Below are 57,509 nucleotides of genomic sequence, written 5' to 3'. Positions count from 1 at the left end.
GTACGTTCAAACTTTTCTTTAGACATCGATTGTCCCTCTAAGACACGGATAAATCGGTGATATCACCACATCAACCAGGCGAAATGCCTGAATTGTTGAATACAGTAAAATTGAAACAGAGAGAAACGGGAAGAAGAAGTGAAGTGGTGCTGATACCCAGAGTCGAACTGGGGACCTCACCCTTACCAAGGGTGCGCTCTACCAACTGAGCCATATCAGCACGTATTGGAGCGGGCAGCGGGAATCGAACCCGCATCATCAGCTTGGAAGGCTGAGGTAATAGCCATTATACGATGCCCGCATCCTGAAACTCGGCTACCCAGTTCTTTCTGTAACAAAAAAAGAGATTTCTCTCTTTTTCAGTTTGAGCTGGCTAATTTTTCCAACCAGCTCCGGCGGCATTTACGCTGCCAGAAAGTGGTGGTGGGGGAAGGATTCGAACCTTCGAAGTCTGTGACGGCAGATTTACAGTCTGCTCCCTTTGGCCGCTCGGGAACCCCACCGGACTTGATGGTGCCGACTACCGGAATCGAACTGGTGACCTACTGATTACAAGTCAGTTGCTCTACCTACTGAGCTAAGTCGGCATCAAGTAGCGCGCATTCTATGGATACCTGCGCGGTCATGCAACTAAAAATTTGCATAAAACGTTCTTTCGCTCACATTTTATGCGAACGCAGCGCTAAGCGATGTAAAAGTAGCCATTGCGGGTCAAATAATCAATATACATGCGTGATTTACACCGCATACACCGTAGCGTGACGGCTTCCGCGTTACGCAGCGCTTTCCATCTTTTTTCTTATTATTCCCGCCATCTGGTGTTAACCTCCTGCCCATTGTCCAAAATTAACTGTGTGATGAGCCACGTCCCGGCAGCATAGCGCTGGCTCACTGAAGCATGCTTATGAGCAAAAAAGAGCAAACGTTAATGACGCCTTATCTTCACTTTAACCGCAGCCAGTGGGCTGCCCTGCGTGATTCCGTCCCTATGACGCTGACGGAAGGTGAAATCGCACGGTTAAAAGGGATAAACGAAGATCTGTCCCTGGAAGAGGTGGCAGAAATTTATCTCCCCCTCTCTCGCTTGCTTAACTTCTATATCAGCTCCAACCTGCGCCGTCAGGCGGTGCTGGAGCAGTTCCTCGGCACGAACGGTCAACGCATTCCTTATATCATTAGCATCGCAGGCAGCGTGGCCGTGGGTAAAAGCACCACCGCACGCGTATTGCAGGCGCTATTGAGCCGCTGGCCGGAACACCGCAGCGTTGAGCTGATCACGACTGACGGCTTCCTGCACCCGAACGAGGTATTAAAAGAACGCGGGCTGATGAAGAAGAAGGGCTTCCCGCTCTCTTATGATATGCACCGTCTGGTGAAATTTGTCTCTGACCTGAAATCTGGCGTGCCGCACGTCACGGCGCCAGTCTATTCACACCTGATTTACGACCGCATCCCGGATGGGGATAAAACGGTAGTCCAGCCGGATATCCTGATTCTGGAAGGTTTGAACGTGCTGCAAAGCGGAATGGATTATCCACACGACCCGCATCATGTGTTCGTTTCAGATTTCGTCGATTTCTCAATCTATGTTGATGCGCCGGAAGACCTGCTGCAGAACTGGTATATCAACCGTTTCCTGAAGTTCCGCGAAGGGGCATTCACCGACCCTGACTCCTATTTCCACCACTACGCCCAGCTTTCTGAAGAAGAAGCGATCAATGTGGCGACGGGGCTGTGGAATGAGATCAACTACGTTAACCTCAAAGAGAACATTCTGCCGACGCGCGAGCGCGCGAGCCTGATCCTCACCAAGAGCGAGAAGCACGCCGTCGACCAGATTCGCCTGCGAAAATAGTCAGGCAGACATAAAAAAACCGGCTTAGCGCCGGTTTTTTTCGTTATGCGTGTGGCTTCTCGCCATTTTCATCCTGATCGACCGCGAAGCAGGCAACCAGCTGACCGCCATAATCCTTCAGCTGCGGCTGCAGCTGGGTGCAAGGACCAAAGCGGCGGCTGCAGCGCGCGTTGAAGGCACACCCCGGTGGCGGATTCAGCGGACTGGGCAGTTCCCCCGTCAGCTTAATGCGCTCGCGACGATCGTCCGGGTTCAGACGCGGCGTCGCAGACAGCAGCGCCTGGGTGTACGGATGACGAGGATTATTAAAGATCTGGTCTTTGCTCCCCTTCTCCACGCAGCGCCCCAGATACATCACCATCACTTCATCGGCAATATGCTCCACCACCGACAGGTCGTGGGAGATGAACACGTAAGAGAGCCCCAGATCCTGCTGGAGATCCATCATCAGGTTCAGCACCTGCGCGCGCACGGAGACGTCGAGCGCTGAAACCGGCTCATCGGCAATCACCACGTCCGGATCGAGCATCAGCCCGCGGGCGATGGCGATACGCTGACGCTGCCCGCCGGAGAACATATGCGGGTAGCGGTCGTAATGCTCGGTTTTGAGGCCGACCTTCGCCATCATCGCCAGCGCTTTTTCACGGCGCTGCTCTTTGCTCAGATTGCTGTTAATCAGCAGGGGCTCTTCCAGAATCTGTCCCACTTTTTTACGCGGGTTCAGAGAACCGTACGGGTTCTGGAACACAATCTGGATTTTCTGGCGACGCAGCTTCTGCGCCTGCGGATCGTGCTTGAGCAGATCCTGCCCCTGATAATAGAGCTCACCACCGGTCGGCACTTCAATCATCGTCAGCAGGCGGCCCAGCGTGGATTTACCACAGCCTGACTCCCCCACTACCGCCAGCGTTTTACCGCGTTCGAGGGTAAATGACACGCCGTCCAGCGCTTTCACCAGGCGTTCCGGGGCAAAAATCCCCTTCTTCACCGGGTAGTGTTTTTTCAGGTCGATGGCCTGCAACAGTGGCTGCTGCGTGGTGGCCTGTTGCGTACTCATAGTGTTGGCCTCCCGGCATCATCGAGTGGGTAGTGACATTTCGACTGGCGGCCGTCAGTAAGCTGGTTCAGCTCTGGCTCTTCCGCCCGGCACTTATCCGTCGCGTACGGGCAGCGCGGGTTCAGCAGACAGCCCTGCGGTCGATCATATTTACCCGGAACCACGCCCGGCAGCGAGGCCAGGCGCGCTTTATCCTGGGCAAACTCCGGCAGCGCACGCAGCAGAGCCTGGGTATACGGGTGACGCGGCGCGCGGAAGATATCGTGCGAATTCCCGGTCTCGACCACCTGGCCGGCATACATCACGATGATTTTATGCGCGGCTTCGGCCACCAGCGCCAAATCGTGCGTAATCAGCACCAGCGCCATGTTCTCTTTCTGCTGCAGCTCCAGCAGCAGCTCGATGATTTGCGCCTGAATGGTCACATCCAGTGCCGTTGTCGGTTCATCCGCAATCAGCAGTTTTGGTCGACAGGCAATCGCCATGGCGATCATCACGCGCTGGCTCATCCCACCGGAAAGCTGGTGCGGGTAAACGTCCAGCCGCGATGCCGGGTCAGGAATACCCACCTGGTTCAGCAGGTCGATCGCGCGCTGGCGACGGGTTTTCTTGTTACCGCCCTGGTGCACCTTAATCGCTTCCATAATCTGGAAACCGACCGTGTAGCACGGGTTCAGGCTGGTCATCGGGTCCTGGAAGATCATCGCCACTTCGGCGCCCACCAGCTGGCGGCGCTGTTTCTCAGAAATGCGCTTCAGGTCCTGACCGTTGAACTGCAGGTTTTCCGCCATCACGCGGCCCGGGTAATCAATCAGCCCCATGATGGCCAGTGAACTCACTGACTTACCGGAACCGGACTCCCCGACAATGCCTACCACTTCGCCCTGATTTACGCTGTAGCTGATGCGGTCCACGGCGCGAAACGGGGTGCCTTCGTCGCCGAAGTGCACCGATAATTTATCTACATTTAATAACGCCATCTCGTGCCTCTTACTGCTTCAGTTTGGGATCAAGCGCATCACGCAGACCATCACCCATCAGGTTAAATGCCAGCACCGTCAGCAGGATTGCCAGACCCGGGAAGGTGACAACCCACCAGGCGCTTTGTGCGAACTGCAACACGTCGGAGAGCATGGTGCCCCACTCCGGTGTTGGCGGCTGCGCACCCATGCCCAGGAAGCCAAGAGCGGCCATATCAAGAATGGCGTTAGAGAAACCGAGCGACGCCTGAACGATCAGCGGCGCAAGGCAGTTCGGGAAGATATTGACGAACATCTGGCGCATCGCACCCGCACCCGCCACGCGAGACGCGGTGACGTAGTCGCGGTTCACTTCCACCAGCACCGCCGCACGGGTTAAACGTACGTAGTGGGGAAGCGCCACGAAGGTCAGCGCCAGAGCGGCGTTACCGATCGACGGCCCAAAGATCGCCACCAGCACCAGCGCCAGCAGCAGGCTTGGCAGCGCCAGCATGATGTCGACGATACGCATAATGATGTTATCAACGATGCCGCCGAAGTAACCGGCAACCAGGCCGAGGATAATCCCCATAATCAGGGAGAGCACCACCACCAGACAGCCAACCAGCAGCGACAGGCGCGCGCCGTACATCAGACGCGACAGCACGTCGCGGCCCACATCATCGGTACCCAGCAGGTGCGCCAGACTGCCGCCTTCCTGCCATGCAGGAGGTGCCAGCAGCGCATCGCGGAACTGATCCGCCGGGTTATACGGCGCCAGAAAGTTCGCGAACACCGCAATCAGAATCATGATGGCGACATACACCAGCCCGACTACCGCGCCTTTATTGCGCTTGAAGTAGTGCCAGAACTCCTGCAGCGGCGTCATTGGAACCGGTGCAGCAACAGCTTTGTTTTCAGAAACCTGTGACATGATGGCCCCTTACTTCTTATGACGAATACGCGGGTTCACCACGCCGTACAGCAAATCGACCAGCAGGTTGACGAGGATAATCATCGTCGCGACCAGCAGCACCCCGCCCTGCACCACCGGATAGTCACGGCGTTGCAGCGCATCTATCAGCCAGCGTCCGAGGCCCGGCCAGGAGAAGATGGTTTCCGTCAGGATCGCCCCCGCCAGCAGCGTACCCACCTGGAGGCCGATAACGGTCACCACCGGCAGCATGGCGTTACGCAGCGCGTGGACGATGATGACGCGCATGCGGGTTAACCCTTTGGCGCGCGCGGTACGGATGTAATCTTCGCCCAGCACTTCCAGCATGGAGGAACGGGTCATACGCACGATCACCGCCAGAGGAATGGTGCCGAGCACCATGGCAGGCAGGATCATGTGCGCGACGGCATCAATAAAGTTGCCCTCCTCGCCCCAGATGGCCGTGTCGATCAGCATAAAGCCGGTTAACGGATTGGTATCATCAAGGAAGACCATATCGCTGACGCGCCCGGAGACCGGCGTCAGGTTCAATTGCACCGAGACCAGCATGATCAGCATCATGCCCCACCAGAAGATAGGCATGGAGTAACCGGTCAGCGCCAGACCCACGGCGGTATGATCAAAAATAGAGCCACGCTTAACGGCAGCCAGTACCCCAACGGGAATACCCACCGCAGTGGCGAAAATCATGGCGCAGATGCCAAGCTCCAGCGTCGCTTTAAAACGCGGCACGAACTCGTCCCACACCGGAAGACGGCTTTTTAACGAAATCCCCAAGTCACCGTGCATCACGCCCCAGATATAGTGGAGGTACTGCTGCCACATCGGCTTATCGAGGCCGAGTTCGGCCAGCAGCTGCGCATGACGTTCAGGGGAGATACCACGCTCGCCCGCCATAATCATTACCGGGTCGCCGGGGATCATATGGACGAAGGCAAAAGTGAGAAGGGTGATACCGATAAACGTCGGGATAACAAGTCCCAGACGTCGGAGGATGAACTGCAACATAACCCGGATTCTCTCTGATGACGCACGACCAGTGGCGTGACGTCTGTATTGCTCACAAATGTAAATTCCCTCTCCCGTGGGGAGAGGGTTAGGGTGAGGGGATGCATGCACGCCCCTCACCCCTGCCCTCTCCCAGAGGGAGAGGGAGAACACCCTACTTATTATTCAACCGATACGTTTTCGAAGTGGTGTTTGCCCAGTGGATCAACCACGTAGCCCTTCACTTCTTTACGCACTGGCTCATACACGGTGGAGTGAGCAACAATCAGCGCCGGAGCCTGATCGTGCATAACAACCTGAGCCTGCTTGTAGAGTTCAATACGTTTGTTGTGATCGTCGGTCGCACGCGCCGGCTGAATCAGGTCTTCAAACGGCTTGTAGCACCAGCGAGAGTAGTTAGAGCCGTCTTTTGCCGCCGCACAGCTGAACAGGGTGGCGAAGAAGTTGTCCGGATCCCCGTTGTCACCGGTCCAGCCCATCATCACCGCCTGGTGCTCACCCGCTTTGGCGCGCTTCAGATACTCGCCCCACTCGTAGGTCACAATCTTGGCCTGAACGCCAATTTTCGCCCAGTCAGCCTGGACCATTTCCGCCATACGGCGTGCGTTCGGGTTGTACGGACGCTGTACCGGCATCGCCCACAGCTCGACGGTAAAGCCTTTATCCTGGCCTGCTTCTTTCAGCAGCGCTTTCGCTTTCTCAGGATCGTAGGAGTAGTCCTTAACGTCGTCGTTATAGCCCCACATGGTTGGTGGGATCAGGTTCTTGGCAGCAACGCCCGCGCCCTGGTAAACGGCCTTGATGATCGCTTCTTTGTTCACCGCGTAGGTCAGCGCCTGACGCACTTTCACGTCATCAAACGGTTTCTTCTCGGTGTTGAAGGAGAGATAACCCACGTTCAGGCCCGCCTGCTCCATCAGGTTGATGTTTTTGTCCTGCTTCATGCGCGCGATGTCTGCCGGGTTCGGGTACGGCATAACCTGACATTCGTTTTTCTGCAGTTTAGCGTAACGCACGGACGCATCAGGCGTGATGGAGAAGACCAGACGGTCGATCTGCGGCTTGGTGCCCCAGTAGCCCGGGAAGGCTTTATACAGAATACGGGAGTCTTTCTGGTACTGCAGCAGCTGGAACGGGCCGGTACCGATTGGGTTCAGGTCCACTTTTTCCGGCGTGCCGGCTTTCAGCATATTGTCCGCATACTCTTTAGAGAGAATAGAGGCGAAGTCCATGGCCAGGTCAGCCAGGAATGGCGCTTCCGGACGGGTCAGCACGAACTGAACGGTTTTGTCGTCCACTTTTTTCACTTCAGCGATCAGGTCCGGCAGACCCATCCCTTCAAAGTATTCGTAGCTGCCGCCAGACACTTTGTGGTACGGGTTCTGGGCGTTTTTCTGACGGTCGAAGGAGAACACAACGTCGTCAGCGTTAAAGTCGCGCGTTGGTTTGAATTCTTTGCTGTCCTGCCACTTCACGCCCTGGCGCAGGTGGAAGGTATAGGTTTTACCGTCTTCGCTGATGTCCCACTTCTCGGCCAGACCCGGAATCACTTCCGTGGTGCCGGTTTTGAATTCAACCAGACGGTTATAGATCGGTACAGAGCTTGCGTCGTAAGTCGTACCAGAGGTAAAGAGCTGTGGGTTAAAGCCTTCCGGCGAGCCTTCAGAACAGTAAACCAGGGTTTTTGCCTGTACGCTTGCTGCCACGGTCATAGCCACCAGGCTCAGACCAAGCTTCAGCATCCCTGACTTCTTCAAGGAAATACTCATTATTCTGCTCCAATGTGATGTTTTGCTTTGTTGTGTTACGCCGCCAGACCTTTATTTATTTTTTACCCGGTCCGGTCGGAGGTGCCCGAAGGCGTTAAAGGGATGGAGAATCCTTTCAGAAGAGCGTTTGAGTTGCAGCGCAGATCGTCCCTGAAATGCCCCTCATGCCCTACAATCTGTCAACAGAATGTGAAAACGTCAATACAGGTGACGGGGATTTGCGCCGAGTGTGAGAAACCGCAAACAAAGATTAAAAAAACCCTGAACGCCAGTTTTCAGCAGGGAAATTTATGCTACTCGCCAACTTCCAGCACAAATATCTTCATATTTCGCAACAATCAGTGATTAACTTTTATTCAGAATGGGTAAATTTTCTTGCAGAATGGTGATTATCTGAGCACTAAATACCGCGAACGTTAAAACGCACAGCGAAAAATGCTGAGGTTATCCATAAGCAACGCGAAAAAAGATCAATCTATATATAAAAAAATACAATGGATTATGTCACAAAATCGTTAACACGCAGGGAGAAGCGGGGATAAAGGGCGTTTTGCTGAATCAGGATAGGTAAGCCGTTAATGCAAAAAGGGCTAACCTTGCGGTTAGCCCTTTTCAGAATGTGGTCGGCGAGAGAGGATTCGAACCTCCGACCCACTGGTCCCAAACCAGTTGCGCTACCAAGCTGCGCTACTCGCCGAATGCGGAGCGCATCTTACTGCTGAGGTGCGCCCCCGTCAATCCCTTATTTTCAAAAAGCCATTCAACTGGCGATATTCTCGCCAGAGCAGCTACTGCGCGGCTTTTGCGGTGTTATCAGGGAGTTTACACCAGTTGTTGTTTTCGTTAATCCCACCGTTCGGTGAGGTATAGCCGAGACAACCCATAATGGTGTCGTACAGCTCAACGTGACGGCGCGGTACCTTGATTTCTGCCTGCTGTTTCAGATGGGCAAACATTTTGGCTTTGTCTGGGTTCTCCAGGTACTTATCGGACATCCACATGATCATCGGCACGCGGAACTGCTCCGGCGGTGCCAGCTTGCGCGGCGTTCCGTGCAGGTGCTCTTTCTCGTTGATGGACTCGCCGTGGTCCGCGGCGTAGATAACAATCGCTTTTTTATCACGCAGCTGGTCGATTACGCGGCTCAGGAACGTATCCACATACAGAACGGAGTTATCGTAGGCGTTGATCAGCTCCTGCTTGCTGCAGTTTTTATTAATGCCAACGCACTCCGGTTTCCACTTCGCGAAATCGCGGGTATAGCGCTGGTAATAGCTGTAGTGCGACCCTTTGGTATGAAGAATGACAAGATGCTTACCTTTTGGATGGTTTTTCAGCGACTGCTCCATCTCGGAGAGCAGCAGCATGTCATCAACGTTCTTTCCACGGTTACGCGGCTCGGCGCCAATCTGCTCACGATAGGCGATGTTATCCGCCATGGTGTTGGTGTAGAACCACATTTCACTTTGCATGGCGAACAGATCGGAGCTAAATCCAAGCTGCTTCAAAACCGCAAATACGTTTTGCTCTTTAAGGGTACGCTGCGGGTTATCGCTCGCCCCGCCTTCACGCACAAACATACAGCGCAGCGAGAGCTTCGTGGCGGTATCGCAGGAATAGCCGCGGTAAGCCACCAGATTCTTTTCCTGCGCCAGTTTCGGGGTGGTATCACGGTCATAACCGAGCATACCCATATGATCCCAGCGCGTCGTTTCGCCGATGACAAAGACCACGTAAGTATCATCCAGCCCGTCAGCCGGCGCCTGGTAGGTGAACTTTTTGGTCGGGTTAATCAGCGATTTCACATCGCTGGATTCGTCCGCCTGTGCCCAGGCGTACAGACCTAACGCGGACAGCCAGTTGGACGGCAGATACGAGTTAGCCACCACGCCGCCATAGCTTGGCATATCTACGCCCGTCGCTTTTTCGATCCGTTTTTGCTGTTTTTCCATCAGGCGAATCGGCGCCCACACCAGCAGGCCCGCCAGCAGAACGACGGCGATATTGCGGATGCGCTGTCCCCGGGTACGCAGCTGGCGTAACAGGGTATAGCGGCAGGTATTACTCCAGATAAAGAAGAGCGGGATCAGGCAGGTCAAAATCGTCCACATGATGAACCCTTGACCCACCACCTCTTTCGAGAGGTCGATATCCGTGGTCATCACCGAGGCAACAATACCGTAGCCAATGACCACGTTCATGAATGTCATGTAATAGCTTGCGGCGGCAGAAATAATCACCACCAGCGAGGCCAGAATTTGCCAGGTACGACGCCCAAACAGAGAGAGCAGGCGTAACAGGAAGAAGGTTGCCAGGATAGAACCAAACACTTCAATGGCGGCAAAAATTCCATTTCTTACGGTGAGGTGTTCAAAATAACCTTCCACGCGTCTGAACAGTACCGCGCCATTCAGAAACAAACCGATATAGACAGCCAGCATCAGACATAATCTTTGCTGGGTAAGAGACCTAATATATTTCATGCAAACAACCCTGGGGGAAGGGGTATAAAGACCCGCCGAATCTCATCGAGAAAGCAGACAGAGTAAGTAGATGCGAGAGAAACCGTTATCAGAAACGTCCACAAGCGCGATAAGTAGACCACAGCGGGGAAAAAAAGTGGCAACAGAGAGTGTGATCGATGAAGATTTTTACAAAATAACGGGTCTGGCAGCGATGCGGAGATAAAAAAAGAGGCCCGGCGGCCTCCTTTTATCGAATCATGCGTGCGCTTCTTTATACACTTCACGCTGCGGCTGACGGATAGTCGTGGACAGCGCCAGCGAAATAATCAGCAGGGCAAAGATTACGCAGAAGGTGACATAGAACCCGCCAAACAGCGAGGCAATCAGCGAACCGCAAATACTGCCGATACCGAAGCCGAGATAAATGACGCCGTAGTTTTTCGCCAGGTTATTCAGGCCGAAGAACTCGCTCACCAGCGACGGGAAGACGGTAATGGTGCCGCCGAAGTTAAAGGCCACGCAGGCAATCGCGGCAAAGAAGGTTGCTTCATTCAGCGGTGCAAACAGCAGGGCCGCCATTCCCACCAGCGAAACCACCTGCCCAATCGTAATCACGCGGATGCGGGCAATTTTGTCAGACAGAATACCGAGCACCAGACGGCCCGAGAGGTTAGCGATGGAGATGACCGTCACCGCATTCGCCGCCGTCGCGGCATCCAGTTTGACCATCCCCTGCGCGATATCTTTTGCCACGCCGATAACATACAGACCGCTCATGCAGGCCGTCAGGAACATCACCGCCAGCATCCAGTACTGCGGTTTACGCATGGACTGTGCGAGGGTGAAATCGTTCTCCACCACGCCGTTAACGGATTTCACTTCCTGCTGCGGCGCATCTTTCATCAGCGTGGCGCCAAACAGAATCATCACCAGGACGATAGCCCCCCAGATCATGAACGTTTTTTCGAGGCCAACGGACGCCAGCAGTTGAGAGTCGATAAATTTAAAGCCGAGGCTGCCCAGGCCATAGGAGCCGATAGCAAACGCGGAGATTAAGCCTTTACGCTCCGGGAACCACTTCACGCAGTTCGACAGCGTCAGCAGGTAACCTGCACCGTCTGCCAGACCCACCAGCACGCCGGCGCTCAGCCACAGCATCATCAGGTTGCTGGAATGCGCCGTCAGGAAAAAGCCCAGGCCCAGCAGTATGCCGGACGCCATGGTCACGCGCTTCACGCCGAAACGTTCCTGCAGCTTGCCCGCGACGGAAGACGAAATCGCCAGACCCAGGCTCAGCAGGCCGAAGGAAAACGCGACCTGGCTGACCGGGGCACCGAGTTTGTCAGAAAGCGCGCTGTTAAACAGGCTCCAGGTATAGACCGATCCCAGCGCGAACTGGGTGACGATGGTGCCGAAGAGCGTGAGCCAGCGCGTACGGTTATAGGTTGATGTATTCATGGCCGTTGTCCTGCAACAGAAATTAAGGGAATTCGCTGAGGACAACGATAAACAAAACCTTAATACCGATGGGGTAAAACGTCATGAAATACAGAAATAACGGAATGAAATGCCTGGAATCGGGAATGAACGACCTTGCCGGTGAAGAAAGCGATAGCAGGTTAGTGCCTGCTATCGCTGTAAAGCCTGTGGTTATTGTTTTTAAGATGTTATCGTAACGTTTAAAAAAGTAACAATCCTAAAAATTCGCGCTCACCCCCAGGGTATAGAGAAACTCTTCGCCGGTGGTGGTGCGTTCCCCCTGCGCCAGCGACGCATAGGCCGCCATGTGCGTATTAAACGGAATGTCCGTTCCCACGGTGACGTCCATCCAGTTACCGTTTTGGGCAGGAGCCGGCGTTTGAGGCATGCCAAACTGCGATTTCCACTGGTTTTCACCAAACTGCTGGTTATAGCTAATCTGCGCCCAGGGACGGAGATCGCCGTACTGGGTATTCACGCGCCAGCCTAGCGTACTCACGCTGGCATGCCAGAGCGGATCGGCGAGCGTCTGCGTCGTCGCGCTATCACCAAACTCATTGATCATCATCGGCGTCGAGCCGTCATACCGCCAGGCCATCACCGGACCGGTGGTGACCCGCGCTGAAACCGGAAAATTCCAGCCTACGCTCATCGCCGCTTCCGTTTTCGCACCAGAGGGCACAGCCAGGGCCAGCCCCGGCGAATTTTGGGAAGACTGAATACGCTCAGCCAGAATATCCTCATAACGCGGTTGGTGATCCGCGTCCCATGTATAGCGTTCCGCCGTATTATTTTGGGCGTCTGAAACGATATATTCCTGTTGCCAGGCAGACGCTGTATTACACAACAACAGGCAGGCTGAAATCCCCACCAGGCCAGAAACAGCATGGCGACCACTGATTTTTTTTATCATCATCAAAGCGACCCCAGAGAGAGCCGAATTCGGCGATATTTGTCGTTATTCAGGAAGACTTTAGAGAGCATATGGCCCTGTATTAACTATTGTCTTTATACCAGGCACGTCAAGACTGACGGAATGAAAATTTTGCGAAATTCAGTATCAATAAGGGAGATGACGGATGGAACGTTGCGGTTGGGTAAGCCAGGATCAGCTTTATATCGACTATCACGATCGGGAATGGGGCATACCGGAGACGGATGGCAAAAAACTCTTTGAGATGATCTGCCTGGAGGGCCAGCAGGCGGGGTTATCATGGATTACGGTACTGAAGAAACGCGAAAATTACCGCAACGCCTTCCACCAGTTCGATCCCGTTGCCGTCGCCGCCATGACCGAAGATGACGTAGAGCGGCTGGTGCAGGATGCCGGTATCATCCGCCATCGCGGTAAAATCCAGGCCATCATCGGCAACGCCCGCGCCTGGCTGGCGATGGAACAAAACGGCGAATCGTTCTCAGAGTTTGTCTGGTCGTTCGTGAATAACGATCCGCAAATCACGCAGGCTGCCACGCTGGCGGAGATCCCGGCGTCCACGCCTGCGTCTGACGCGCTATCTAAGGCACTGAAAAAACGCGGCTTTAAGTTTGTCGGCTCCACCATCTGCTACGCCTTTATGCAGGCCTGTGGCCTGGTCAACGACCATGTCACCGGCTGCTTCTGTCATCCGGGGAGGCAACATGATCCGCAAATGGCAAAGTGAAAATGCCGATCCGCTCCTGAGCCTGTGGCTTGAAAGCACCACCGAGGCGCACCCGTTTATTAGCGCAAGCTACTGGAAGGAGAACGAAGCCATGGTACGGGAGGTCTACCTGCCCGCAGCGGAAACCTGGGTATGGGAAGAGAACGGCACGCCGCGCGGGTTTATCAGCGTCATACAGTCGCAGTTTGTGGGGGCGCTGTTCGTTACGCCAGCGTATATCGGAAAAGGCATCGGGCGCGCGCTGCTGAACCATGTTCAACAGCGCTTCCCGCACTTAAGCCTGGAGGTGTATCAGAAAAACGTCCGGGCGGTGAATTTCTATCACGCTCAGGGCTTTCGCATTGAAGACAGCGCCTGGCAGGATGATACCCAGCACCCGACGTGGATTATGAGCTGGCAGGCGGATCAAACGCCGTTAAGGTAAGTTCCGGACCCTCGTATTTCTCAACCCAGGCCAGCGCCGTGTTCCCCGCGCAACCATTCCCCAGCTTCGAGCTGGGGAGATCTTTGGTCAGCACGTTAACCGCCCCATTTTTACAGATACCGCCTTCGGCGGGCTCAAGGTCAGGCCATGCTCCCTGATGTATACAGATTACGCCTGGCTTAATGCCGTCGCTGACCACCGCCCCTGCCAGCACCTGTCCACGCTGGTTCCAGACGCGCACCACGTCACCGTCCGCAATCCCACGCGCTTTGGCGTCAAGGGCGTTCAGCGTAATCGGCTCTCGCCCGGCGACCGCATACTGCTCGCGCAGAGAGGTGTAGTTAAGCTGACTGTGCAGACGATGCGCCGGATGGGCAGACAGCACCTGCAGCTGCTCCGGCTGAGCATTGCCGTGCCACTCGTCCGGCTCCAGCCACGAAGGGTGTGGCGGACAATCGGCATATCCAAAGCTGGCGATGCGCTCGCTGTAGATCACAATCTTGCCGCTCTCGGTTTTCAGCGGATGGTTCTCCGGGTCGCGGCGGAAATCGGCGAAACGGACAAACCGGGCGTTCTGTTCGCTCTCCGGCATTTCGATAATCTGGTTCGCCTCCCAGAACTCAGCAAATGGCGGAAGCGCCACCCCCTGCGCCGCACCGCGCTGCCCGGCGATCTGATAGAAACTCTCCAGCCACTGCAGGTCATTTTTCCCTTCGGTAAAGCGTTCGCGACCGCCCGCTTCCCACCGCTCGCTCAGTTCGGCAAACACGTCGAAATCATCACGCGCTTCATCACGCGGGGCCACCACGCGCTTCATCGGCACCATGTGCTGGTTGCTGTAATCGCCGGTCATGGTGAGATCGTTACGCTCAAACGACGTGGTCGCCGGCAGCACGATGTCGGCGTGTTTGGCCGAGGCGGTCCAGAAGCACTCGGAAATCACTACCAGCTCCGGCTTTTGCCAGGAGCGGATCAGGCGATTGGTATCCTGATGGTGCGTGAAGTTCGCCCCGCCCGCCCACCAGACAAACTTAATGTCCGGGAAGTGACGGTCCAGACCGTTATGCTGATAAAAACCGCCCGGATTTTCCAGGGCTTCAACGATTCGCGCCACCGGGATTTTATCCACGGCATCCACGCCGCCCTGCACCGAGCCCTGCAGGGACGCCAGCACCGCCGCTTTACGCGTTGGGTTACCGCCGTTCGCAAAGTGATAGGAAAGACCAAAACCGCCGCCCGGCGTGCCAATCTGTCCGAGCATCGCGGCAAGCGTCACCAGCATCCAGTGTTTCTGCTCGCCGAACTGCTGGCGCTGCATCCCCCAGCCGGACATGAGCATCGTGGTATTTTTATGGAATAGTGCCGCCAGTTCGCGGATTTTCTCGGCAGGAACGCCGCAAATTTCCGCGGCCCACTCTGCCGTTTTCACTACCCCATCGGATTGGCCCGTCAGGTAGTCGGCGAATTTATCGTAGCCGGAGGTGCAGCGGGCAAGGAAATCGCGGTCGTGCCAGCCGTTCTCCACCAGCGTATGCGCGATGCCCAGCATCATCGCCACGTCGGTGCCCATATGCGGAGCAATCCACTCGGCGCTGTCGCCGAAGAAATCCATGGTTTCAGAACGCATCGGATCAATGCAGATGATGCGCTTGCCGCTTTTGCGCAGCGCGTCGAAATACCCAATCCCCTGCTCGTCGCTGGCATTCCAGGCAATTTTCAGCGTGTTCAGCGGGTTAGCGCTCCACAGCACCACCACGTCGGTGTGCTCCAGCACCAGCGGCCAGCTGGTCTGCTGCTGGTACACTTCGTTTCCCCCCACGACGTACGGCATGATCGCCTGCGCCGCGCCGGTCGAGTAGTCGCCCAGATGACCGGTATAGCCTCCCGCCAGGCTCATGTAGCGCTGCAGCAGGGTCGAGGCCTTGTGCAGAACGCCGTTCGAACGCCAGCCGTAAGAGCCGGCAAAAATGGACGATGGACCATAGCTGTCGCGAATGCGCTTATGCTGCGTATGGATCAGCGCCAGCGCGTCGTCCCAGCTCACGCGAACAAACTCATTCTGACCACGGATCCCCTGCGGCTTGTCCGGCGAGGCCAGAAAGCCTTTGCGCACCATCGGCCAGCGCACGCGCGTTTTGCTGTGCACCTGATCGCGAACGACGGTCTGTAACGAATTGGGATGTTGTGTTGGCAGTGCCCCGCGGGAGGACAGAACATTTTCGCCATCGGTTTCGACCAGCATCGGCCCCCAGTGGGCGGCGGTCAGAATGGTTTTTGTTGAGGTGCTCAAGCGTGCGCTCCTGGTTGCGTGCAGGTTTTACGGCCTTCTCGTTGAGGCCGTTTATGGTTTGTCACAAATTTCAGAGTTATACCCGGAATTTTCTCCGTATCTGGACGTCATAATCAACTGCCACGCTCGCCGTGGCAAAGAATAAAAAGGATTAAGGAAAGAAGATGAAAAAACGCGTACTCGTTATTGCCGCTCTGGTGAGCGGTGCACTGGCTGTTTCTGGCTGCACAACCAACCCTTATACCGGTGAGCGCGAAGCGGGTAAATCCGGCATCGGCGCAGGCATCGGCTCGCTGGTAGGCGCAGGCGTTGGGGCGCTCTCCTCCTCCAAGAAAGACCGCGGCAAAGGTGCGCTGATTGGCGCAGCAGCTGGCGCGGCCCTGGGCGGCGGCGTCGGTTATTACATGGACGTACAGGAAGCAAAACTGCGCGACAAAATGAAGGGAACCGGCGTGAGCGTCACCCGCAGCGGCGACAACATCATCCTGAACATGCCGAACAACGTGACCTTTGACAGCAGCAGCGCCACGCTGAAACCTGCGGGCGCGAACACCCTGACCGGCGTGGCGATGGTGCTGAAAGAGTACAACAAGACCGCAGTTAACGTGATTGGCTACACCGACAGCACCGGCGGCCAGGATCTGAACATGCGTCTGTCTCAGCAGCGCGCCGATTCCGTGGCCAGCTCCCTGATTACCCAGGGCGTTGAAGCGAACCGCATCCGCACCAGCGGCATGGGTCCTGCCAACCCTATCGCCAGCAACAGCACGGCGGAAGGTAAAGCGCAGAACCGTCGCGTAGAGATTACGTTGAGCCCGATTCAGTAGGTAAAAGCAAAACGGCAACCCCGTTGCCGTTTTTAGTGTTTGCGCCCTCTCCCGTGGGAGAGGGTTGGGGTGAGGGCATCAAGCAGCACCTTCCATAATGAACCACTTGCCATCGTTGATTTTCCCGCTAAGGTATTCTCACTAAATTTAGGGAAATCAGCGATGAGCAAACCAGCCCGGGCCACCATCAGCGACGTGGCGAAAGCCGCCAAAACCGGTAAAACCAGCATTTCGCGCTACCTTAACGGCGAGAAACATCTGCTGTCCGACGCATTGCTGGCGCGTATTGAACAGGCTATCGCCGATCTCGACTACCGCCCCAGCCTGATGGCGCGCGGGCTCAAACGCGGCCGCACCCGACTGATTGGCCTTATCATCGCCGATATCACCAACCCCTACTCCGTCAACGTCCTCAGCGGTATTGAAGCCGCCTGCCGCGAGAAGGGTTTTACGCCGCTGGTCTGTAATACCAATAACGAGGTTGACCAGGAGCTGCACTACCTCGATCTGCTGCGCAGCTACCAGGTGGAAGGGATTGTGGTTAACGCGGTAGGCATGCGTGAAGAGGGCCTGAACCGCCTGCAGCAATCCTCCCTGCCCATGGTCCTCATCGACCGTAAAATCCCGGAATTCGCCTGCGATGTGGTTGGGCTGGATAACACCCAGGCAGCCACAACCGCGACCGAGCACCTGATCGAACAGGGCTTCGAAGCGATTCTGTTCCTGAGCGAACCGCTGGGCATGGTAAATACCCGACGCGATCGCCTGGCGGCATTTCGCGCCACGCTTGCCCGTTATCCCGGCGCGATCGCCGAAAATGCCGAAACGCCGCTTCACGAAGCCGACCAGATCGACAACACCCTGCGCCAGTTCCATACCCGCCATCGCGGGATGCGCAAAGCCGTTATCTCAGCCAACGGGGCGCTGACGCTTCAGGTCGCCCGCTCGCTTAAGCGCATTGGCCTGCACTGGGGCAGCGATATCGGTCTGCTGGGCTTTGATGAGCTGGAGTGGGCGGAGCTGGCAGGCGTAGGCATTACGACCCTTAAACAACCCACCTGGCAGATTGGTTATGCTGCTGTAGAACAAGTAGTTCGTCGTATTGAAGGCACCCGCGATGCCGTACGCGAGCAGGTCTTCTCTGGCGAGCTGATCGTTCGCGGCTCCACCGCCCGTTAATTCCCCCTTGTGATACCGATCATAAATTCGACATCCTGAACTTTTCTTTGGAACCGGTTCCATCTAGCGTAATAGTATTGATATGTTGCGATGGAGTCCGGAGATGGGCAGGAAAATCATGGTGGTCACCGCCGCGTATGGCGCGGAACAGGTGCGACAGGCAGGCGGTCAGCGGGCGATGCTGCCCGTTATTGCAGGCGCAGGGGCAGACGGCGTGGAGATCCGCCGCGAGCTGTTCAACAGCGAAGAGCTGCTGGCGCTGCCCGCACTGAGCGAATCCATTGAGCTGATGGGTCTGCTGGCGTGCTACTCTGCGCCCGCCGCCCTGTTTATGTCCGACGGCACTCTCAACCCGGACCTGCCCCGCTATCTCTCTGAGGCCAACACCCTTAACGCCCTGTGGCTGAAGGTTTCCCTGGGCCATTTCCGCGACGCGCAGCCTCTCGACGCCCTGCGCGCCCTGCTGAACGCCAGCGGTATGGCGCTTGTCGTGGAGAACGATCAGACCGACTGCGGGCAGCTCGCGCCCATGCGGCGCTTCCAGACCGCCTGCCGGGAACTGGCCTTGCCCGTCACGCTGACCTTCGACATGGGCAACTGGCTGTGGGTCGGCGACTCCCCCGAAGAGGCCGCGCGTCACCTGGCCCCTGCGGTGAGCTATATCCACGTTAAAGCCGCCGTTCCGCATAAAGATAACTTCCGCGCCGTGGCGCCGGACCGCGCAGATGCGCGCTGGCTGGATCTGCTCGGCCAGCTGCCTGCAGATGCCCCGCGCGGTATCGAGTTCCCGCTGGAAGGGGCGGATTTGACCGCCGTTACCCGCCATTACGTCAACCTGCTGCGCGAGGAGTAAACCATGCACAAGACGCTGGATGTCATCACGATCGGCGAGGCCATGGCGATGTTCGTCGCGACCGAAACGGGCGAGCTGAGCGCGGTAGAGCACTTTATCAAACGCGTAGCGGGCGCAGAGCTGAACGTCGCGACCGGACTGGCGCGTCTCGGTCTGAACGTCGGCTGGGTCAGCCGCGTGGGGGACGACAGCTTTGGCCATTTCGTGCTCGACTCGCTGAAAAAAGAGAATATTGATGCCGCAGGCGTCACCCTCGACGGACGCTTTCCGACCGGCTTTCAGCTTAAATCTAAGGTCGAAAATGGAACCGATCCCATCGTGGAGTATTTCCGTAAAGGTTCGGCGGCAAGCCATCTCTCGACGGAAGATTACCACGCCGGCTATTTTGCCGCCGCGCGCCATCTGCACCTGAGCGGCGTGGCGGCAGCGCTCTCTGACAGTTCGTATGAACTGCTGGACCATGCGGCAACGACCATGAAGTCGCAGGGCAAAACGATCTCTTTCGATCCGAATTTGCGCCCGGTGCTGTGGAAAAGCGAAGCGGAAATGGTTGAGAAGCTGAACCGCCTGGCGTTCCAGGCGGACTGGGTTCTGCCGGGCCTGAAAGAGGGGATGATCCTGACGGGTGAAAATACGCCGGAAGGCATTGCTGATTTCTACCTGAACAAAGGGGTAAAAGCGGTAGTGCTGAAGACCGGTGCCGATGGCGCATGGTTCAAAACGGCCAACGGCGAACAGGGCGCGGTCGCGGCGGTGAAGGTTGAGAACGTGGTCGACACCGTCGGCGCGGGCGATGGCTTTGCGGTGGGCGTCATTAGCGCGCTGCTGGAAGGCAAACCGCTGCAGCAGGCCGTCGCGCGGGGCAACAGGATTGGCTCACTGGCCATTCAGGTGCAGGGCGACAGCGAAGGATTGCCAACGCGTGTACAGCTCAACGAATAGATCCCCTCACCCCAGCCCTCTCCCCAAAGGGGAGAGGGAGCAAATCATCCCCTCGCCCCTTTGGGGAGAGGGTTAGGGTGAGGGGTTAACAACCTCAACAACAGAGGCAAGCCTATGAACAGTTCGACCAATGCAGTAAAACGCTGGTGGTACATCATGCCAATCGTGTTTATCACGTACAGCCTGGCGTACCTCGATCGTGCCAACTTCAGCTTCGCGTCCGCGGCGGGGATCACCGAAGACCTTGGGATCACCAAAGGTATTTCATCCCTGCTGGGCGCCCTTTTCTTCCTGGGCTACTTCTTCTTCCAGATCCCCGGTGCGATTTACGCGGAACGCCGCAGCGTGCGTAAGCTGATCTTCATCTGCCTGATCCTGTGGGGTGCCTGCGCGTCACTGACCGGCGTGGTGAACAATATTCCTGCCCTGGCCGCCATTCGCTTTATCCTCGGCGTCGTTGAGGCGGCGGTCATGCCGGCGATGCTGATTTACATCAGCAACTGGTTTACTAAGTCTGAGCGTTCACGCGCGAATACCTTCCTGATCCTCGGTAACCCGGTCACCGTACTGTGGATGTCGGTAGTCTCCGGCTACCTGATCCAGTCCTTCGGCTGGCGCGAGATGTTTATCATCGAAGGCGTACCCGCGATTATCTGGGCATTCTGCTGGTGGGTGCTGGTAAAAGATAAGCCTGCTCAGGCGAAGTGGCTTTCCGAAGATGAAAAAGCCGCACTGCAGGCGCAGCTGGATAAAGAGCAGCAGGGGCTGAAGGCGGTACGTAACTACGGTGAAGCGTTCCGCTCCCGCAACGTTATCCTGCTCTGCGCGCAGTACTTTGCCTGGAGTATCGGCGTGTACGGGTTTGTGCTGTGGCTGCCGTCGATTATCCGCAGCGGCGGCGAAAACCTCGGCATGGTGGAAGTGGGCTGGCTCTCTTCCGTACCGTATCTGGCCGCGACCATCGCCATGATTATCGTCTCCTGGGCGTCGGACAAGCTGCAAAACCGCAAGCTGTTCGTCTGGCCGCTGCTGTTGATTGCTGCTTTCGCCTTCATCGGCTCGTGGGCCGTGGGCGCAAATCACTTCTGGGCCTCTTATACCCTGCTGGTGATTGCCGGTGCCGCCATGTACGCCCCGTACGGTCCGTTCTTTGCCATCATCCCGGAAATGCTGCCGCGTAACGTCGCGGGTGGCGCGATGGCATTGATTAACAGTATGGGCGCGCTGGGGTCGTTCTGCGGCTCCTGGTTTGTCGGCTACCTGAACGGTGCCACCGGCAGCCCGTCCGCGTCGTACATCTTTATGGGGGTGGCGCTTTTCGCCTCCGTGTGGCTTACTCTGATTGTTAAGCCTGCTAATAATCAACAGCACATCGTCGGCGCACGCCACGCCTGAATCCTTAAAAATCAACGGAGATTAGCATGAAGCCGTCCGTCATTTTGTACAAAGCTCTGCCGGAAGATCTGCAGAAACGCCTGGAAGAACACTTCACCGTTACGCAGGTGAAGAACCTGAGCCCGGAGACCGTGGCGCAGCACGCCGATGCGTTCGCCAGCGCCGAAGGCCTGCTGGGTTCAAGCGAAAAAGTGGATATCGCCCTGCTGGAGAAAATGCCGAAGCTTCGTGCTACCTCTACCGTTTCCGTGGGTTATGACAATTTCGACGTGGATGCCCTGAACGCCCGTAAAATCCTGCTGATGCACACGCCGCATGCCCTGACGGAAACCGTGGCGGACACGCTGATGGCGCTGGTGCTCAGCACGGCCCGCCGCGTGGTGGAAGTGGCCGAGCGCGTGAAAGCCGGCGAATGGACGAAAAGCATTGGGCCGGACTGGTTCGGCGTGGATGTGCATGGCAAAACGCTGGGCATCGTGGGTATGGGGCGTATCGGGCTGGCGCTGGCGCAGCGCGCGCATTTCGGCTTCAACATGCCGATTCTGTATAACGCGCGCCGTCATCACAGTGAAGCAGAAGAACGCTTCAACGCGCGTTACTGCGAGCTGGACACGCTGCTGCAGGAAGCCGACTTTGTCTGCCTGATCCTGCCGCTGACGGAAGAAACGCGCCATCTGATTGGCAAATCCGCGTTTGAAAAAATGAAGAAGTCCGCCATCTTCATCAACGCGGGTCGCGGCCCGGTGGTGGATGAGCAGGCGCTGATTGAGGCGCTGCAAAACGGCGAGATCCACGCCGCCGGTCTGGACGTGTTCGAACAGGAGCCGCTGCCGGTGGATTCCCCGCTGCTGAGCATGCCAAACGTCGTCGCCCTGCCCCACATCGGCTCTGCTACCCACGAAACGCGCTACAATATGGCGGCGACGGCGGTAGATAACCTGATAGCCGCGCTTGCCGGAAAAGTGGATAAAAACTGCGTGAACCCGCAGATCCAACGGTAGAAACGAAAAAACCCGCCAGAAGGCGGGTTTTTGAATTTTGTGCTACTGGGTTGGAAGCTTACAGGCTTACAACGTTACCAGCTGCTGGGCCTTTAGCGCCGCTTTCGATGGTGAAGGAAACTTTCTGACCTTCGTCCAGAGATTTGTAGCCATCGTTCTGGATAGCAGAGAAGTGTACGAACACGTCTTTTGAGCCATCGTCAGGAGTGATGAAGCCGAAACCTTTATCAGCGTTGAACCATTTAACCAGACCAGTCATTTTAGCAGACATAGAAATTACCTTATTAACAAATATATTGTGCCTTCCGGCTTGATGGATTGCGTTACAGATTTTTAAGCGATGAAGGAAGGGTCACTACGAAGGGTATCTATGGATAACAATCTGGACTGCTTTACTAAACTGCTTTAGGTCTGTGTAACAAACCGACGGGGATAGTTATACCGATGTGGTAGAAGAATAACAAGCGTTATTTTCTGCAGGCATAAAAAAAACCCCGCCTGAGGCGGGGTTTTTCGGTTTATTCTGTGGCAGCAACAGCTGCGCCCCACGCCTGGCTAAAGGCCTGGTGCTGGGCGGCCAGCGGCCCAATCAGCGTATTGTACTGACTTGCCTGCTGCGAGGTAGGGAACTGAATACCGTTGGCTACAAAGCTCACCTGCGTCCCCTGCTGGGAGATGAAATCCCCGACCTGAACCAGCTGCTGAGTGAAGACTTGCGCGGCCGGAATCAGCGGTTGTATCGCTTCAGACGGTTTCGTCACCACTTTCTCATACACTTTATCGAAGACCGGTTTGAGATCTTCGCCCTGCTTCAGCGCAGAACGTGACGCGTCAGCCTGCATTTTCGCATTCTGCAGCTGCTGGCTCAGCACGCCGAGCGCGCCGTTGGACTGGCGCAGAGGCTCGCGCTGAGTCATATAATCCTGGGGAACACGGATGGCGTTCACGCTATCCACTACCGGGCGGATACCGGAGTCCATCGCCTGGCTCACCTGCTGTGAATACCCATAAAGAATGGCGTAATCGGACACAAAGGGGCCAAACTGTTTTTTCTGATCCGCAGTCAGCGTCGGCAACCGCTCGCCGCTGCGCATCACTGTATTCTGCAGAAAATCGATAAACGCTTTGCGCTGATCGCCTTCTTTATCAAAACACCCACTCAGGCTAACAACCATCAACAACGCCGCAATAGGCGCAAACCAGCGAGAGCAGGACTTTCCTGTCGCCATTTTATTACTCCTTTCACCCAAAAAAGCGCACACCGGCACACGCGTGCCCGACGCTGACAAGGATAGTCCAGGTCAGCCTTGCAAGATACTCTTTTCATGTAAAACGACTATTGCCGATTTATTTCTTACTATTTACAAAAAAATACCTGGCGAAGCCGACATATGGTTAATCAGGGAATTAGCATAACTATCCATATAGCTGAATCGGATAAAGCGATCGTTACCGCACGATTAGTCACAGCCGTGACGATCCTGGGTTTGTATTAGGGACTATTCTTAATTGGCTCTCTGATGTTCTTGATCACGATGTGAGATTTAAGAGGAGTTCTCAATGGAATATAAAGATCCTGAGTTTGAGCTGCTGAGCAGTCTGGAACAGATCGTTTTTAAAGATGTACCGCAGGCCATTACCCTGCAACAAAAATCCAATCCCTTTACAGAATATGAGCAATTGCGCAAAGGGACAGGACTGAAAACTGAAGAATTCGCCAGAGCGATGGGTGTCAGCGTGGCTATGGTGCTGGAGTGGGAGTCAAAACGAGAGAAACCCACCCCAACCGAGCTAAAGCTGATGCGCCTGATTCAGGCCAACCCTGCACTCAGCAAACAGATAGCGTAGTGAAGTTTGAACGCCCCCGCCTCTGCGGGGGCTTGTGTTTAAAGGCTCTCGAAACGCCAGCCCGTCTCCTCCCACACCATCTCGTGCGTCAACGTTAACCCTTTTAAAAACGCATCATCGTGTGACACCACCAGCAGCGCACCGGGGAAACCGGCCAGCGCCGCTTCAATCGCCTGCACCGAGGCCAGATCCAGATGGTTGGTCGGTTCATCCAGCAACAGGAGCTGCGTGGCCTCAGCGCGCCATAGCACGCAGGCCAGCGCAGCCTTCAGACGCTCACCGCCGCTCAGTTCCGCCAGCGGGAGCGAGACTTTGTCGGCCCCCAGCTGAAGCTGGGCTAAACGGGTGCGTAACATCCCCTCTTCCAGGGGCGTATTGCCCAGGTTGAGGTGCGTCATGACCGACTGCGAGAGATCGAGCCGGGAAAGATGCTGATCGAGATAAGCGCAGCTGACCGACACCTTACAGGTTCCAGAGCGTGGACGAATATCGCCGAGGATTGTTTTCAACAGCGTCGATTTTCCGCAGCCGTTCGGCCCTTTTAGCGCCACGCGCATTGGCCCGTCCATCCGCCAGCTGAGCGGAGGAACAGGCACATGCGGCAGCACCAGATCTTCCAGCACCAGCACCTGTTTGCCTTCCGGGATCTGACTCCCCGGCAGGGTAAACATCACCGGGTTATCTTCTTCAACCCGCTCACGCGCCTTGTTTACCGCGGCGTTCAGGGCTTCATTTTGCTCGCTGTGCTGTTTTTTCCACGAGCCGATCCGCTCCTTCGCCGCGCTTTTATATTTGACGCGTTCAAACGACGCGATATTGAGGGTATCGACGGTGCGCAACGTTTTTGCCGAACGCTGCTGGCTGTCGTCATGCTCTTTTTGCATGCGTGCGCGGGTGCGTTTGCGCTCCGTGGCCGCATGCTCCAGCGCCGCGCGGGCCGCCTGCTGTTCAGCATCGCGCTGGGTTTGATAATCCGCATAATTCCCGCCGTAGCTGCGCAGGCCGCCGCTGCTCAGCTCAAGAATACGCGGCACCTGCGCCAGCAACTCACGGTCATGAGAGGCCACCAGCACGCCGCCCTGGTAACGACTAAGCTGGTCGTAGAACCACGCCCGCCCTTGCCGATCGAGATGGTTAGTAGGTTCGTCCAGCAGCAGGAAATCCGCTTCAGCCGTAAATGCACCGCACAGCAACGCGCGAATGCGCTCGCCGCCGCTGAGCTCACCGGCTGGCTTATCTGGATCAAACGGCGGAAGCTTCGCCCGGGCAAACGCCTCGCCCAGACGTTCGGCTAAATCCCAGAATCCATCAAGCGTTTCCAAATCGTCAGGCTGGTAATCGCCGCTGTCGATGCGCGCTCGCACCGCGAAGATGGCCTCGTACCCGAGCAGCTCAGCCAGCGTCGTGTGCGGCAAAATGTCCTGCTGCTGAGCCACGTATACATGTGTTCCGGTACGTTCGATATGCCCGCTTGCAGGCTCATCAAGCCCCGCCAGCAGACGCAGCAAACGCGTTTTCCCGCTGCCGTTGCGGCCAACCAGCGCGCACAGAGACGGCTCCAGCGAAAAACTCAGCGGACCAAAAAGGGTATCTCCCGTCGCAAACTGACAGGTGACCTGATGCAAAATAAAAGAAGGGGACTGCGCAAAATGAGCCATAAGCACTCCTGAATGAAATCAAAACATCCCCTGCCCACGCGGTGGCGTTTAGCAAGGATCGAAATTCATCAGTCGTGTTTGTTCATTTTTGGGGGGCGCTCCGAAGCGAGAAATTTAACGGGGATAAGGATAGCGGTAATGGGTTGACCATTTCAAGGTTAAATTTTGGGCGACTTATACTCCCTCTCCCGGAGGGTGTACAGTCCGGGGACATGGTAGACAGCTGTTCGGGGACATGGTGAACACTTTTTAACATCCTTTACCCATGGTGATCGACTTTTTCTTCAGGTCGATCACCCCCACTTTCGTGCTGTACCACCACACTTCATAGCAGCCGTCCTCCTGCGTCTCCTTCAGCCCGACCTGTTCTCCCCTGAACGCCTTGCCTGCGCCCAGACTGACACCCTCTATGCTCAGCTTTCCGCTGACATCCACTTTCCTGACCTTCACCCCTTCATCATATTCCGGCGGCGTCACGCTCCCGCTGTACTGCCGGGCAGACGGCTGATACCGCGAGGCCGGTACCGCCATATCCAGCGCCTCGTGCGGGCGTTCAAGGTTGTAGACCGTCCGCCAGTGGTCGAAGGCGCGCTGCAGCTCACCTCTGTCCGCGAACCACTTTCCCTGCAGCACTTCCGACTTCAGGCTGCGGTGAAAACGCTCCAGCTTGCCCTGCGTCTGCGGATGATAAGGCCGGGAATGGCCCACCCGGATACCGTGACGCATGAGCCACAGTTCCAGCGCCGTCCAGGTGCCGGTGGTGTCTCCCCACGGTGAGCCGTTGTCCATCGTCATCCTGTCCGGCAGGCCGTAGCGTTCAAACACGCTGACCAGCTGCTGCTGCACGGTCTCACGCCGTTCATCGGTGCAGGGCGCCAGGCACAGGGAAAAACGGGAGTGGTCGTCCAGCAGGGTGAGCGGATGGCAGCGGCCACCGCCAAAGGGAAAGTGGCCCTTAAAATCCATCTGCCAGAGGCGATTCGGCGCGTTGTGTTCGAAGCGGCCCGTGGCCGGAATGCCCGGTGAAACGCCCGGCAGAAGGCCGTGGCGGGCCATGAGGTTATGGACGGTGCTGAAGGCGGGCATGGTGTGCCCCTGGTCTTCAAGCCAGCGCTTAATCTTGCGGGCTCCCCAGCGTTCATGACGGTCATGCGCCATGCGCAGCAGGGCTGTGATGTCGTCTGACGAGCGGTTCGGGGAATGATGAGGTGCGCGGGAGCGGTCCTGAAGGCCGGATACGCCTTCCTGAGCCCAGCGCTGAAGCCACTTATAGCCGGTGGCAGGAGAAATGCCGTACTGACGGCAGAGGAAACGGATGTTCGCCCCGTCCTGCGAGGCGAGCAGCACAAACTCGGTACGTAATGACATGGTATCTCTCGCACCCCAGGGCATAAGCGGCTCCATAAACGGGTTCTTATGCCTCAGTTGTAAGTGTCTACCATGTCCCCGAACAAGTGTTCACTATGTCCCCGGACCGTACAGAGGGAGAGGGCTGGGGTGAGGGGGAACATACAACTGTGGTGGTCTTTCCGTTCACTTTATGTTCCTTGCTACTCTGTGATTCCTGTACCGGTGAACGTGCCAGGGTGGCTCAATCGCCACCACCCTGGCTACCCGGGCTCCCGGCGGTAAATCGCCGCTGCGCGGTACCTTCGGCTTATTCCTTACGGCTTATCGGGGACGGGCGGAGGTAACATCCCTGTAAAGCCCGCCCTCTCGGCGCATCCATGCGCCTCGCCCCGGCCTGCAGGAAACGCCTCAGCGATTTACAGCCGGACCATGGTGTCGCTGTAAGACCTCTGCCCGCAGTATGCTTTTCATTGCGGTAATTTTGCGAGCCTCTTTCCAGAAATGGTAATATCCTCAGTGGCATAGCTCAAATCTGTTGCCGCCAGTTTTGATGAGCAGTAAGTTCTCTTCGCACCTGCAAAATCAGGTGCCGGGATTGGAACCCTGAATCACTTCACTGGCGACACAGGCTCTGTGTCGTACGGCCTGTTACATCTCAATGGCGGGCCGGACAGGGGCGCTGCAAAGCGCGCTGGTGTCAGTGAGGCCAGTCGTTCCAACCTTGTTCGGTTCCGCCACCAGCGAGCCTGGAACCTCCCGTGGCGGAAGATATACCACTCACTGAGGTTATTTTATGTCAATGACTGACTCTTTAATCACTCTGCCGTTCAACCACGCCACCAACTTCACCGAACTGGCGAATAACTGCGAACGTTTTACCGATGCACTGGTAGATTGCGAACAACGCGCCCACAAAATGGCGCTTTACGGCAGACTTTATGCCTGTCTGAATCTTCTGCAACCCACGCTTCTGGACCCTGTTCCGGACGCTTTAAAAGCCAGCCTGACCGTGAAGGAACTCCCGTCACGCGTTCCGGCTTTCGAACCCGAATGCGATCAGCTGGGGCGCTACTGTCAGGAGATTACGCAGATGCTGATGAACGGCTCACTGCCGCGACAATCTGAAATCGTGATGGAAGATTTGCTGTGCGAACTGGTCAGCTACTTTGCCGACACGCTGAAGGCACCGCGCTGGCTGCAGACAGACGAAGGCACAATCACGATCGGCTAAACCTGCCGGATGACGCTGCGCTTATCCGGCCTACAAAAGCCCCATAAAAAAACCCGCCGAAGCGGGTTTTTAGCATTTGTAACAGCGGGCACATTACTGCAGCAGCGAAATATCCGCCACGCGCAGGAACAGCTCGCGCAGTTTTTCGAGCATGGAGAGACGGTTAATACGCAGTTCTTTATCTTCTACGTTCACCATCACTTTCTCGAAGAAGGCGTCGATAACGTCACGCAGCTCAGCCAGCTCAACCAGCGCTTCCTGGTAGCGGCCTTCCGCGAAGAACGGCTCGAGCTTGTCGCGCAGCACCACAACCTGCATCGCCAGAGCAATCTCTTCCGGCTCTTTCAGGGACGCGGCATTTACGCGCTCGTTCAGCGTCTCGTCGGATTTCGCCAGAATGTTGGATACTCGCTTGTTGGCCGCGGCCAGGGCAGATGCCGCTTCCAGGGTACGGAAGTGAGACACCGCCTTCATACGCGCATCGAAATCAGCCGGACGGGTTGGGCGACGCGCCAGCACCGCCTGAATGGTGTCAACGGTATAACCTTCGTCCTGATACCATGCGCGGAAGCGACCGAGCATAAAGTCGATCACGTCATCCACAACGTTCGCGTTGGTCAGCTTGTCGCCGTACAGACGCACCGCTTCTTCGGTCAGCGTTTGCAGATCGAGGTTCAGGTTTTTCTCTACGATGATACGCAGCACGCCCAGCGCGGCACGACGCAGCGCAAACGGGTCTTTATCGCCTTTTGGATGTTGGCCGATGCCGAAGATACCCGCCAGGGTGTCCATTTTATCGGCAATCGCTACGGCGCAGGCAACCGGGTTGGACGGCAGATCGTCACCCGCAAAGCGCGGCTGATACTGCTCGTTCAGGGCCACCGCCACGTCTTCCGCTTCACCATCGTGACGCGCGTAGTGCATGCCCATCACGCCCTGGGTGTCGGTGAATTCGAACACCATGTTGGTCATCAGGTCGCATTTGGAGAGCAGGCCCGCGCGAGTCGCGTGGTTAACGTCGGCACCGATTTCACGGGCGATCCAGCCGGACAGCTCCGCGATACGGTCGGTCTTGTCGCGCAGCGTACCCAGCTGCTGCTGGAACAGCACGGTCTGCAGGCGCGGCAGGTTATCTTCCAGACGCTTTTTACGGTCGGTATTGAAGAAGAATTCGGCATCCGCCAGACGCGGGCGCACCACTTTTTCGTTACCGGAGATAATCTGGCTCGGATCTTTCGATTCGATATTCGCCACGAAGATGAAGTTTGGCAGCAGCTTGCCGTCGTTGGCGTAGACCGGGAAGTACTTCTGGTCACCCTTCATGGTGTACACCAGCGCTTCAGCCGGAACGGCCAGGAATTTCTCTTCGAACTTCGCGGTCAGCACAACCGGCCATTCAACCAGAGAGGTAACTTCTTCCAGCAGGCTGTCGCTCAGGTCGGCATTACCGCCAATCTTGCGGGCCGCCTCTTCCGCGTCCGCCTTAATTTTGGCTTTACGCTGTTCGTAGTCGGCAATGACCTTACCGCGTTCCAGCAGGATCTGCGGATACTGGTCGGCATTGTCGATGGTGAACTCCGGCTCGCCCATAAAGCGGTGGCCGCGGATCACGCGATCGGACGCCACGCCCAGAATGGTGGCCGGAATAACGGTATCGCCCAGCAGCAGGGTCACGGTATGCACCGGACGCACGAAGTGAACGTCAGACGCGCCCCAGCGCATCAGCTTAGGAATCGGCAGCTTGGCCAGCGAGGTGGCGATCATATTCGGCAGCAGCGCTTCAGCGCTTTCACCTTTCACGTGCGCACGATACAGCAGCCATTCGCCTTTATCGGTGGTCAGACGCTCGGCCTGATCAACGGTGATACCGCAGCCGCGCGCCCAGCCTTCTGCCGCTTTGCTCGGTTTGCCTTCCGCGTCGAACGCCTGGGCAATCGCCGGGCCACGTTTTTCAACTTCACGATCCGGCTGAGACGCCGCCAGATTTGCCACTTTCAACGCCAGACGACGCGGTGCAGCAAACCACTCAATTTTACCGTGCGCCAGGCCAGCGTTATCCAGCTCGGCGGTCACGTTCGCAGCAAAAGATTCAGCCAGGCTGCGCAGGGCTTTTGGTGGCAGCTCTTCGGTGCCGATTTCCACCAGGAAAGTTTTCTCAGACATGGCCGCCTCTTATTTGTTTCGGTTGCACATCGGGAAGCCAAGGGCTTCACGGGACGCGTAGTAAGCTTCTGCAACGGCTTTGGTCAGGGTACGAATACGCAGAATGTAGCGCTGACGTTCAGTCACGGAGATCGCTTTGCGGGCGTCCAGCAGGTTGAAGCTGTGGGCGGCCTTCAGAATACGCTCGTAGGCAGGCAGCGGCAGCGGAGTCTCCAGCGCCAGCAGCTGCTGCGCTTCTTTCTCGTACTGCTCGAAGCAGGTGAACAGGAAGTCCACGTCCGCGTATTCGAAGTTATAGGTGGATTGCTCCACTTCGTTCTGATGGAACACGTCGCCGTAGGTGGTTTTACCCAGCGGGCCGTCGCTCCAGACCAGGTCGTAAACGCTGTCTACGCCCTGAATGTACATCGCCAGACGTTCCAGACCGTAGGTGATTTCACCGGTGATTGGCTTACATTCCAAACCGCCAACCTGCTGGAAGTAAGTGAACTGGGTCACTTCCATGCCGTTCAGCCACACTTCCCAACCCAGACCCCAGGCACCCAGCGTTGGGTTTTCCCAGTTGTCTTCCACGAAACGGATATCGTGGATGGTTGGATCCATACCCAGCTCTTTCAGCGACCCGAGGTACAGTTCCTGAATGTTGTCGGGTGATGGCTTAATCACCACCTGGAACTGATAGTAATGCTGCAGACGGTTCGGGTTTTCACCGTAACGACCATCGGTCGGACGACGGGAAGGCTGCACATACGCGGTCGCCATTGGCTCTGGCCCCAACGCGCGCAGGCTGGTCATCGGGTGTGAAGTGCCGGCGCCGACTTCCATGTCCAAAGGTTGAACAATGGTACAGCCCTGACGAGCCCAGTAATCCTGTAAGGTCAGGATCAGGCCCTGGAAGGTCTTGGTATCAAACTTTTGCATAGTATTTCGTGCTGGATACGTGTGGTTTTAAATGGAAGGGACCAGTATACCCGCTGGCTGCAAGATATACAGTACGAAACGGGGTTGTTTAGGGAAAATTGGGAAATAAGCCTTCCGGCCAGAACGCTGGCGGCGTCTGGCTGTTGATTATGCGAGCAGGCTAGCGCATGGAGAGATGTAAAAACTGACCGTCCGCATCAAACGAGCAGACAAAGCCCTCTTTACGCGCAGTATACCCTCTAAGCTCATAGCTGCCCTGAAAGCGCTCGAATCCGATGACGTTAATTTTCTGAGCGTTCGAGTTATAGCGTCGAGCGGCCTGGTCTTTGCAGAGCGCTTCCATATTCAGTGAACGCTCCGGGCTTATTTTGCCCTGCTGCGCTTTTTGCACGGGTACTTCCTGTGGCGCACTGCATCCTGCCAGCATCAACAGCAGAAAGAGTGATACCACACGCTTCATCATCATTTTTATTACCGTCCTGGTCAGCGGCTGTTATTTTTAGTATCAACACTTTTATAGATTAAGGTCTGCCATTCTGCGAATCTCGCGGTCTCCCGGCAAGCCTGCACATAAAACTCAGAATTTTCCAAACGAAGACTTTTGGACAACGGGAGTCACACTCACTTTACAGGGAATACGAGGAACTGATGCCGTCAAAAATTAACTGGATTGATAACCTGCGAGGAATAGCGTGTCTGATGGTGGTCATGATCCACACGACGACCTGGTATGTCACGAATGCCCACAGCATCAGCCCCGTTAACTGGGATATTGCCAATATCCTCAACTCCGCGTCGCGCGTCAGCGTGCCGCTGTTTTTTATGATTTCCGGCTTTCTCTTTTTTGGCGAGCGTAGCGCGCAGCCGAGGCACTTCATCCGCATCGCGGCCTGCCTGGGGTTCTACAGCGCCGTTGCCCTGCTCTATATCACCCTGTTTACCTCCATTAACGCCGGGTTATCCCTCAAATATTTGCTGCAAAAACCGGTGTTCTACCACCTGTGGTTCTTCTTCGCCATCATCGTTATCTATCTTGTCTCTCCGCTCATTCAGGTGAAAAACGTCAGCGGGAAAATGCTCCTGGCCCTGATGGTGGTGATTGGCATCGTCGCCAACCCGAATACGGTCTCGCAGAAAATCGACGGTTTCGAATGGTTGCCGGTGAACCTCTATATCAACGGCGATACCTTCTACTACGTGCTTTACGGCATGCTGGGGCGCGCTATCGGGATGATGGACACGCAAAAACGCGGCCTGAACTGGCTCTGCGGGGCGCTGTTTATCGCCGGCGTGGCGGTGATTTCACGCGGGACGCTGCATGAGCTTCAGTGGCGCGGCAATTTTGCCGATACCTGGTATCTGTATTGCGGGCCGATGGTCTTTATCTGTGCCGTATCGCTGCTTACGCTCGTCAAAAATACCCTGAACGCGCGTCCCCTGCCCGTGCTGAATATTATCTCTCGGCACTCTCTCGGGATTTACGGTTTTCACGCGCTGGTGATCCACGCGCTGCGCACGAGGGGCGTTGAGCTGAAAAGCTGGCCGGTGCTGGATATCGTCTGGATTTTTGCCGCCACGCTGGCTGTCAGCCTGCTTCTGTCGATGCTGCTGCAAAAAATAGACGTTCGCCGCTTCGTCAGCTAGCGCTTCGCTGCCGGGCGCGGTGGTACTGGCGCGGGGAGGAAAACCCTGCCGCCAGTGAGGCCTGCTCCACGCCGCGTCCCTGCATCAGCCACTGCTCCGCCACCGCCAGACGCAGCTGCTCCAGATAATCGCGAACGCTAATCCCTAAATGTGACTGGAAAAGCCGGGTAAGGTGGCGCGGGCTGACGTGCGCCAGCGCGGCGATATCAGGCAAGCTCCACGTTTTTTGCGGCTCGGCGATGAGGGCATCCTGCGCCCGATGAATCGCCGGGTGAAGATGGTTGCGGTAGCGTAGCCACGGAGAAAGCTGGGGATCGTCACCGGAGCGGCGGAACCAGACCACCATCTCACGCGCCACGGCCAGCGCCTTTTCGGGGCCGCACAGGCGGTTGATCGTGTGCAGCGCCAGATCGATGCCCGATGTAATCCCTGCGCTGGTCCAGATATTTTCATCCTGCACAAATATCCGGTTCTCTTTAATCGTCGCCGTAGGGGCCGCGGTGCGTAAACGGCTGATAACGTCATGGTGGGTTGTGCACTGTCGGTTATTCAGCAGGCCCGATTTTGCCGCCAGCAGCGCCCCTGAACAGACGCACATCACGGTGATTTCCTGGCGCTGTATTTGCGGCTGCAGCCGCATCAGCCAGTGCTGGATCTGCTGCGCCTGTGGCGTTGAGAACTGAAAGCGGGAGTCGCTCACACCCGGCAATACCAGCAGGCTGCCTGAAGGCAGGCTTTCCGGCAGCGGCTGAATGCCGCTCATCGACAGGCCAATCGACGTCTGAACATCAGGCTGCGGGCCTATGTAATGCAGGCGAAACGCATCGCCTGCCAGAACAAAGGTTTCTGCCGGGCCGGTCATATCTAATGACAGCACTCCGGGCAACATCACAAACCAGACGTCGATGCGCATTACAGTGACTCCAGCGTCTCCGCTACCGTTTTAATCTCGGCAAAACGCCCGGCCAGCACCGTCTCGGTACGATGGCGAATCTCCGCTGCGCTAAGGGTAATGCCCTTGTACGTCATGGGAAACGTCAGCGTTGCCTCGCTCACAAAGGTCACAGCATACCCCAGATCGGATGCCACCCGGGCCGTAGTTTCACAGCATTGTTCTGTGCGAATGCCGCAGATAATCAGCTGGTTGATATCACGCTCGCGCAGCCAGCGGTCAAGCCCGGTATCCGTGAAGGCATTATGGACGTGTTTCTGGAATACCACATCCGGCTGATGACGCAAAAAGGCCATCGGTTTGACATAGCCGCTTTGCAGGGTGAAGGGGCCGTCTTCATCAACGTGAAAAATATCAACGACCGGAATATTGCGCGCCTGGCAGCCTTCGATCAGCCCCAGCATCGCCTGCTGAAAGGCGGGAATATCGTCCTCCTGCCAGTAGCTGCGGTGGTGAAAAGACTGCTGAGTATCAATGTTGATTAATGCGATGCGGGACATGATGGAACTCCTCGTCAGTGGGTATGACCTTATCCTGACGAGGAAACGAAGGCACGCACAGACCAAAAAAGGACATCCTCGTGCCTCTCCCGGACAAGCGTGTTTATGACATCAGCGGCAGCAGCTGCTGATAAATTTTGCGGAACACGTCGCGCCTTTCCGCGTACCGCGCATGGCGCGCCGCGTCAGGCAAATGCGCCTGCTCAAGCGTAAGCTGCGGCAACAGCTGCGAAAGCGGTTTTTCCGGGTTCATGGCGATCTGCGCCAGACGCGCGGCACCGAGCGCGGGCCCGACATCCCCGCCGGTGCGGAAATCCAGCTGCAACCCGCTAATATCCGCCAGCATCTGTCGCCAGTAAGGGCTTCGCGCGCCGCCGCCAATCAGGGTGACGCTTGTCGGCTTCAGGCCGCAGTCGTGCACCACGTCCATCCCGTCGGCCAGTGCATATCCCACGCCTTCCAGAACCGCACGCGCCAGCTCTGCCGGGCCGTGCTGATGGGTTAGGCCAAAGAACACCCCTTTCGCTTCCGGGTTGTTGTGCGGCGTACGCTCGCCGGAAAGATACGGTAAAAACCAGACCGTCCCCGCCGCGTCATCCGCCTGCTGCGCCGCGGCAATGAGCGCCGGAACGTCGGCCATGCCGGTGAGCTTTGCTGCCCAATCCAGGCAGGACGCCGCACTGAGCATCACCGACATCAAATGCCATTTACCGGGAAGGGCGTGGCAGAAGCTGTGCACGGCGCTTTCGGGGTTGCTGCGGTACCCGTCGCTGACGGCAAAATAGACGCCGGAGGTGCCCAGCGACAGCATCGCCTGCCCCGCCTCAACCATCCCGACCCCCACGGCGCCCGCCGCGTTATCGCCACCCCCGGCGACTACCGGTACGGCAGGCATGTTCCAGCGCTCGGCAACGTCTGGCAGCAGCGTGCCTGTCACCTCGCTACCTTCGAATAGCGCGGGCATATGTTCGCGGGTCAGATGGCAGGCATCCAGCATCACCTCGCTCCAGTCGCGTTTCGCCACGTCGAGCCACATGGTGCCCGCGGAATCGGACATGTCGCTGGCGAAATCGCCCGTCATGCGAAAACGCAGATAATCTTTTGGCAGCAGAACTTTCGCCACCTGAAGGAAAATCTCCGGCTCGTGGCGCTGAACCCACAAGAGTTTTGGTGCGGTGAATCCCGGCATCATCAGGTTGCCGGCGATCTCGCGGGACGCGGGTACGCGTTCCTCAAGAAGCGCACACTCTTCCGCACAGCGGCCATCGTTCCAGAGGATCGCGGGACGCAGCACGCGATCCTCGCTATCCAGCAAGGTTGCACCGTGCATTTGCCCGGCCATCCCCAGGGCTTTCACGTCACGCAGAGAATGCTGTTCACCTAACGCCTTAATTGCCCGATCTGTCGCCTGCCACCACTGCTCCGGGTCCTGCTCCGACCACAGCGGATGCGGGCGTGAAACCTGCAGCTTTTCAGTCTGCGTTGCTAATACGTCGCCCTGCTCGCTTAACAGGATGGCTTTTACACCCGATGTGCCAAGATCGATCCCGATATACATTGCGGTGACTCCTTTGACAGAAATGCCCGGCGGTGCTTCTGCTTACCGGGCCTGCATGCTGTTATTTATCGAACAGGTAGTGATTAACCAGATTTTCCAGCAGCTCCTGATGGCCGCTCTGGTGCTGCGGTGCCAGCTGATGTTGTTCAGCGTACTTCGCGATTTCCGCAAGCGATAACTGACCTTTCAAAATTTGCTGGCCCAGCTCACTGTTCCAGCCGCTGTAGCGCTTCGCCACGCGCTTATCCAGCTCGCCGTCTTCAATCATACGCGCCGCCACTTTCAGCGCCAGCGCCATGGTGTCCATCGCGCCAATGTGGCCGTAGAACAGATCGTATTTGTCGGTGCTCTGGCGACGCACCTTGGCGTCAAAGTTCAGGCCGCCGGTGGTGAAGCCGCCCGCTTTGACGATCTCGTACATCACCAGCGCATTCTCTTCCACGCTGTTCGGGAACTGATCGGTATCCCAGCCCAGCTGTGGATCGCCACGGTTAGCATCGACAGAGCCAAAGATACCCAGCGCAATCGCAGACGCGATTTCGTGATGGAATGAGTGGCCCGCCAGCGTGGCGTGGTTGGCCTCAATGTTCACTTTAATCTCTTTTTCCAGACCGAACTGCTTCAGGAAGCCATACACCGTCGCCACGTCGTAGTCATACTGGTGCTTCGTCGGTTCCTGCGGCTTCGGCTCGATCAGCAGCGTGCCGCGGAAGCCGATTTTGTGCTTATGGTCGACAACCATCTGCATAAAGCGGCCAATCTGCTCGCGCTCCTGGCGCAGGTCGGTGTTGAGCAGGGTTTCATAGCCTTCACGGCCGCCCCACAGGACATAGTTTTCGCCGCCCAGCTGATGCGTGGCGTTCATTGCCGTCACCACCTGCGTGGCCGCCCAGCTAAACACTTCCGGATCCGGGTTGGTGGCCGCACCCGCGCCGTAGCGTGGGTTGGTGAAGCAGTTTGCCGTGCCCCAAAGCAGCTTCACGCCGCTTTGCTGCTGTTTTGCCGCCAGCACGTCCACCATCTGCGCAAAATTGTTCAGGTACTCTTTCAGCGACGCCCCTTCCGGCGACACGTCCACGTCATGGAAGCAGTAGTACGGCACGTTCAGCTTGTGGAAGAACTCAAACGCCACGTCGGCTTTGCGTTTCGCCAGCTCGATGGCCTCACCCGGCTGCTGCCACGGACGGTCAAAGGAACCCACGCCGAACATATCGGCGCCGTTCCAGCAGAAGGTATGCCAGTAACAGGCGGCAAAGCGCAGATGATCTTCCATGCGCTTACCCAGCACCAGCTCATCCGGATTGTAGTGACGAAATGCTAAAGGATTGGTCGTTTTTGGGCCTTCGTAACGAACGCGATCGAGTTGGTCGAAATAAGCTTGCATATTGAGCTCCATAATCAGGGTATGCGGCGAGTCGTTGATACAGGAGTAATAGTGAATAGACATTTTGGGTTGCTCAATTACGTTATTTCACACTGCTATTGAGAGAATGCACAACTGTGCGCTGGCTCGCAAAATAATGCGCAGACAAACTATTTTTCGGCGCGTATTCCAGAATCAAATGTAATTAAGGCGTTACGAATTTTAAAATCCGATCGCGGTCATAAATTCAGAAATAAACCAAATATCGTAATGAGAAGATAAAAATCTGTAATTGCCAGCCCGCCTTTCCGCGTTAAAAATTTGCTGCGACCCAGCAGTGAATGTTTCTTTTATCTCAGCAACACATACCCCTACAAAAAGGCCTAATAATTATGAAGATAAAGAACCTGACCCTAACGCTCTGCACTACGCTCCTCCTTGCAAGCTTTGCAGGGCATGCCAAGGAGGTCAAAATTGGCATGGCGATTGACGACCTGCGTCTGGAGCGCTGGCAAAAAGATCGCGATATTTTCGTGAAAAAAGCGGAATCACTCGGTGCGAATGTGTTTGTTCAGTCGGCTAACGGCAATGAAGAAACGCAAATGTCGCAGATCGAGAATATGATCAACCGGGGAGTCGATGTTCTGGTCATTATCCCTTATAACGGCCAGGTATTAAGTAACGTGGTGAAAGAAGCGAAGCAGGAAGGCATAAAAGTTCTCGCTTATGACCGCATGATTAATAATGCCGATATTGATTATTATATTTCTTTCGACAATGAAAAAGTGGGCGAATTACAGGCGCAAAGCCTGATCGATAAAGTGCCTCAGGGCAATTATTTCCTGATGGGCGGTTCGCCGGTGGATAACAACGCCAAACTGTTCCGCGAAGGGCAAATGAAGGTTCTTAAGCCGTACATCGACAACGGCAAAATTAAGGTGGTTGGCGATCAGTGGGCCGACGGATGGTTGCCAGAAAACGCCCTGAAGATTATGGAAAACGCGCTGACGGCCAATAACAACAAAATTGACGCTGTCGTGGCCTCCAACGATGCCACAGCCGGCGGGGCTATCCAGGCCCTGAGCGCCCAGGGGCTGGCCGGTAAAGTCGCGATTTCTGGTCAGGATGCCGACCTTGCGGGCGTAAAACGCATTATCGCAGGAACCCAGACCATGACGGTCTACAAACCGATTACCGAGCTTGCCAATACGGCGGCGGAAATTGCCGTTGAGCTGGGCAACGGTAAGCAACCTAAAGCAGACGCGACGCTTAATAACGGCCTGAAAGACGTTCCGGCTCGCCTGCTCACGCCAATTGAAGTCAATAAAGAGAACATTGACGCCACCGTGATTAAAGACGGTTTCCACAAGAAGAGCGAACTTTAATCCGGCGCTGCCCCTGCCCTGCGGGGGCGCATCACGTTGTACTGTTCTTCCCTCGGGTTATGTGGAGCAGTTATGCCTTATTTACTTGAAATGAAAAGCATCACCAAGCGCTTCGGCGCGGTGAAAGCCGTCGACAACGTCAGTCTCCGGTTGAACCCCGGCGAAGTGGTTTCGCTGTGTGGCGAGAACGGTTCGGGCAAATCAACGTTGATGAAAGTGCTGTGCGGGATCTACCCGCACGGCAGTTATGAAGGCGAAATCGTCTTTGCCGGTGAAGTCATCCAGGCGACACACATTCGCGACACCGAACGCAAAGGCATCGCCATCATTCACCAGGAGCTGGCGCTGGTGAAACATCTCACCGTGCTGGAGAACATCTTCCTCGGAGCCGAGATTTCCCGCCACGGCGTGCTGGATTACGACACCATGACGCTCCGCTGTGAAAAGCTGCTGGCGCAGGTGAGCCTCAACATTTCGCCGGATACCCGCGTGGGCGATCTGGGTCTGGGGCAACAGCAGCTGGTCGAAATTGCGAAGGCGCTGAATAAACAGGTCAGGCTGCTGATCCTCGATGAGCCAACGGCGTCACTCACCGAACAGGAAACTGCGGTTCTGCTCAATATCATCCGCGATCTGCAAAACCACGGTATAGCCTGCATCTACATTTCGCACAAGCTGAACGAGGTAAAAGCCATTTCGGACACCATCTGCGTGATCCGCGACGGGCAACACATCGGCACGCGTGAAGCCGCGGGCATGAGTGAAGATGACATCATCACCATGATGGTGGGCCGCGAGCTAACTGCGCTCTACCCGAATGAGCCCCACACTCAGGGCGATGAAGTGCTGCGCGTGGAAAACCTGACCGCGTGGCACCCCGTTAACCGCCACATTAAGCGGGTCAATAACGTTTCGTTTTCCCTTCACAGCGGCGAAATTCTTGGTATTGCTGGGCTCGTCGGTGCCGGGCGCACCGAAGCCGTGCAGTGCCTGTTTGGCGTGTGGCCGGGGCGCTGGGAGGGCACGATTTATATCGACGGCCAGCAGGTGAAAATCGACAACTGCCAGCAGGCGATTGCCCGCGGCATTGCCATGGTGCCGGAAGACCGCAAAAAAGACGGCATTGTGCCGGTCATGGCGGTGGGTAAAAACATCACCCTTGCGGCACTCGATCGGTTCTCCGGCGCGCTGAGCAGCCTGGATGATGCCGCCGAGCAGCAGTGCATCCTTCAGTCACTTGCCCGGCTGAAGGTCAAAACCTCCTCGCCGGAACTGGCGATCGGCCGCCTGAGCGGCGGTAACCAGCAGAAGGCGATTCTGGCGCGCTGCCTGCTCCTCAATCCACGCATTTTGATCCTTGATGAGCCAACGCGTGGGATCGATATCGGTGCCAAATACGAAATCTACAAACTGATTAATCAGCTTGTACAGCAAGGGATTGCCGTCATTGTCATCTCGTCTGAGTTACCCGAAGTGCTCGGCCTGAGCGACCGCGTGCTGGTCATGCACGAGGGGAAACTGAAAGCCAACCTGATTAACCAGAACCTGACGCAGGAGCAGGTGATGGAAGCCGCTTTAAGGAGCGAACGTCATGTCGAAAAGCAATCCGTCTGATATCAAAGTCGCTGTTCCGACGCCCGGCGCGTTCGCGGGGCTAAAAGCGCTGAACCTGCAGGTTTTCGTGATGATCGCGGCGATTATCGTCATCATGCTGTTCTTCACGTGGATGACGGATGGCTCTTACCTGAGCGCGCGTAACGTCTCTAACCTGCTCCGCCAGACCGCTATCACCGGCATCCTGGCCGTGGGGATGGTGTTCGTGATTATCTCTGCGGAAATCGACCTGTCGGTCGGGTCGATGATGGGTCTTCTCGGCGGCGTGGCGGCCATTTTTGACGTCTGGCTCGGCTGGCCGCTGCCGCTGACCGTGGCTGTCACGCTGGTTCTGGGGCTGGTTTTGGGCGCCTGGAACGGCTGGTGGGTTGCCTACCGTAAAGTGCCATCGTTTATCGTCACCCTGGCGGGAATGCTGGCCTTCCGTGGGATCTTGATCGGTATTACCAACGGTACGACCGTCTCCCCCACCAGCGCGGCGATGTCGCAAATTGGCCAGAGTTACCTCTCCGACAGCATAGGCTTTACGATCGGCGTGGTGGGACTGCTGGCCTTTGTCGCGTGGCAGTGGCGTGGACGTATGCGCCGTCAGGCGATGGGTCTTGCGTCGCCAGCGTCAACGTCCGTGGTAGGACGTCAGGCGCTGACGGCGGTCATTGTGCTGGGCGCCATCTGGCTTCTTAACGACTATCGCGGCGTTCCAACGCCGGTGCTGCTGCTGGCGCTGTTGCTGCTCGGCGGCATGTTTATGGCGACGCGCACCGCGTTTGGCCGCCGTATTTATGCCATCGGCGGCAACCTTGAAGCTGCTCGCCTTTCGGGTATTAACGTCGAACGAACCAAGCTGGCGGTTTTCGCCATTAACGGCCTGATGGTCGCTATCGCCGGGCTGATCCTCAGTTCGCGTCTCGGGGCCGGTTCTCCCTCCGCCGGTAACATCGCCGAGCTGGATGCTATCGCCGCCTGCGTCATCGGTGGTACCAGCCTCGCAGGCGGTATCGGGAGCGTGGCGGGCGCGGTTATGGGGGCATTTATCATGGCGTCGTTGGATAACGGGATGAGTATGATGGACGTCCCGACGTTTTGGCAGTATATCGTCAAGGGGGCCATTCTTTTACTGGCAGTCTGGATGGACTCTGCCACCAAGCGACGAGCCTGATAACCGCATTGTGACTTAATTGGGAAGCGAGCCATGTTTGAAAAGCGTCACCGCATTACGTTGTTATTCAATGCCAACAAAGCCTACGACCGTCAGGTGGTGGAAGGTGTTGGTGAATATTTGCAGGCGTCGCAATCCGAGTGGGATATTTTTATCGAGGAAGACTTCCGCACCCGCCTGGAGAACATCAAAGACTGGCTGGGCGATGGCGTCATCGCCGACTATGACGATCCCGTCATCGAGCAGCTGCTGACCGACGTCGACGTCCCGATAGTGGGCGTCGGCGGCTCCTACCATTCACCCGAACACTATCCCCCGGTTCACTATATCGCTACCGATAACCATGCCCTGGTCGAGGCCGCCTTTCTCCATTTAAAGGAGAAAGGCGTCCATCGCTTCGCGTTCTATGGTTTACCCACCACCAGCGGCAAGCGCTGGGCCGTTGAGCGTGAACATGCGTTTTGCCAGCTGGTCGCGCAGGAGAAGTACCGCGGCGTGGTCTATCAGGGGCTGGAAACCGCACCGGAAAACTGGCAGCACGCGCAAAACCGTCTGGCGGACTGGCTGCAAACGCTGCCGCCGCAAACCGGGATTATTGCCGTCACGGACGCCCGCGCCCGACACGTGCTGCAGGTCTGCGAACATTTGCATATCCCGGTGCCTGAAAAACTGTGCGTGATTGGCATTGATAACGAAGAGCTTACCCGCTATCTGTCCCGCGTGGCACTCTCCTCCGTAGCACAGGGCACGCGTCAGATGGGCTATCAGGCGGCGAAGCTGCTGCACCGTCTGCTGGATAAAGAGTCTCTGCCGCTTCAGCGCCTGCTGGTGCCGCCTGTCCGCGTCGTGGAACGTCGCTCAACCGATTATCGCTCCCTAAGCGATCCGGCCGTCATTCAGGCCATGCACTATATTCGCAACCATGCCTGCAAAGGGATTAAGGTCGATCAGGTTCTGGACTCGGTGGGCATTTCCCGCTCGAATCTGGAGAAGCGGTTTAAAGAAGAGGTGGGCGAAACCATCCATGCCGTCATCCATGCGGAGAAGCTGGAGAAGGCCCGCAGCCTGCTTGTCTCCACGTCACTGTCGATCAACGAAATCTCGCAGATGTGCGGCTACCCGTCGCTGCAGTATTTCTATTCGGTGTTTCGCAAAGAGTATGACACCACGCCAAAGGAGTACCGGGATCGCCACAGCGAGGTGCTGATATAGAAAAGAAAACGCCTTCCGGTGGAAGGCGTTTTTTGAGATTACATATGGGCGGCAATTAAGCGCTGGTTATCCTGGTACATAGCGAACAGATAGTTGTTATAGCTACTTCCCTTCGTCGAATAACCTTTCAGCTTGTGAATCATTGCGCTGGCCGTTACTTCCTGATCCGCTTTACGCAACTGAGCGCGTGATTTACGGAACGATGAGTAGGCCGGGTGCGTATTAAGATTCACCGCGTAAGCATTCACGGAATCTTTTACTGATTCAAACTGAGAATAGCCCTTCACTTTGCCAGGCGCATTATTACAACGCCCTTTCGCACACTTCATGCCGAACAGGTTGTTGTTATTACGCGCCAGCTTAGACGTTCCCCAGCCGCTTTCGGCTGCTGCCATGGTCGCAACCATGCTGCCTGGGATAATGTCCACACGCTCAAGGAGAGCATTCCACGGTACGCGACGCGTATTGCCGTTCCAGCTCAGCTTGTAGCGCTTCGTGATGTCTTTCAAACGCGCGCGCTCAGACGGCGACCAGCGGCTATCGTACTGTTTTGAAATCAGCCAGTTACGATCCGCCGTAATCGCGGCATTTTGACTTGTTATGTAAGGCATTACCGTCCGGAGAAACGCTTTTTTTCTTGGTGTTCCGGAAGGGTATTTTCGCAAATCAGGAAGTGAACTACTCTTTGCACTATTGCGAGAATACTCTTGTTTACTGCTAACCTTACTACTTGTCGTCTTTATTACGTGGGCTTTCTTACTCGTTGTATCCGTGTGCGTCTTCGCAAGCACCCCACCCGAAAATGTCGTGGTGAGTAACATGAGTATCGCGGCCCCATATCGTCGAATGGGAGTCGATATCATTAGGTCTCCTGGTCGGATGTAATCATCCCAACACCTTATTTTTTTCACAAATTTGAGAGCGGAATCTCAAATCATATCAAAAATAGACTTCAAGAGCACGTATAGAAATAGTCCAAATCCGAAACTATGTCACCTGAAACTTGCTCATAAAAACATCATTGCTGAAAAAATGTGTGCGATATCGCAGATAACTGCCTCATTTTGCGCGGGATCACTCATCCTCACGCGTCCTCCCGGGAGAAAGCGATGGGGGATGAGTTTTTAACCACAACCTGATGGCACACTGGTCAAAAATGCCGCGACAGGAAAATGGAATGAAACGCACCGCATTAGCATTTCTGATGTTACCCGCTCTGGCACATGCCGACTGGTCATCGCCGGGGTTTAACGCATTTCGCGCCGAAGGCACCGGGGTTTTTACCAGCCAGGCAAAGCTTGCGAAGGGTACGCGTCCTCTGACGCTGAGTTTTGACAAGACGTGCTGGCAGCCTTCGGAGGCGATAAAACTCAATGAGATGCTGTCGCTCAAGCCCTGCGACGGCACACCGCCGCAGTGGCGCCTGTTCCGCGACGGTGAATACCAGATGCGGATTGATACCCGCTCCGGCACGCCGACCCTGCTGCTGACCATTCAGAGTGCCGCAGAACAGCCGGTTGCAAGCGTTATCCGCCAGTGCCCGAAGTGGGACGGTAAACCGCTGACGCTGGACGTTAGCCATACCTTCCCGGAAGGCACCGTGGTGCGTGATTTCTACAGCAAACAGACCGCGACGGTGCAGAACGGAAACATTACCCTGCAGCCAGCCGCCAGCAGTGGTGGCCTGCTGCTGCTTGAGCGCGCCGAAACCGACAAACCAGCGCCGTTTAGCTGGCGAAACGCCACCGTCTATTTTGTGCTAACCGACCGCTTTGTGAATGGCGACCCGGGCAACGACAATAGCTATGGCCGCCACAAAGACGGCATGCAGGAGATTGGCACCTTCCACGGTGGCGATCTCAAAGGGCTCGCCAGCAGGCTCGACTATTTACAGCAGCTGGGGGTGAACGCGCTCTGGATAAGCTCCCCGCTTGAGCAGATCCACGGCTGGGTAGGCGGCGGCACCAAAGGAGACTTCCCACACTACGCCTATCACGGCTACTACACCCAGGACTGGACGAAGCTCGATGCCAATATGGGCACCAAGGATGACCTGCGCCATCTTATTGATGAAGCGCACAGGCGCGGCATTCGCGTCCTGTTCGATATCGTCATGAACCACGCGGGCTACGCGACGCTTGCGGACATGCAGGAGTACCAGTTTGGCTCGCTGTATCTGCAGGGGGATGAGCTGAAAAAGACCCTGGGCGACCGCTGGACTGACTGGAAGCCTGGCGCTGGCCAAAGCTGGCACAGTTTTAATGACTACATTAACTTTAGCGATAAAGCCGCATGGGAAAAATGGTGGGGCAAGAAATGGATCCGCACCGACATTGGCGATTACGACAACCCCGGATTCGACGATTTAACCATGTCGCTGGCGTTTCTCCCGGATCTGAAAACGGAATCCTCCGCCCCTTCCGGACTACCCAACTTTTATCAGCACAAGCCCGATACCCACGCGAAGGCCATCCCGGGATATACCCCGCGCGACTATCTCACCCACTGGCTCAGCCAGTGGGTGCGCGACTACGGTATTGACGGTTTCCGGGTGGACACCGCGAAGCACGTCGAGCTTGAGGCCTGGCAGCAGTTGAAAGACCAGGCAAGCCAGGCGCTGGCCGCGTGGAAAGGGGCCAACCCGGACAAGAAGCTCGATAACGCACCGTTCTGGATGACCGGCGAGTCCTGGGGCCACGGGGTGATGCAAAGCGACTACTACCGCCACGGTTTCGACGCAATGATCAACTTTGATTATCAGGAGCAGGCGGCGAAAGCGGTGAATTGCCTGGCCGATATCGACCTGACGTGGCAGCAGATGGCGGAAAAGCTGCAAAGCTTCAACGTCCTGAGCTACCTCTCTTCCCATGACACGCGCCTGTTCCGCGAAGGGGGCCAGCGCGCAGCAGAGCTGCTCCTGCTGGCGCCGGGCAGCGTACAAATCTATTACGGGGATGAATCCGAGCGTCCGTTTGGCCCGACGGGATCTGACCCGCTGCAGGGTACCCGCTCGGATATGAACTGGCAGGACGTGACGGGCAAGCAGGCCTTAACCGTCGCCCACTGGCAAACGCTGGGCCAGTTCCGCGCCCGCCATCCGGCGATCGGTGAAGGCAGGCAAACCACGCTGTCGCTGAAAGAGGGGTACGGCTTCGTGCGCGAGCACAAGGGCGATAAGGTGATGGTGGTATGGGCGGGTAATCAATAATCTCCTCGCCCCTCACCCCGTCCCTCTCCCCATGTACAGTCCGGGGACATGGGGAGAGGGTTAGGGTGAGGGGTGGAAAACCCATCAGAACTATTCACTACACAAATCCAACTCCACCATACAAAAAAACAAATCCGACCACACCCCCAGATTTGCACCAGCACGGTGCTAGCGTTATGGTTACCCACTTTCAAAATAAGCTCGATAGAACACCTGCTATGACGTTTTCACTTTTCGGCGACAAATTCACCCGCCATTCAGGCATTACTCGCCTGATGGAGGACCTCAACGACGGGCTGCGCACACCGGGCGCCATCATGCTCGGCGGCGGAAACCCGGCGCAAATTCCGGAGATGACGACCTATTTCCAGACGCTGCTCGCACAGATGCTGGAAAACGGCAAAGCGACTGATGCGCTCTGCAATTACGACGGTCCGCAGGGTAAAACCGAGCTACTGACTCTCCTTGCCAAAATGCTGCGTGAAGAGCTGGGCTGGGATATCGAACCACAGAATATTGCACTGACAAACGGCAGCCAGAGCGCGTTTTTCTACTTGTTTAACCTCTTCGCAGGGCGTCGTGCCGACGGCACAACCAAAAAGGTGCTGTTCCCGCTGGCACCGGAGTATATCGGCTATGCTGATTCCGGTCTGGAAGAGGATCTGTTCGTCTCCGCGCGCCCGAACATCGAGCTGCTGCCGGAAGGCCAGTTCAAATATCACGTCGATTTTGAACACCTGCATATCGGTGAAGAGACGGGGATGATCTGCGTATCGCGCCCGACTAACCCAACGGGCAACGTGATCACCGACGACGAACTGATGAAGCTGGATGTCCTGGCGAATCAGCACGGCATCCCGCTGGTGATCGATAACGCCTATGGCGTACCGTTCCCGGGCATTATTTTCAGCGAAGCACGCCCGCTGTGGAACCCGAACATTGTTCTGTGCATGAGCCTCTCAAAGCTGGGTCTGCCGGGCAGCCGCTGCGGCATCATCATCGCCAATGAGAAAATCATCACCGCCATAACCAATATGAACGGCATAATCAGCCTTTCACCGGGCGGCATTGGCCCGGCGATGATGTGCGAAATGATCAAGCGCAACGACCTGCTGCGTCTGTCTAACGAGGTGATCAAACCGTTCTATTATCAGCGCGTTCAGGAGACGATTGCGACGCTTCGCCGCTATTTGCCGGAAGAACGCTGTCTGATCCACAAACCTGAAGGGGCGATTTTCCTGTGGCTGTGGTTTAAGGATCTGCCGATCACCACCGAATTGCTCTACCAGCGCCTGAAAAAACGCGGCGTGCTGATGGTGCCGGGCGATTACTTCTTCCCAGGTCTGGATAAGCCGTGGCCGCATACGCACCAGTGCATGCGTATGAACTACGTGCCCGATCCGGAAAAAATCGAAGCGGGCGTCAAAATTCTCGCTGAAGAAATTGAAAAAGCCTGGCACGAAGGCGGTCAGTAACGCGTTACGCCAGATGATGCCGCAGAGTCGAGCGTAATCTGGCGGCCCCGGCACGGGTCAACCTGAGTTAATATGCTCCTTACAGTACCGCCGTTTCCAGACGGCGGGGGTTAACCCGGTATGCTTAGAAAATATCTGCCGGAAATACCCTACGTCATTAAAGCCGCAGCGCGCTGCGACCTCGGTTAACGATGCAGAATCGTTAAGCAGCAGTTTTTCCGCCGCCCTGACGCGCTGGCGATGTATCGCCTCCGTCAGGGTTAAATGGAAAGTCCGGCGAAATACGCGCCCGAGATAATCCGCATTACAGTGCAACGCTTTCGCCAGCTGCGAGGTGGATATCGGTAAATGAAACTGCGTGCGAATAAGCTGTTTTGCCTTCCAGGCCATCGCTGCGCCGGCCTGATCGGCGCTGTCTTCATATCCTGAAGAGTTCGACACCTGCTGTAAAATCAATAATAAAATCATCTCCAGCGCCAGGCTGCGCTGTAATTTCTCCTGCTCGCTGAGGAATTGCCGAAATAGCGCAATCACATATTCCGCATCCCTTACCCGGCAGTGTTGTTCTATTGCCAGAGGAGCGGCGTTGGGTAACGCTGAATCTTGCGGATCCACCTCAAAATGAAGCCAGTAAAAGCGCAGGTCCGCCGGAAAATCCTCCACGCCCACATGCCGACGCTGCGGCCAGAGCAACAAACTCTCTCCCGCATTAACGTCAAAAAGATGATTTTCTTCCTGAATCGTTAATGTCCCTTTTTCGACGAAAATAATCTCCCACGATGTTAATTTTCGCGCAGGATGGCGGCCCACTCCGCGGGAGATAAATAGCCCGCCGTTTTGGACCTTAACCGGAAGCGCTATGGATAATTCGAGCATGGATATTCACCATTCCGCTTTTATTGCCGCTAATATTCAACTTACCCGTTGATTATTAATTAATATTCGAATATCTGTCCGATCGGAATCACATTTTTATCATCAGGTCGGAATCGTCACCTTTTTATACTTTTCCCTTCCCTTGTTGGTCTGACCGTTGAATGCAGAATAAATGGGGTACCTACAAATACGATAAAAAAATCGTTTATCGAGGAGTTACCCATGACTTCCACACCGATTACAGACACAGACGTTGCAAAACAGAAAGTCGATGACCGGCTGTCCGTCCGCGAGAAAATTGGCTACGGCCTGGGCGATGCGGGCGGCACGGTGATTACCTGCCTGATCATGAACTTTCTGACCTTTTTCTATACCGATGTATTTGGCCTCACCCCTGCGCTGGTGGGCACGCTGTTTATAGCGCTTCGCGTGTTTGACGCCATTTCCGATCCGGTGATGGGCGTCATTGCTGACCGCACGCAGAGCCGCTGGGGGCGATTTCGTCCGTGGCAGCTGTGGGTCGCGGTCCCGATAGGCATTATCGGCGTACTGACCTTCACCGTTCCGGAAGCCAGCATGGGCGTGAAAATCGCCTGGGCGTTCGGCACCTATTTGCTGTTATCCGTGGGCTATACCGCCATTAACGTGCCCTACTGCGCGCTGATTAACACCATGACCACCCGCCACAACGAGGTGATCGCCTGCCAGTCCTGGCGCTTTGTGCTGTGCGGCGTGGCGGGCTTTCTGGTCTCCGTTGGCCTGCCGTGGCTGGTGGCGGAGCTGGGCCAGGGCGATGCCGCAAAGGGTTATCAGTTCGGCGTTGGCGTGCTGTGCGCCATCGCCGTGGTGATGTTCTTGTGCTGCTTCTTCTGGGTGCGCGAACGCGTCCCGCTGGCGCTGATGGGCAAATTCACCCTGCGCGAGCACCTGGCGGGCCTGCGTAAAAACGATCAGCTGCTGCTGATGCTGTTGATGTCGTTTCTGCTGATCAACGTCTTTAACATTCGCGGCGGCGGATACATGTATTTCATCACCTACGTGCTTCAGGGCAGCACGGCGTACACCTCGCTGTTTTTCACCATGGTAACCTTTGCCGCCATTCTGGGCGCGGTGATCGTCAGCCCGCTTTCCCGCCGTATTGATACCGTCAAACTCTACTACTACACCAACCTGGTGCTCGCTGCGCTTGCGGTGGGCATGTGGTTTCTGCCGGGTGGCCCGGCGCACCAGACGCTGTGGCTGATCGTCATTTTAAGCAACGGCGTGATCCTGGGCTTCACCCTGCCGCTGCACTTCTCGCTTATGGCCTTTGCCGATGACTACGGCGAGTGGAAAACCGGCGTGCGTTCGTCGGGAATGAACTTCGCCTTCAACCTGTTTTTCATCAAGCTTGCGTGGGCGTCCAGCGCCGGGATCATCAGCCTGGTGTTTATTGCCGTGGCCTATCAGCCAGGCGCGGGCAACCAGACGCCAGCCTCACTGCAGGGCATCACCGCTATGGAGACGCTGCTGCCTGCCCTTTTCCACCTGCTGCTGGCGGTCGCTATCCGCTGGTGCAGGCTTAATAACCCTGTGATGTCGCGCATTGCCACCGACCTGCGCCAGCGTCACGTACCGTCCTGAGGAGAACGCTATGTCCATAATGGAACCCGACCTGCACCAGCTGAAAATCAACGATCCGTTTCTCGGACAATATCAACGGCTGGTCCGTGACGTGGTGATCCCATACCAGTGGGATGCGCTTAACGACCGCGTGGCGGAGGCCGAACCCAGCCACGCCATCGCCAACTTCCGCATCGCGGCCGGGCTGGAACAGGGGGAGTTTTACGGGATGGTATTTCAGGACAGCGACGTGGCGAAATGGCTCGAAGCCGTGGCGTGGTCGCTGTGCCAGAAGCCGGATGCAGAACTGGAAAAAACCGCCGACGAGGTAATTGAGCTGGTCGCGGCGGCGCAGTGTGAAGATGGCTACCTCAATACCTACTTTACGGTAAAAGCCCCCGAGGAACGCTGGACGAATCTGGCCGAATGCCACGAGCTGTACTGCGCCGGGCATATGATTGAAGCGGGCGTGGCGTATTTTCAGGGAACCGGAAAACGCCGCCTGCTCGACGTGGTGTGCCGGCTGTCGGACCATATCGACAGCGTGTTTGGCCCGGGCGAGACGCAGCTACACGGTTACCCTGGCCACCCGGAAATCGAGCTGGCGCTGATGCGGCTGTACGACGTCACGCAGGAGCCGCGCTATCTCAATCTGGTGAAATACTTTATCGAAGAACGCGGCGCGCAGCCTCACTTCTACGATACCGAATACGAGAAGCGCGGCAAAACGTCTTACTGGAACACCTATGGCACGGCGTGGATGGTCAAGGACAAAGCCTATAGCCAGGCGCATCAGCCGCTTGCAGAGCAGCAAACGGCCATCGGCCACGCCGTGCGTTTTGTTTACCTGATGGCGGGCATGGCGCACCTGGCGCGCCTGAGCAACGACGAAGGTAAACGCCGGGACTGTCTGCGGCTGTGGAACAACATGGCGCAGCGCCAGCTGTACATTACCGGTGGGATTGGCTCGCAGAGCAGCGGGGAGGCGTTCAGCAGCGATTACGATCTGCCTAACGATACGGTGTACGCCGAAAGCTGCGCCTCAATCGGCCTGATGATGTTTGCCCGCCGGATGCTGGAGATGGAGGCAGACGGCCACTACGCCGACGTGATGGAGCGCGCGCTGTATAACACGGTGCTGGGCGGGATGGCGCTGGACGGTAAGCATTTCTTTTACGTGAATCCGCTGGAAGTACATCCGAAAATGCTGCCCTTTAACCATATCTATGACCACGTGAAGCCGGTGCGCCAGCGCTGGTTCGGCTGCGCCTGCTGCCCGCCGAATATCGCCCGCGTGCTGACCTCGCTGGGGCACTACATTTATACCGTTCGCCCGGATGCGCTGTTGATCAACCTGTACGTGGGGAACGATGTCGCCATTCCGGTGGGGGATAGCACCCTACAGCTGCGCATTAGCGGTAACTATCCGTGGCAGGAGCAGGTGGAGATCGAAATCACCTCGCCGGTTCCGGTCACCCACACGCTGGCACTCAGGCTGCCGGACTGGTGCGCGGAGCCTGTCGTTTCGCTGAATGGCGAAGCCATTTCCGGTGAAGCTTCACGAGGATATCTCTACCTCAACCGCCGCTGGCAGGAAGGCGACACCCTGACCCTGACGCTACCGATGCCGGTCCGCCGCATGTACGGTAACCCCCAGGTGCGCCAGCAGGCGGGTAAAGTCGCGCTCCAGCGCGGACCGCTGGTTTACTGCCTGGAAGAAGCGGATAACGGCGCCAACCTGCATAACCTCTCCCTGCCCCGAGAGAGCGAGTTCCGGGTGTTTGAAGGCAAAGGCATCTTCGCGCACAAGATGCTGATACAGGCAGAGGGGATTGGGTGCCAGGCAAAGGACACGAATGCGCTGTGGCAGTACGACCGCTCGCCGGTACAGCGTCAGCCCCAGACGTTGACCTTTATTCCCTGGTTTAGCTGGGCTAACCGGGGTGAAGGGGAAATGCGGATATGGGTGGATGAAGGCTGAATATATTCGGTCTGTTGCTCTCACCCACGGGAGAGGGTGAACGCTATGGCAGCACGCGACGTGCTGCCTCAGCCAGAAACGCACTTCGATTGCTGAACTGAGGATGCTCGCTGACAAAGGAATCAATCTTCATCAGTAAACGACGAGGCATCGTGATGTTGATTCGCTCGGCCCTGCCGTCGAACTGTTTCATATTGATATCCACCAGCAGCCATTGTCCGCCAGTGAAGTCGTCAGGGTGACTTTCCAGGTGCGCTTCCACGTTACCCGGGAGCGGCAATGCTTCATCCATTTCAAACAGCGCTTCGAAGTGCGCTGTGAGCGCCTCACGTGCATCCTGAAATGCGTCATCCAGGGAATCACCTGCAAAAAAACAGCCTGGAACGTCAGGGAAAAAGCCGCTGGCACTGCCGTCGGTATCAGAATGAATGTAAGCCGGATAAAACATAACTACTCCTGATATCAGTGTTTGATTCCCGCCTGCCGCCATATCTGCGCGAGCGTGCCCGGTTTAATATCCTTTTTAGGATGTGGGACGGTAACCAGTCCTTTCTGCACGGGATGACGAAACTGATGATGGCTTCCTTTCGTTCTGACACATTTCCAGCCGTGGCCGATCAGAACAGTAATGACATCCGCACTTTTCACATCCCAATCCTTCCATGATTATACACATAATACACACCATCACTACCGGGTTAAATCACATTAGCTCACAAGGAACATCAGTGCAGCGGTGTTTTGACGGAACGGGAAGAAGCATCGAGAAATGAAAAAGGAATACATTGTATTGCAGACAAATATGCAGGCACGATCGTAGGCCGGGCAAGGCAACGCCGCCACCCGGCTTTACCGCATCAGAAACGCCAGGTCAGGCCGGTCATCAGCGCGAAGCTGTCGTCGCGGTCGATCATCGGGCTGTTCTTCACGTCGTCAGGCAGCACGGTATAGACCGCGCTGGCGTTGAGGTACAGCTTCTGGGTTAGCTGATATTTAGCTGCCAGGCCAACGTACGGCGTCCAGCTGTCGCCAGCGGTGTATTGATCCAGACCTGAGCGGCGAGACTCGCTGCCGGATACGCCGTAGTAGTAGTCGTTATAGCTTTCGTCGCTGTAGAAAACACCGACAGAGGGCGTCAGGGTCAGGCGTTCCATCCTGATTGGGCGGAAGTAGGATACCTCGCCCACCACGCCGCCGCTTTCATCCGTGGCATCGCCAGAGACCGCCACTTTCAGAGAACCCCAGCTTTCGTGGCGGTAGTACGCACCGCCGAGGAACGCAGAGGCTTTACGCTCATCAAGCTGCTTCATCTGATGGTCGTCGTTATCGTCCGGATCAAAATGCAGCGGCATCCAGGATGCGGTCAGGCTGAGTTCATTTTTTGCGTCTTTCCACAGGATCCATCCGCCCGTGGTCTGACGAACATAAAAGCGATCGCCCTCATAGCTAATTAACGGCACCGCGGTGGTATTTTCGTTATAGCCTTTGTAAGGAGACTCATTAAATACGGCCCCCGCGCCAAGTGAAAAGTCACCGGCCATTGCAGAAGATGTTGCAAATAACGTGGCAGCAATCAGTAAATTGTATTTAATAGTCATGTGAAGTAATCCATTTATACGCCAAATAAGCGGGGCGAATAATAATGGTTACAAATTTGCCTGTGCAACGCTGCGGTTTATATAATATTATATATAAAACCATATAGATGGGTGCGCATGATGAATAAATTACAGCTAAAGCCACGCGAATTAAAAATAATCTCCGTCATCGCAGCCACCCACAGCATTGGTGATGCCGCTGCCCTGCTGGGCATGGCGCAGGCCAACGTCAGTAAATATCTCTCGGATTTTGAAACGCGGGTTGGGCTTAAGGTTTTTGAGCGCACGACCCGCCAGCTCGCTCTGACGCAGTTCGGTGAAGCATTACTTCCTTATGTCGACGCCACGCTGGACAAAAATACGCAACTTATTAATTTCATTGCTGATTACAAGCATGAAAAGCGTGGAAAAGTCACGATTTACGCCCCGACAGGTATCGTGACCTATCTCGCGCGCCACGTGATCCACCAGATAAAGGACATCGGGGACATTCGCATTTCCCTGAAAACCTACAACCTGGACCGCAACGAATATTCAGAAGGCGTGTCCTTCCCGGACGACTGCGATATTTTAATTACCTATGCGCAACCTAAAGATGAAAATCTGGTCGCCAGCGTGTTAACGAAATATTCCGTCACGGCATTCGCTACCCAGGAATATTTAAATAAACACCCTTTAACCGGACCTGAAGATTTAATTAATCACTCGTGTATCCTGATCGACTCCATGCTCGTCGATGATGCCAATATCTGGCGTTTTCGCGTACACGGCAGTGAGGATGTGCATGATTATCGGGTGACCGGCAATTATATTTGCGACAATACGCAGACGGCCCTGGAGCTGGCAAGAAATAACCTTGGCATAGTATTCGCGCCGAAAGAAAGCCTGAAAAAAGAATTAACGCAGGGCACGCTGGTCCCCTGCTTCCCGCACCAGGAAGAGTGGTGGCTCGACCTAACCGCTATCTTCCGCAAACGCGAATACCAGCCCTGGCGCGTACAGTATGTTCTGGATGGCGTGCTGAACCGTCTGCGCCAGCAAATTGCTCAGGCCGCCCACGGACGGCCTGAGCTGGGCGATTAGAACAGCCCCAGCGGTTTATCGGAGTAGCTGACAAGCAGACATTTCGTCTGCTGGTAATGCTCCAGCATCATCTTGTGGGTTTCACGCCCGATGCCCGACTGCTTATACCCGCCAAACGCCGCGTGCGCCGGATAGGCGTGGTAGCAGTTGGTCCAGACGCGCCCGGCCTGTATTCCCCTGCCCATTTTATAGGCCAGATTACCGTTACGGCTCCAGACCCCCGCCCCCAGGCCATACGGCGTGTCGTTGGCAATCTCCAGCGCCTCCTCCATCGTTTTGAAGGTGGTCACGGCCAGCACCGGTCCGAAAATCTCCTCCTGGAAGACGCGCATGTTGTTCTGCCCAAACAGGATCGTCGGCTCAAGGTAATACCCTTCCTGCAGATCCCCGCCGAGCACCTTACGGCGACCGCCGGTCAGGATATCCGCCCCTTCCTTCTTGCCGATATCAATGTAGTTGAGGATGGTTTCCAGCTGTCCGTGCGAGACCTGCGCGCCCATCTGGGTGACATTATCGAGCGGATTACCGCTGCGGATAGACTCGACGCGGCGAATGGCCCGCTCCATAAAGCGCTCGTAGATGGACTCCTGCACCAGCGCGCGGCTTGGGCAGGTGCAGACTTCGCCCTGGTTAAAGGCGAACAGCGCAAACCCTTCCAGCGCCTTATCGAAGAAGGCGTCCTCTTCCTCCATCACGTCCGCGAAGAAGATGTTAGGAGACTTCCCGCCCAGCTCCAGCGTCACCGGAATGATGTTTTGCGTGGCGTACTGCATAATCTGCTGGCCCACCTCCGTCGACCCGGTAAACGCCACTTTGGCGATCCGTTTTGAGGTGGCCAGATATTCCCCTATCTCACCGCCCGCGCCGTTCACCACGTTAATAACTCCCGGCGGCAGAAGATCGCCCACAATTTCCATCAGCAGCAGGACCGAGAGCGGAGTTAAACGCGCCGGTTTCAGCACAATGCAGTTCCCGGCGGCCAGCGCGGGCGCCATTTTCCAGCTCGCCATCAGCAGCGGGAAGTTCCATGGAATAATTTGTCCGACGACGCCCAGCGGTTCGTGGAAGTGGTACGCCACGGTATCGCTGTCAACTTCGCTTATTCCGCCCTCCTGCGCGCGAATACAGGAGGCAAAATAGCGGAAGTGGTCGATAGCCAGCGGCACGTCTGCCGCCATCGTTTCCCGGATCGGCTTGCCGTTATCCCAGGTTTCCGCTGTCGCCAGCAGCTCCAGGTTCTGCTCCATGCGGTCGGCGATTTTGAACAAAATGGCGGCGCGATCCTGAACGGAGGTGTGGCCCCATTTGTCTTTCGCTTTGTGCGCCGCATCCAGCGCCAAATCGATATCACGCTTGCCGGAGCTGGCAATCTCGCACAGCGGCTGGCCGGTAACGGGCGTCAGGTTGGAATAGTATTCGCCGTCGACGGGGGCCACCCAGTCGCCGCCGATAAAGTTGTCATAGCGAGGCTTCAGCTTGAGGGGAAAACCATACTCGCCGGGCTGGATACGCGAAGAGGGAGGATTATTTGTCATGACCGTCTCCTTGCTGTTGTTGTACAACAAGGGTAGTCCCGGCTGGCGGTTTTCTCGCCAGTGGGTGACGGGTTTACGAGCCGTATCACGGATTACCGTACTTTACGTTTCGTTTCTGCCACTGAGCCATACTTAACAGCTCAAGAGCTCATAAGGAACGATGCAATGCAGCTATTTATCGGTTTTGACGTAGGCGGAACCCACATCAAGCACGGCGTGATTGATGAAAATGGCAAGGAGCTGACGACGGACGAGTACGATACCCCTGAGGATAAAAATACCTTCAAAAAGAATTGGAAAGCGGTAGTTGAAGCGTATCAGGACGAACACGACATCGTCGGTATCGGCGTGAGCTTTCCCGGCCATATTAACCACCACAGCGGCGAAGCGGCTAAAGCGGGCGCGCTCGAGTATCTCGACGGCGAAAACCTGTGCGAACTTTTCGCCGGTCTGACCGACCTTCCCGTCACCGTAGAAAACGACGCCAACTGTGCGGCGCTGGGCGAGCGCTGGCAGGGCGCGGGTAAGGATTACGAGCATTTCGTCTGTATCACCATCGGCACGGGCATCGGTGGCGGGATTGTGATGGAAGGGGATCTCTATCGCGGGTCGCATTACCGCGCCGGTGAATTTGGCGTGCTGCCCGTGGGGGACAAGGGCGAACCGATGCACGAGGTTGCGTCTGCCAGCGGTCTGATGAAAGCCTGCCGCCGCGCGCTGGCCGTATCAGAAGAAGAGATGCCTGACGGCGAGGAGCTGTTTAAACGCATGGAGAGCGATGTGCATCTGCGCGAAGCTATTGAAGCCTGGGCGCATTTTCTCTCGCGCGGCGTTTATAGCGTGATCTCGATGTTCGATCCCCAGGCCGTGCTGATTGGCGGCGGGGTAAGCGAGCAGGAGAAAATCTATCTCCTGCTCGATAAGTACCTGCAGCGATTCGAGGAATGGGAAGCGCTCAAGGTGCCCATTCTGCCCTGCGAGCTGGGTAACCAGGCGGGAAGACTGGGCGCGGTATGGCTGGCGAAGCAGAAGCTCTCCCGCCGCACGTAGCGCTCAGGGGAACAGCTGCGCGTCGCGAAGCAAATGGTCATTACCCCGGCGACGCGTAAACCCGATACGGTTGAAATATTCCAGGATCTGAATCGCCAGCTTGCGGCCTACGTTCAGCCGATCGCGGAAATCGGCTGCGCAGGTGGAGCCGCGGGCCTGATCCAGTTCGCGGATCAGGTTAGCAAACGCCACAATGCGATCGTTACGGTAATAACGATCTTTCACGATCGCGACAATCAGCCCCTGCTGCGCCGCATGGCGCAATACCTGGCGCATCACCTGCTCGTCGGTGTTCGTTTCACGCGCCAGATCGCGAACCCACCACGGCTCATCGCCAAACAGCGAGGCCGCTTTTTGCCAGATTGCCTCCTGCTCTGCGGTGAACCCGGCTTTGTGATCCGGCAGATGCAGCCAGCCGTGATGG

The 57,509-nt window shown here is 56.4% G+C and carries 50 protein-coding genes and 5 tRNA genes (2 of these 55 running past the window's edge); 22 read left to right on the top strand and 33 right to left on the bottom strand.

The features are described 5' to 3' along the window. The 5 genes from OSH03_RS15715 to OSH03_RS15695 form a co-directional block, all read right to left on the bottom strand. Positions 1–26, bottom strand: part of the annotated coding region (locus tag OSH03_RS15715; protein ID WP_047024907.1) for a GTP-binding protein (this coding region is incomplete at its 3' end). Its footprint begins 260 nt before the window's first position; 26 of its 286 annotated nt are in view. Positions 27–144: 118 nt separating this feature from the next. After that, positions 145–220: transfer RNA gene (locus OSH03_RS15710), tRNA-Thr, on the bottom strand. Between the two features lie 6 nt (positions 221–226). Next, a tRNA-Gly gene (locus OSH03_RS15705) sits at positions 227–301 on the bottom strand. Between the two features lie 117 nt (positions 302–418). Beyond that, a tRNA-Tyr gene (locus tag OSH03_RS15700) sits at positions 419–503 on the bottom strand. 8 nt (positions 504–511) lie between these two features. Continuing rightward, a tRNA-Thr gene (locus OSH03_RS15695) sits at positions 512–587 on the bottom strand. 317 nt (positions 588–904) lie between these two features. Between OSH03_RS15695 and coaA the strand changes: the two genes are divergently transcribed. Further along, positions 905–1,855, top strand: coding sequence for a type I pantothenate kinase (gene coaA, locus OSH03_RS15690; protein WP_032654569.1), 951 nt, complete (start codon positions 905–907; stop codon positions 1,853–1,855). A 43-nt stretch (positions 1,856–1,898) separates the two neighbouring features. Here the strand turns inward: coaA and dppF are convergent, their stop codons facing one another. The 9 genes from dppF to OSH03_RS15645 all read right to left on the bottom strand — a co-directional run bounded on the left by dppF (position 1,899) and on the right by OSH03_RS15645 (position 12,463). After that, positions 1,899–2,912, bottom strand: coding sequence for a dipeptide ABC transporter ATP-binding subunit DppF (gene dppF, locus OSH03_RS15685; protein ID WP_266179525.1), 1,014 nt, complete (start codon positions 2,910–2,912; stop codon positions 1,899–1,901). Beyond that, positions 2,909–3,892 (bottom strand): dipeptide ABC transporter ATP-binding protein, encoded by a 984-nt coding sequence (gene dppD / locus OSH03_RS15680; protein ID WP_266179524.1) that lies wholly within the window; start codon positions 3,890–3,892, stop codon positions 2,909–2,911. The genes dppF and dppD overlap by 4 nt, the downstream gene beginning before the upstream one ends. 10 nt (positions 3,893–3,902) lie before the next feature. Then, complete coding sequence (gene dppC, locus OSH03_RS15675; protein WP_061096570.1) at positions 3,903–4,805, bottom strand: dipeptide ABC transporter permease DppC; 903 nt, start codon at positions 4,803–4,805, stop codon at positions 3,903–3,905. Between the two features lie 9 nt (positions 4,806–4,814). Next, the gene (dppB, locus tag OSH03_RS15670) at positions 4,815–5,834 is read right to left on the bottom strand and encodes a dipeptide ABC transporter permease DppB (protein WP_028015092.1); all 1,020 of its coding nucleotides are present in this window, start codon (positions 5,832–5,834) and stop codon (positions 4,815–4,817) included. Positions 5,835–5,995: 161 nt separating this feature from the next. Further along, a complete protein-coding gene (gene dppA, locus OSH03_RS15665) occupies positions 5,996–7,603 on the bottom strand; it encodes a dipeptide ABC transporter periplasmic-binding protein DppA (RefSeq protein WP_028015091.1) in 1,608 nt (535 codons plus the stop codon). 620 nt (positions 7,604–8,223) lie between these two features. After that, positions 8,224–8,300 (bottom strand) — tRNA-Pro (locus OSH03_RS15660). Positions 8,301–8,391: 91 nt separating this feature from the next. Further along, positions 8,392–10,086, bottom strand: a complete 1,695-nt coding sequence (eptB, locus tag OSH03_RS15655; RefSeq protein ID WP_253540309.1) for a kdo(2)-lipid A phosphoethanolamine 7''-transferase — start codon at positions 10,084–10,086, stop codon at positions 8,392–8,394. A 237-nt stretch (positions 10,087–10,323) separates the two neighbouring features. Beyond that, a complete protein-coding gene (locus OSH03_RS15650; protein ID WP_061096573.1) occupies positions 10,324–11,526 on the bottom strand; it encodes an L-lactate MFS transporter in 1,203 nt (400 codons plus the stop codon). A gap of 238 nt (positions 11,527–11,764) precedes the next feature. Then, complete coding sequence (locus tag OSH03_RS15645) at positions 11,765–12,463, bottom strand: autotransporter domain-containing protein (protein WP_061096574.1); 699 nt, start codon at positions 12,461–12,463, stop codon at positions 11,765–11,767. A gap of 163 nt (positions 12,464–12,626) precedes the next feature. On the opposite strand from OSH03_RS15645, the gene tag reads away from it, so the two are divergent. Then, complete coding sequence (gene tag / locus OSH03_RS15640) at positions 12,627–13,208, top strand: DNA-3-methyladenine glycosylase I (RefSeq protein WP_151412692.1); 582 nt, start codon at positions 12,627–12,629, stop codon at positions 13,206–13,208. Then, positions 13,186–13,632 (top strand): N-acetyltransferase, encoded by a 447-nt coding sequence (locus OSH03_RS15635; RefSeq protein WP_061096576.1) that lies wholly within the window; start codon positions 13,186–13,188, stop codon positions 13,630–13,632. Before tag ends, OSH03_RS15635 begins: the two co-directional genes overlap by 23 nt. Here the strand turns inward: OSH03_RS15635 and OSH03_RS15630 are convergent. After that, positions 13,595–15,874, bottom strand: a complete 2,280-nt coding sequence (locus OSH03_RS15630; protein WP_266179533.1) for a molybdopterin guanine dinucleotide-containing S/N-oxide reductase — start codon at positions 15,872–15,874, stop codon at positions 13,595–13,597. The genes OSH03_RS15635 and OSH03_RS15630 overlap by 38 nt on opposite strands. Before the next feature lie 212 nt (positions 15,875–16,086). On the opposite strand from OSH03_RS15630, the gene OSH03_RS15625 reads away from it, so the two are divergent. The 6 genes from OSH03_RS15625 to ghrB all read left to right on the top strand — a co-directional run bounded on the left by OSH03_RS15625 (position 16,087) and on the right by ghrB (position 22,119). Beyond that, the gene (locus OSH03_RS15625) at positions 16,087–16,749 is read left to right on the top strand and encodes an OmpA family lipoprotein (protein WP_266179523.1); all 663 of its coding nucleotides are present in this window, start codon (positions 16,087–16,089) and stop codon (positions 16,747–16,749) included. 162 nt (positions 16,750–16,911) lie between these two features. Continuing rightward, complete coding sequence (locus tag OSH03_RS15620; protein WP_061096578.1) at positions 16,912–17,928, top strand: LacI family DNA-binding transcriptional regulator; 1,017 nt, start codon at positions 16,912–16,914, stop codon at positions 17,926–17,928. Between the two features lie 103 nt (positions 17,929–18,031). Next, a complete protein-coding gene (locus OSH03_RS15615; protein ID WP_061096579.1) occupies positions 18,032–18,781 on the top strand; it encodes a sugar phosphate isomerase/epimerase family protein in 750 nt (249 codons plus the stop codon). Between the two features lie 3 nt (positions 18,782–18,784). Then, positions 18,785–19,723, top strand: coding sequence for a sugar kinase (locus OSH03_RS15610; RefSeq protein ID WP_266179522.1), 939 nt, complete (start codon positions 18,785–18,787; stop codon positions 19,721–19,723). Between the two features lie 114 nt (positions 19,724–19,837). Continuing rightward, positions 19,838–21,118, top strand: a complete 1,281-nt coding sequence (locus tag OSH03_RS15605) for an MFS transporter (protein ID WP_061096581.1) — start codon at positions 19,838–19,840, stop codon at positions 21,116–21,118. Positions 21,119–21,144: 26 nt separating this feature from the next. Continuing rightward, positions 21,145–22,119: a glyoxylate/hydroxypyruvate reductase GhrB gene (gene ghrB / locus OSH03_RS15600; RefSeq protein WP_061096582.1), complete on the top strand. Its 975-nt coding sequence runs from the start codon at positions 21,145–21,147 to the stop codon at positions 22,117–22,119. 58 nt (positions 22,120–22,177) lie between these two features. On the opposite strand, the gene cspE is transcribed toward ghrB, so the two are convergent. After that, positions 22,178–22,390, bottom strand: a complete 213-nt coding sequence (gene cspE / locus OSH03_RS15595) for a transcription antiterminator/RNA stability regulator CspE (protein WP_003860775.1) — start codon at positions 22,388–22,390, stop codon at positions 22,178–22,180. A 247-nt stretch (positions 22,391–22,637) separates the two neighbouring features. Beyond that, entirely contained in the window at positions 22,638–23,348 is a 711-nt protein-coding gene (locus OSH03_RS15590) for a DUF3053 domain-containing protein (RefSeq protein ID WP_045260020.1), read from the bottom strand. A gap of 331 nt (positions 23,349–23,679) precedes the next feature. Between OSH03_RS15590 and OSH03_RS15585 the strand changes: the two genes are divergently transcribed. Further along, complete coding sequence (locus OSH03_RS15585) at positions 23,680–23,967, top strand: HTH-type transcriptional regulator (protein ID WP_028015078.1); 288 nt, start codon at positions 23,680–23,682, stop codon at positions 23,965–23,967. Positions 23,968–24,005: 38 nt separating this feature from the next. Here OSH03_RS15585 and OSH03_RS15580 read toward each other — a convergent pair whose 3' ends face one another. Both OSH03_RS15580 and OSH03_RS15575 read right to left on the bottom strand, forming a co-directional pair. Continuing rightward, the gene (locus OSH03_RS15580) at positions 24,006–25,625 is read right to left on the bottom strand and encodes an ABC-F family ATP-binding cassette domain-containing protein (protein WP_266179521.1); all 1,620 of its coding nucleotides are present in this window, start codon (positions 25,623–25,625) and stop codon (positions 24,006–24,008) included. 249 nt (positions 25,626–25,874) lie between these two features. After that, positions 25,875–27,017 carry an IS481 family transposase gene (locus OSH03_RS15575; RefSeq protein ID WP_420909760.1) on the bottom strand — a complete coding sequence of 381 codons (1,143 nt, stop codon included), beginning with the start codon at positions 27,015–27,017 and terminating at the stop codon, positions 25,875–25,877. Between the two features lie 751 nt (positions 27,018–27,768). Between OSH03_RS15575 and OSH03_RS15570 the strand changes: the two genes are divergently transcribed. Then, entirely contained in the window at positions 27,769–28,206 is a 438-nt protein-coding gene (locus OSH03_RS15570; protein ID WP_266179520.1) for a hypothetical protein, read from the top strand. Positions 28,207–28,299: 93 nt separating this feature from the next. Here the strand turns inward: OSH03_RS15570 and glyS are convergent, their stop codons facing one another. The 3 genes from glyS to OSH03_RS15555 form a co-directional block, all read right to left on the bottom strand. Next, positions 28,300–30,369 (bottom strand): glycine--tRNA ligase subunit beta, encoded by a 2,070-nt coding sequence (glyS, locus tag OSH03_RS15565; protein WP_253540284.1) that lies wholly within the window; start codon positions 30,367–30,369, stop codon positions 28,300–28,302. 9 nt (positions 30,370–30,378) lie between these two features. Continuing rightward, complete coding sequence (glyQ, locus tag OSH03_RS15560; protein ID WP_003860141.1) at positions 30,379–31,290, bottom strand: glycine--tRNA ligase subunit alpha; 912 nt, start codon at positions 31,288–31,290, stop codon at positions 30,379–30,381. A gap of 160 nt (positions 31,291–31,450) precedes the next feature. After that, entirely contained in the window at positions 31,451–31,756 is a 306-nt protein-coding gene (locus tag OSH03_RS15555; protein WP_151412690.1) for a YsaB family lipoprotein, read from the bottom strand. Positions 31,757–31,938: 182 nt separating this feature from the next. Between OSH03_RS15555 and OSH03_RS15550 the strand changes: the two genes are divergently transcribed. Next, positions 31,939–32,934, top strand: coding sequence for an acyltransferase (locus OSH03_RS15550; RefSeq protein WP_266179519.1), 996 nt, complete (start codon positions 31,939–31,941; stop codon positions 32,932–32,934). Here the strand turns inward: OSH03_RS15550 and OSH03_RS15545 are convergent. The 4 genes from OSH03_RS15545 to xylA all read right to left on the bottom strand — a co-directional run bounded on the left by OSH03_RS15545 (position 32,927) and on the right by xylA (position 37,328). Continuing rightward, positions 32,927–33,847 carry a GlxA family transcriptional regulator gene (locus tag OSH03_RS15545; protein WP_266179518.1) on the bottom strand — a complete coding sequence of 307 codons (921 nt, stop codon included), beginning with the start codon at positions 33,845–33,847 and terminating at the stop codon, positions 32,927–32,929. The genes OSH03_RS15550 and OSH03_RS15545 overlap by 8 nt on opposite strands. After that, entirely contained in the window at positions 33,847–34,386 is a 540-nt protein-coding gene (locus OSH03_RS15540; protein ID WP_266179517.1) for an isochorismatase family protein, read from the bottom strand. The genes OSH03_RS15545 and OSH03_RS15540 overlap by 1 nt, the downstream gene beginning before the upstream one ends. Before the next feature lie 103 nt (positions 34,387–34,489). Then, complete coding sequence (gene xylB, locus OSH03_RS15535; protein WP_266179516.1) at positions 34,490–35,944, bottom strand: xylulokinase; 1,455 nt, start codon at positions 35,942–35,944, stop codon at positions 34,490–34,492. A gap of 61 nt (positions 35,945–36,005) precedes the next feature. Next, the gene (gene xylA, locus OSH03_RS15530; protein ID WP_266179532.1) at positions 36,006–37,328 is read right to left on the bottom strand and encodes a xylose isomerase; all 1,323 of its coding nucleotides are present in this window, start codon (positions 37,326–37,328) and stop codon (positions 36,006–36,008) included. A 371-nt stretch (positions 37,329–37,699) separates the two neighbouring features. Between xylA and xylF the strand changes: the two genes are divergently transcribed. The 4 genes from xylF to xylR all read left to right on the top strand — a co-directional run bounded on the left by xylF (position 37,700) and on the right by xylR (position 42,677). Then, positions 37,700–38,692 (top strand): D-xylose ABC transporter substrate-binding protein, encoded by a 993-nt coding sequence (xylF, locus tag OSH03_RS15525; protein WP_008502746.1) that lies wholly within the window; start codon positions 37,700–37,702, stop codon positions 38,690–38,692. 72 nt (positions 38,693–38,764) lie between these two features. After that, positions 38,765–40,306 (top strand): xylose ABC transporter ATP-binding protein, encoded by a 1,542-nt coding sequence (locus OSH03_RS15520; RefSeq protein WP_266179515.1) that lies wholly within the window; start codon positions 38,765–38,767, stop codon positions 40,304–40,306. Next, a complete protein-coding gene (gene xylH, locus OSH03_RS15515) occupies positions 40,284–41,465 on the top strand; it encodes a xylose ABC transporter permease XylH (RefSeq protein ID WP_080329880.1) in 1,182 nt (393 codons plus the stop codon). Before OSH03_RS15520 ends, xylH begins: the two co-directional genes overlap by 23 nt. A gap of 33 nt (positions 41,466–41,498) precedes the next feature. Further along, the gene (gene xylR / locus OSH03_RS15510; protein WP_061096594.1) at positions 41,499–42,677 is read left to right on the top strand and encodes a D-xylose utilization transcriptional activator XylR; all 1,179 of its coding nucleotides are present in this window, start codon (positions 41,499–41,501) and stop codon (positions 42,675–42,677) included. Positions 42,678–42,715: 38 nt separating this feature from the next. On the opposite strand, the gene OSH03_RS15505 is transcribed toward xylR, so the two are convergent. Beyond that, the gene (locus tag OSH03_RS15505; protein WP_071888220.1) at positions 42,716–43,540 is read right to left on the bottom strand and encodes a protein bax; all 825 of its coding nucleotides are present in this window, start codon (positions 43,538–43,540) and stop codon (positions 42,716–42,718) included. A gap of 314 nt (positions 43,541–43,854) precedes the next feature. On the opposite strand from OSH03_RS15505, the gene OSH03_RS15500 reads away from it, so the two are divergent. Together OSH03_RS15500 and avtA are read left to right on the top strand one after the other, a co-directional pair. Beyond that, positions 43,855–45,885 carry an alpha-amylase gene (locus OSH03_RS15500; protein WP_266179514.1) on the top strand — a complete coding sequence of 677 codons (2,031 nt, stop codon included), beginning with the start codon at positions 43,855–43,857 and terminating at the stop codon, positions 45,883–45,885. 218 nt (positions 45,886–46,103) lie between these two features. Further along, positions 46,104–47,360 carry a valine--pyruvate transaminase gene (gene avtA, locus OSH03_RS15495; protein WP_151412684.1) on the top strand — a complete coding sequence of 419 codons (1,257 nt, stop codon included), beginning with the start codon at positions 46,104–46,106 and terminating at the stop codon, positions 47,358–47,360. A 57-nt stretch (positions 47,361–47,417) separates the two neighbouring features. Here the strand turns inward: avtA and OSH03_RS15490 are convergent, their stop codons facing one another. Then, the gene (locus OSH03_RS15490; RefSeq protein WP_266179513.1) at positions 47,418–48,236 is read right to left on the bottom strand and encodes a helix-turn-helix domain-containing protein; all 819 of its coding nucleotides are present in this window, start codon (positions 48,234–48,236) and stop codon (positions 47,418–47,420) included. A 222-nt stretch (positions 48,237–48,458) separates the two neighbouring features. Here OSH03_RS15490 and OSH03_RS15485 point away from each other — a divergent pair, with 222 nt between their 5' ends. Both OSH03_RS15485 and OSH03_RS15480 read left to right on the top strand, forming a co-directional pair. Next, the gene (locus tag OSH03_RS15485) at positions 48,459–49,859 is read left to right on the top strand and encodes an MFS transporter (protein ID WP_266179512.1); all 1,401 of its coding nucleotides are present in this window, start codon (positions 48,459–48,461) and stop codon (positions 49,857–49,859) included. 10 nt (positions 49,860–49,869) lie between these two features. Beyond that, positions 49,870–51,819, top strand: a complete 1,950-nt coding sequence (locus tag OSH03_RS15480) for a glycoside hydrolase family 127 protein (protein ID WP_266179511.1) — start codon at positions 49,870–49,872, stop codon at positions 51,817–51,819. A 43-nt stretch (positions 51,820–51,862) separates the two neighbouring features. Here the strand turns inward: OSH03_RS15480 and OSH03_RS15475 are convergent, their stop codons facing one another. The 3 genes from OSH03_RS15475 to OSH03_RS15465 all read right to left on the bottom strand — a co-directional run bounded on the left by OSH03_RS15475 (position 51,863) and on the right by OSH03_RS15465 (position 53,417). Next, complete coding sequence (locus OSH03_RS15475) at positions 51,863–52,267, bottom strand: type II toxin-antitoxin system HicB family antitoxin (RefSeq protein WP_080329864.1); 405 nt, start codon at positions 52,265–52,267, stop codon at positions 51,863–51,865. A 14-nt stretch (positions 52,268–52,281) separates the two neighbouring features. After that, positions 52,282–52,467 carry a type II toxin-antitoxin system HicA family toxin gene (locus OSH03_RS15470; RefSeq protein ID WP_151412682.1) on the bottom strand — a complete coding sequence of 62 codons (186 nt, stop codon included), beginning with the start codon at positions 52,465–52,467 and terminating at the stop codon, positions 52,282–52,284. 209 nt (positions 52,468–52,676) lie between these two features. Continuing rightward, positions 52,677–53,417 (bottom strand): MipA/OmpV family protein, encoded by a 741-nt coding sequence (locus tag OSH03_RS15465; RefSeq protein ID WP_248071797.1) that lies wholly within the window; start codon positions 53,415–53,417, stop codon positions 52,677–52,679. Positions 53,418–53,534: 117 nt separating this feature from the next. Between OSH03_RS15465 and OSH03_RS15460 the strand changes: the two genes are divergently transcribed. Beyond that, positions 53,535–54,500: a LysR family transcriptional regulator gene (locus OSH03_RS15460; protein ID WP_253540265.1), complete on the top strand. Its 966-nt coding sequence runs from the start codon at positions 53,535–53,537 to the stop codon at positions 54,498–54,500. Here the strand turns inward: OSH03_RS15460 and aldB are convergent. Further along, complete coding sequence (aldB, locus tag OSH03_RS15455) at positions 54,497–56,035, bottom strand: aldehyde dehydrogenase AldB (protein WP_023309928.1); 1,539 nt, start codon at positions 56,033–56,035, stop codon at positions 54,497–54,499. The two genes, OSH03_RS15460 and aldB, sit on opposite strands and share 4 nt — an antisense overlap. Positions 56,036–56,200: 165 nt before the next feature. On the opposite strand from aldB, the gene OSH03_RS15450 reads away from it, so the two are divergent. Further along, a complete protein-coding gene (locus OSH03_RS15450; RefSeq protein ID WP_266179510.1) occupies positions 56,201–57,085 on the top strand; it encodes an ROK family protein in 885 nt (294 codons plus the stop codon). Positions 57,086–57,088: 3 nt separating this feature from the next. Here OSH03_RS15450 and selB read toward each other — a convergent pair whose 3' ends face one another. Further along, positions 57,089–57,509 carry the 3' portion of a selenocysteine-specific translation elongation factor gene (selB, locus tag OSH03_RS15445; protein ID WP_266179509.1) on the bottom strand. 1,418 nt of this gene lie beyond the right edge of the window, so the window shows 421 of its 1,839 coding nt (coding positions 1,419–1,839); its start codon lies beyond the right edge, outside the window; its stop codon occupies positions 57,089–57,091.

Source organism: Enterobacter nematophilus (genome assembly GCF_026344075.1).
GTDB classification, from domain to species: domain Bacteria; phylum Pseudomonadota; class Gammaproteobacteria; order Enterobacterales; family Enterobacteriaceae; genus Enterobacter; species Enterobacter nematophilus.
The sequence above is the reverse complement of the archived record's forward strand: the minus strand, read 5'-3'. Positions and strand labels throughout refer to the sequence as shown.

What these genes read in the sequence shown, in the direction of transcription:
- coaA (WP_032654569.1), top strand. Translation starts at nt 905, where the DNA reads ATGAGCAAAAAAGAGCAAACGTTAATGACGCCTTATCTTCACTTTAAC.
- dppF (WP_266179525.1), bottom strand. Translation starts at nt 2,912, where the DNA reads ATGAGTACGCAACAGGCCACCACGCAGCAGCCACTGTTGCAGGCCATC.
- dppD (WP_266179524.1), bottom strand. Translation starts at nt 3,892, where the DNA reads ATGGCGTTATTAAATGTAGATAAATTATCGGTGCACTTCGGCGACGAA.
- dppC (WP_061096570.1), bottom strand. Translation starts at nt 4,805, where the DNA reads ATGTCACAGGTTTCTGAAAACAAAGCTGTTGCTGCACCGGTTCCAATG.
- dppB (WP_028015092.1), bottom strand. Translation starts at nt 5,834, where the DNA reads ATGTTGCAGTTCATCCTCCGACGTCTGGGACTTGTTATCCCGACGTTT.
- dppA (WP_028015091.1), bottom strand. Translation starts at nt 7,603, where the DNA reads ATGAGTATTTCCTTGAAGAAGTCAGGGATGCTGAAGCTTGGTCTGAGC.
- eptB (WP_253540309.1), bottom strand. Translation starts at nt 10,086, where the DNA reads ATGAAATATATTAGGTCTCTTACCCAGCAAAGATTATGTCTGATGCTG.
- OSH03_RS15650 (WP_061096573.1), bottom strand. Translation starts at nt 11,526, where the DNA reads ATGAATACATCAACCTATAACCGTACGCGCTGGCTCACGCTCTTCGGC.
- OSH03_RS15645 (WP_061096574.1), bottom strand. Translation starts at nt 12,463, where the DNA reads ATGATGATAAAAAAAATCAGTGGTCGCCATGCTGTTTCTGGCCTGGTG.
- tag (WP_151412692.1), top strand. Translation starts at nt 12,627, where the DNA reads ATGGAACGTTGCGGTTGGGTAAGCCAGGATCAGCTTTATATCGACTAT.
- OSH03_RS15635 (WP_061096576.1), top strand. Translation starts at nt 13,186, where the DNA reads ATGATCCGCAAATGGCAAAGTGAAAATGCCGATCCGCTCCTGAGCCTG.
- OSH03_RS15630 (WP_266179533.1), bottom strand. Translation starts at nt 15,874, where the DNA reads ATGCTGGTCGAAACCGATGGCGAAAATGTTCTGTCCTCCCGCGGGGCA.
- OSH03_RS15625 (WP_266179523.1), top strand. Translation starts at nt 16,087, where the DNA reads ATGAAAAAACGCGTACTCGTTATTGCCGCTCTGGTGAGCGGTGCACTG.
- OSH03_RS15620 (WP_061096578.1), top strand. Translation starts at nt 16,912, where the DNA reads ATGAGCAAACCAGCCCGGGCCACCATCAGCGACGTGGCGAAAGCCGCC.
- OSH03_RS15615 (WP_061096579.1), top strand. Translation starts at nt 18,032, where the DNA reads ATGGGCAGGAAAATCATGGTGGTCACCGCCGCGTATGGCGCGGAACAG.
- OSH03_RS15610 (WP_266179522.1), top strand. Translation starts at nt 18,785, where the DNA reads ATGCACAAGACGCTGGATGTCATCACGATCGGCGAGGCCATGGCGATG.
- OSH03_RS15605 (WP_061096581.1), top strand. Translation starts at nt 19,838, where the DNA reads ATGAACAGTTCGACCAATGCAGTAAAACGCTGGTGGTACATCATGCCA.
- ghrB (WP_061096582.1), top strand. Translation starts at nt 21,145, where the DNA reads ATGAAGCCGTCCGTCATTTTGTACAAAGCTCTGCCGGAAGATCTGCAG.
- cspE (WP_003860775.1), bottom strand. Translation starts at nt 22,390, where the DNA reads ATGTCTGCTAAAATGACTGGTCTGGTTAAATGGTTCAACGCTGATAAA.
- OSH03_RS15590 (WP_045260020.1), bottom strand. Translation starts at nt 23,348, where the DNA reads ATGGCGACAGGAAAGTCCTGCTCTCGCTGGTTTGCGCCTATTGCGGCG.
- OSH03_RS15585 (WP_028015078.1), top strand. Translation starts at nt 23,680, where the DNA reads ATGGAATATAAAGATCCTGAGTTTGAGCTGCTGAGCAGTCTGGAACAG.
- OSH03_RS15580 (WP_266179521.1), bottom strand. Translation starts at nt 25,625, where the DNA reads ATGGCTCATTTTGCGCAGTCCCCTTCTTTTATTTTGCATCAGGTCACC.
- OSH03_RS15575 (WP_420909760.1), bottom strand. Translation starts at nt 27,017, where the DNA reads ATGCCCTGGGGTGCGAGAGATACCATGTCATTACGTACCGAGTTTGTG.
- OSH03_RS15570 (WP_266179520.1), top strand. Translation starts at nt 27,769, where the DNA reads ATGTCAATGACTGACTCTTTAATCACTCTGCCGTTCAACCACGCCACC.
- glyS (WP_253540284.1), bottom strand. Translation starts at nt 30,369, where the DNA reads ATGTCTGAGAAAACTTTCCTGGTGGAAATCGGCACCGAAGAGCTGCCA.
- glyQ (WP_003860141.1), bottom strand. Translation starts at nt 31,290, where the DNA reads ATGCAAAAGTTTGATACCAAGACCTTCCAGGGCCTGATCCTGACCTTA.
- OSH03_RS15555 (WP_151412690.1), bottom strand. Translation starts at nt 31,756, where the DNA reads ATGATGATGAAGCGTGTGGTATCACTCTTTCTGCTGTTGATGCTGGCA.
- OSH03_RS15550 (WP_266179519.1), top strand. Translation starts at nt 31,939, where the DNA reads ATGCCGTCAAAAATTAACTGGATTGATAACCTGCGAGGAATAGCGTGT.
- OSH03_RS15545 (WP_266179518.1), bottom strand. Translation starts at nt 33,847, where the DNA reads ATGCGCATCGACGTCTGGTTTGTGATGTTGCCCGGAGTGCTGTCATTA.
- OSH03_RS15540 (WP_266179517.1), bottom strand. Translation starts at nt 34,386, where the DNA reads ATGTCCCGCATCGCATTAATCAACATTGATACTCAGCAGTCTTTTCAC.
- xylB (WP_266179516.1), bottom strand. Translation starts at nt 35,944, where the DNA reads ATGTATATCGGGATCGATCTTGGCACATCGGGTGTAAAAGCCATCCTG.
- xylA (WP_266179532.1), bottom strand. Translation starts at nt 37,328, where the DNA reads ATGCAAGCTTATTTCGACCAACTCGATCGCGTTCGTTACGAAGGCCCA.
- xylF (WP_008502746.1), top strand. Translation starts at nt 37,700, where the DNA reads ATGAAGATAAAGAACCTGACCCTAACGCTCTGCACTACGCTCCTCCTT.
- OSH03_RS15520 (WP_266179515.1), top strand. Translation starts at nt 38,765, where the DNA reads ATGCCTTATTTACTTGAAATGAAAAGCATCACCAAGCGCTTCGGCGCG.
- xylH (WP_080329880.1), top strand. Translation starts at nt 40,284, where the DNA reads ATGTCGAAAAGCAATCCGTCTGATATCAAAGTCGCTGTTCCGACGCCC.
- xylR (WP_061096594.1), top strand. Translation starts at nt 41,499, where the DNA reads ATGTTTGAAAAGCGTCACCGCATTACGTTGTTATTCAATGCCAACAAA.
- OSH03_RS15505 (WP_071888220.1), bottom strand. Translation starts at nt 43,540, where the DNA reads ATGATATCGACTCCCATTCGACGATATGGGGCCGCGATACTCATGTTA.
- OSH03_RS15500 (WP_266179514.1), top strand. Translation starts at nt 43,855, where the DNA reads ATGAAACGCACCGCATTAGCATTTCTGATGTTACCCGCTCTGGCACAT.
- avtA (WP_151412684.1), top strand. Translation starts at nt 46,104, where the DNA reads ATGACGTTTTCACTTTTCGGCGACAAATTCACCCGCCATTCAGGCATT.
- OSH03_RS15490 (WP_266179513.1), bottom strand. Translation starts at nt 48,236, where the DNA reads ATGCTCGAATTATCCATAGCGCTTCCGGTTAAGGTCCAAAACGGCGGG.
- OSH03_RS15485 (WP_266179512.1), top strand. Translation starts at nt 48,459, where the DNA reads ATGACTTCCACACCGATTACAGACACAGACGTTGCAAAACAGAAAGTC.
- OSH03_RS15480 (WP_266179511.1), top strand. Translation starts at nt 49,870, where the DNA reads ATGTCCATAATGGAACCCGACCTGCACCAGCTGAAAATCAACGATCCG.
- OSH03_RS15475 (WP_080329864.1), bottom strand. Translation starts at nt 52,267, where the DNA reads ATGTTTTATCCGGCTTACATTCATTCTGATACCGACGGCAGTGCCAGC.
- OSH03_RS15465 (WP_248071797.1), bottom strand. Translation starts at nt 53,417, where the DNA reads ATGACTATTAAATACAATTTACTGATTGCTGCCACGTTATTTGCAACA.
- OSH03_RS15460 (WP_253540265.1), top strand. Translation starts at nt 53,535, where the DNA reads ATGATGAATAAATTACAGCTAAAGCCACGCGAATTAAAAATAATCTCC.
- aldB (WP_023309928.1), bottom strand. Translation starts at nt 56,035, where the DNA reads ATGACAAATAATCCTCCCTCTTCGCGTATCCAGCCCGGCGAGTATGGT.
- OSH03_RS15450 (WP_266179510.1), top strand. Translation starts at nt 56,201, where the DNA reads ATGCAGCTATTTATCGGTTTTGACGTAGGCGGAACCCACATCAAGCAC.